Source organism: Streptomyces sp. NPDC030820, from assembly GCF_055572075.1.
In genome coordinates this window covers 287,431-343,286 of sequence record NZ_JBVIEB010000006.1, presented here as the reverse complement: position 1 = coordinate 343,286, position 55,856 = coordinate 287,431, and the positions used below count along the sequence as shown (strand labels likewise).

Sequence of the window (55,856 nt, the reverse complement as noted above, 5' to 3'; positions counted from 1 at the left end):
GGCACACGGCATGTACCGGTTTCCGTACGCGGGCTGAGGTCACGCGGGACCTCGGGACGGCGCCGCCGGCCCGGACCTCCGGGGCGGCGGCGCCGTCATGGGTTCGCGGGCGTCACGCCTGCAGCAACTGCTCCCAGTCCACGGTGCGGGCCCACTGCTCGAAGGTGTGCCAGGACACCTCCGGATACGCGGCATGCAGCGCCGTCCGGTCGACGAAGTGGGTGTTCTCCTCGAAGCGCTGGAACATGCTGGCGACCTCGTCGCCGGCCCACTGCCGCACCTGCTCGATCGGCATCTGGTGGTAGGGGATCTCCTTGCCGAGCACAGCGCTGAGCGCGGCCGCGGCCTCCGTCCCGGTGACACTGTCGGAGGCGAGATCGATCCGCCGGCCGGCCAGCTCGTCGGGGTTCTCGATGGCGTGCACGGCCAGGCCCGCGATGTCCAGCACCGTCACCTGGTCCAGCTTCTTGCCGGGCGACAGCGGCATGGCGAGCCGGCCGCCGGCCAGTCCGTTGAACCTGACGTTGAGCATGTTCTCCATGAAGTAGACGGGGCCGAGGACGGTCGCGCGCAGCCCGTCCTTCTCCCGCAGATAGGCCTCGATCTGCTGCTTGCTGCCGGCATGGGCGACCTGGCTGTTGACGATGCGATCGGCTCCGCGCAGCGAGGAGTACACCAGGTGTACGCCCGCCTGCGCGGCGGTGTCGACCAACAGCCGCCCCTGGGCGACCTCCTGCTCCTTGCCTCCGGGGCCGAACGGCAGCGAGAGACCGAACACCGCGTCCACGCCGGTGACGGCCTTGGACAGTGCCTCGGCGTCCGCAGGGCTGCCGGCGACCGGGCGGGCGCCCAGGTCGGCCAGCGCGCGGGCCGCGGGGGAACCGGTGTCGCGGGTCAGGGCGAGAACGTCATGGCCTCGCCGCAGCAGCAGTTCGGTGACCGCCCTGCCCTGCTTGCCCGTGGCGCCGATGACGAGAACCGTGGTCATGCGTACTCCTTGTCCAACGTGGTCAAGAGTGCTTCTCGTGTGCGGTGGAGGCCGCACGCTGTGCCCGCTCGGTGACGAAGAGCAGGACCGTGGGGACGATCGCCATGACAGCGGCGATGATGACCCAGCCGAAGGTGTCCCCGAAGGCCTGGGCCCGGCCGGACGGTCGTGCCTGACCGGCGAGTTGGTGGGAGAGGACGATGGTGAGGACGGCGGTGCCGATCGAACCACCCACCCGCTGCAGGACGTTGAGCTGAGGTGTCGCGTCCTTGATCTTCTGCGGTGGCAGGGTGCGGTAGGCGGAGGTCATCACCGGGGTGAGGGACAGTCCGATGCCGGCTCCTCGCGTGGCCATGGCGATGGCGAGCAGCGGATAGGAGGTGCCGGCGGTGAGGAAGAGGAAGGGGATCGTGCAGACCGCGGCGATGACACCGCCGAGCAGTGCGGTCGTTCCCCCGCCCAGCTTGTCCGTCAGGGGCGCCGCCAGCCGGTTGGCGGCCAGCGCGCCGACTCCGCTCGGCACCAGCAGCAGCCCGGTGCTGACGACGTCCTCGCCCCGGACGATCTGGAAGTACAGCGGCAGCAGGATCATGCCGCCGAACAGGGCGACACCTAGGCTGAACATGGTCAGGGCCGCGGCGCTGAACAGCCGGTTGGCGTACAGCCTCATGTCCAGCAGCGGATGGGGCACGCGCAGCGAGCGCACGACGAACAGGGCGAGGAACACGACCGCGGCCACGAGCACGGCGATCGAGCGCGCGGTGAGCTCGGCCCGGGTGCCGATGTCGGCCAGGCCGTAGGTCAGTCCGACCAGTCCTCCGGCGGCGAGCACCAGGCCCGGGATGTCGAGCGGCCCGGCCGCTGAGCCGCCGTCACGGGGCAGCAGCCGCCGCGCGAGTACGGCGCCCACCAGGCCCAGGGGGATGTTGATCCAGAAGATGGACTGCCAGCCCGCCCCCTTGACCAGGAGCCCGCCGATGAGCGGGCCGATCATCGGGGCGAGCACGATCGGAATGCCGACCATGCTCATCACGCGCGCCATCTGCGACCGGTCGGCCATGCGGGTCCAGATGATCGTGCCGACCGGCATGATCGCCCCGCCGCCGAGACCCTGCAGGGCCCGGCTCGCCACCAGTTGGCCGATGCTGTCCGACAGCGCGCAGCATGCGGAACCGAGGGTGAACACCAGCAGGGACACGAGGTAGAGCCGCGCGGCACCCAGCCGCTGGGCGGCCCAGGCGGTCACCGGGATGACCGCGGCGAAGGCCAGCAGATACGCGGTGACCGTCCACTGCACGTCGGTGAGCGGTACGGCCAGGTCGGAGGCGACGGTGTCCAGCGCCACGTTGACGACCGTGGAGTCGAGGAACGAGAGCGACGCGCCGATCATGATCACGCCTATGGCGCGTCGTAACGCGGGTGAGAAGGGCACCGGTGCGGTGGCCTGTGCGGTGCCTTGCGTGGGGACAGCGCTCATGCCGACCATTGTTAGACAGCTGTCGAGCGATGTCAAACGTCTGTCTAAGCCGTAATCTTGGCCCATGACGACCGCCGATTCCCGCTCCGCCGCCTCGCCCCGTCGCACGCCACGGCGTGCCCGGACCCCCGAGGACCGGCAAGTCGACGCCGAGCGCACCCGCACGGCCCTGCTCGATGCCGCCCTGGAGGAGTTCGCGGCCCGTGGCTTCACGGGGGCCCGGGTGCGCGACATCGCCGCACGCGCGGGTGTCAGCAAGGACCTCGTCAACTACCACTTCGACAGCAAGGAGGGGCTGTACCTGGCGGTGCAGCGCGCCTGGCTGCAACGCGAGGCGGCCTTCGCCGACCCGTCGCTGCCGCTCGCCGACCTCGCCGCCAGATACCTGGACGACGCGCTCCGCGATCCGCGCCCCATGCGGCTGCTCGCCTGGCGCGGTCTCTCCGAGCCCCAGGACACCGCCGCCGCCCGGCCTCCCGCCGAGCCGGAGGACCTGTCCGGGGTACGCCGCCGTCAGGAGGAGGGCGAGGTGGCGCCCGACCTGGACCCGGCGTCGCTCCGCCTGATGCTGCTCGGCGCGGTGGCGGCTCCCGTGGTGTTCCCCGACATGGCACGCCGGCTGTTCGGCACCGACATCGACGACCCGGACTTCCGCGCCCGCTACGAACGAGGCCTCCGCAACCTGGTCCGCCAACTGGCCCCGGGCGGGGCGGGAGAGGCCGGTGGCGGCGCGGAGGGCGTCGGCGCGGAGGAGGGCACGTCGCGGGACAGCGGGCCGCAGGACGGGGCACAGCAGGATGGCGCACCGCAGGAAGGGACGCCGTAGGAAGGGACGCCGCAGGAAGGGGCGCCGTAGGAAGGTGTCGTAGGAAGGTGTCGTACGAAGGCACTCCGGGGCGCACCGTGGGACTCCGCACCACCGGAAGGCGCACCGTGCGGAGGCGTCCCTCGCGGACAGCGCCGAGCCGGTGAGCGCGCCGCCGCGCGCACTCCTTGCCGCGCACGGTGGGAACACCCGCCGGACGGAGCCTCGGTGGGACCCAGCGCGAGGAACACGGCGCAGGAAGGCCCAACGTTACGGCCAAGCGCCACCCCGGAGAGCGCTCCGCTGGACCACACAGCGCGAACGCCCGCCGTTCAACGCCTCGTTGAAGCACACCCGGAGGAACGCCCGCCGGCCGGCCCGCCACACGGACGACGGCAAGAGGCGGCCGGGCTCCTGACCCGGCCGCACCCGGACCCACCTCCACCGCCCCGCGCCGCCTCCAGCCGCACCCGGAGCCCGCCTCCGCTTCCCCCGATCGGGGCAGATCCGGAGCAGCCTCCGCCTCCCGCCCCGGCCGCACCCGGAGCTACCTCTGTGACCTCTCCCGTGCCCCGCCCCGGATCTCAGCCCCTCTGCCCCATGGCCGCCTCGGCCAAGGCCAGTTCGGCGTAGGCGCGGGCGGCGGGTTCGAACTGCAGGACCGCGTGGGCCGCGCCGGTGTTGGCGTCCCGCCAGAAGCGGGCCAGGGAACCCGTCTCGCTCGCGCCGCTGGTTCCGGCGTTGCGGAACAGCTCGTTGACCGCGGTCACCACGATGTCGGCCGCCAGGGTCTGGTCCCGATGGGCGCGGGCGGCCGCAAGCGGGGTGGTCTCGCCGCGGTCGGCTTCCCTTGCCGCGCGTTCCAGGAGGAGTTGGGCCGCGTCGATCTGCCCGGCCGTGCGGGCCAGCACCGCGTCGGTGGCGGCCTCACTGACGCCGAGCAGCCGGTTCGTGGACGGCGCCGCCCGCTTCTGGGCGACCTTGGCCGTCCACTGGGCCAGCGCTCCCCGGGCGGCGCCCAGCACGGGGGCGGCGAAGGAGAGTCCGCTCACCGCCTTCAGCGGCACCGCGTGGCAGGCGGGCGACGAACCCGGGGCCCGCCCGGAGATCACATCGTGCCGCGCCACGGAGTGCTCGACGGGTACGAAGGTGGGTTCCAGCACCAGCGTGTCGCTGCCGGTGGCCCGCATCCCCGTCATGAACCAGCTCTCCTCGACGGTGTAGGACGCCCGCGGCACCAGCAGGAAACGCACCTCGTTGCCACCACGGGCCAGGGGCACCGGGCAGCACAGCATCGCGTGGTCCGAGAAGTGGACCCCGCTCATGTACGGCCAGCGGCCGCTGAGCAGCCAGCCGCCTGCCACGGGCTCCGCGGTGCCCGCGGGCAGCAGCGCCCCGACGAGGAAGACGTCCGGCCCCTCACCCCAGATGACACGCTGCGCCTCCTCGGGCAGGAATCCCGCCATCCGGCCGATGGTGGCCGCGATGGAGGCGCACCAGGCGGCCGAGGGGTCCCCTTCGGCGACCGCTGCCACATCGCGCACATAGTCGCCGAAGGTTCCCTCGCTGCCGCCCCAGCGGGCGGGCACGAAGTGCCGGGCGAAACCGGCGCCCCGGATCGCCTCGTACGTCTCCGGGGACAGCCGGCGGTCGAGCTCCGCCTTCGCGGCGTGCGCGGCGGCGAGTTCGGCCAGCGCGGCGACGGCGCCGTCGGCCGGCCGTGACGCCTCCTCGTTGGTTCGGCGTTCCATCAGGATTCCCTCCTCGTGACGGCGGCGGGGACGCGCCGTGGGGCCCGCTCCTGTGCGACGACGGTCGTCCGGTCCGCTCGAGACTGCCTCGCCGACCGCTGGAATCCCTCGGTCGGCCGCCGGGCGGGGGCGCTACCACCCGGTTTCGAGCCGGGCTCGAGCCGTGCGGCACAGGCTGCTCGACGCGGGCGGCGTTGCCCTACCGCCGACGGTGGAGAACCCCGTCGGGCACAGGCGAAAGGAACGCACTGCGATGGTCTGCTCGAAAGAACCCCGTCGTGCCGGAGGTGTGCGGTGACCCGGCGCGTCGTGATCACAGGTATCGGTGTACGTGCGCCCGGTGGGACCGGAACGAAGGAGTTCTGGGATCTGCTGACCGCGGGCCGTACGGCCACTCGGCGGATCGACTTCTTCGACCCCGGCCCCTTCCGCTCCCAGGTCGCCGGCCAGGTGGTGTTCGACGCCGAGGCGGAAGGTCTGAGCCCGCGGCAGATCCGCCGGATGGACCGCGCCACCCAGTTCGCCGTCGCGTGTACGCGGGAGGCCGTGGTGGACAGCGGGCTGGAGACGCGGGCGGGCGATCCGCAGCGGGTCGGTGTCGCCCTGGGCAGCGCGGTGGCGTCCGCGACCAGCCTGGAGAACGAGTATCTGGTGATGTCGGACGCCGGCCGGGAGTGGCTGGTGGACCACGCCTATCTCTCGTCCCACATGTTCGACTACCTCAGCCCCGGCGTGATGCCCGCCGAGGTGGCCTGGGAGGTGGGCGCGGAGGGGCCGGTGACGATGGTCTCGGACGGCTGCACCTCGGGTCTGGACGCGGTCGGCTACGCCGTCCAGCTGATCCGTGAGGGCTCCGCCGACGTCATGGTCGCCGGTGCCACGGACACGCCCATCTCACCGATCGTGGTGGCCTGCTTCGATGCCATCAAGGCGACCACCACCCGCAACGACGATCCGGAGCACGCCTCCCGGCCGTTCGACGGCTCCCGCAACGGGTTCGTGCTGGCCGAGGGTGCCGCGATGTTCGTGCTGGAGGAGTACGAGGCGGCCCGGGCCCGCGGCGCCCGGATCTACGCGGAGGTGACCGGGTACGCGACCCGCTGCAACGCGTACCACATGACGGGGCTGAAGAAGGACGGCCGCGAGATGGCCGAGGCCATCCGGACGGCGCTGGACGAGTCCCGCCTGGACCCCACCGCGGTGGACTACATCAACGCGCACGGCTCGGGCACGAAGCAGAACGACCGCCACGAGACCGCGGCGTTCAAGCGGAGCCTCGGCGAGCACGCCTACGACATTCCGGTCAGCTCCATCAAGTCCATGGTGGGCCACTCGCTCGGCGCCATCGGCTCCATCGAGATCGCGGCCTGTGCCCTCGCCATCGAGCACGGTGTCATCCCGCCCACGGCCAATCTGCACCAGCCCGACCCGGAGTGCGACCTGGACTATGTCCCGCTGACGGCACGCGAACAGCGTGTGGACACCGTGCTGACGGTGGGCAGCGGATTCGGCGGGTTCCAGAGCGCCATGGTCCTCCGGCGTCCGGAAGGAGCCCGCGCATGAGCACCGCAGCGGTGGTCACCGGGATCGGGGTGACCGCACCCAACGGCCTCGGTACGCAGGAGTACTGGAAGGCCGCACTCGACGGCCGCAACGGGATCAGCGAGCTCACCCGCTTCGACACGTCGCGCTATCCGGCACGGCTCGCCGGTCAGATCACCGGCTTCCGGCCCGAGGAGCATCTGCCGGGCCGGCTGCTGCCGCAGACCGACATCTCCACGCGCCTCGCCCTCGTGGCCGCCGACTGGGCGCTCGCCGATGCGGGTATCGGGGCCGGGGCCCTGGCCGACTACGACATGGGCGTGGTCATGTCCAACGCCTTGGGCGGCTTCGACTTCACCCATCACGAGTTCCGCAAACTCTGGAGCCAGGGGCCGGAGTTCGTGAGCGTCTACGAGTCGTTCGCATGGTTCTACGCGGTGAACACCGGTCAGATCTCCATCCGGCACGGGATGCGCGGGCCGAGCGCGGCCCTGGTCGGGGAGCAGGCGGGCGGTCTCGACGCGCTCGGTCATGCCCGCCGTACCCTCCGGCGCGGCACACGGCTCGTCGTCACCGGTGGTGTCGACTCCGCCTTCGACCCCTGGGGGTACGTCTCCCAGTTGGCCGGCGGACGGGTGAGCACCGTGTCGGACCCGGACGGCGCGTATCTGCCCTTCGACTCCCGCGCCTGCGGCCATGTTCCGGGAGAGGGCGGTGCCCTGCTCGTGGTGGAGGACGCGGACTCGGCGCGCGAGCGGGGCGCCACGGGCGCCGATGTGTACGGCGAGATCGCCGGGTATGCCGCGACCTTCGACCCACGGCCCGGCTCCGGCCGTCCGCCGGGACTGCGCCGGGCGGCCGAGGCGGCCCTGGCCGACGCCGGCGTCGCGCCGGCCGACGTGGACGTGGTCTTCGCGGACGCGGCGGGCAGCGCCGAGCTGGACCGGGCGGAAGCCGCGGCGATCCGCGAGCTCTTCGGTCCGGGCGGCGTGCCGGTCACCGCGCCCAAGTCGCTGACCGGCCGGCTCCACGCGGGCGGCGGCCCGCTGGATGTGGCGACCGCCCTGCTGTCCATCCGCGACGGTGTGATCCCGCCGACCGGCAACACCTCGGACGTCCCGCAGGAGTACGGACTGGACCTGGTCCTGGAGGAACCACGGGAACGGCCCGTGCGCACCGCACTGGTGCTCGCGCGCGGTCACCGCGGCTTCAACGCGGCCGTGGTCGTCCGCGCCGTTCCCCGGTCCTGAACGGTACGACGGCCCGGCCGCTGCCCCCGGAGCGCATCCCGCACGCCTGACAACCGGTCACCCGAACACCAGGAGACAACCCATGACCACCATGACCCTTGACGACCTGCGGCGCATCCTCGTCGAGTGCGCCGGCGCCGAGGACGGCCTCGGCGCCCCGGAGGGGGACGTGCTCGACGCGTCCTTCGAGGAGCTGGGCTACGACTCGCTGGCCCTGATGGAGACCGCGGCCCGGATCAACCAGGAGTTCGGCGTGAGCATCCCCGACGACGAGATCACCGAGGTGGAGACGCCCCGGGCGCTGCTCACCCTGGTGAACGAGGGAATCACGGCCGCGGCCTGATCCCGCCCCCGCAGACCCACCGGTGCCGCCGTCCCGAGACGGCGGCACCGGTCCACTTCCCGCATGGATCAGCCGAGGAGACCCACCATGGCAGAAGGCAGTCAGCACAGCACCGAGCACACCGTCGTCGTCGCGGCTCCACCGCACGTCCTCTACGAGCTGGTCGCCGATGTGACGTGCTGGCCCGCCGTCTTCGGTCCGAGCGTGCATGTGCACCACCTGGAGCGCGAGGAGCGTGCGGAGCGGTTCCGGATCTGGGCTCTCGTGGGCGGGCAGGTCACCAGCTGGGTGTCGCGCCGTACGTTCGACCCGGAAGGGCTGCGCATCACCTTCCGGCAGGAGCGCAGCCGGCCGCCGATCGCCTCCATGGGCGGCGAGTGGCTGTTCCGCTCGCTGCACGGCGACCGTACCGAGATCGTGCTCCGGCACGACTTCACCGCAGTCGACGACGCGCCGGAGACGGTGCGGTGGATCAACGAGGCTCTGGACCGCAACAGTCCCGAGGAGCTCCACGCGCTCGCTCGCACGGCGGAGTTCGGCCACCCGGTGGGCGACGTCGTCTTCTCCTTCACCGACACCGTGCGGCTCGCCACCGACGTCAAGGCCGCCTACGACTTCGTGTACCGGGCGGACCGCTGGGCCGACCGGCTTCCGCATGTGTCCCGGGTACGGCTCACCGAGGCCGAGCCGGGCGTCCAGGAGCTGGAGATGGACACGGTGACCTCGGACGGCGCCGCGCACACCACCAGCTCGGTGCGCATCTGCGAGAGCGGGCAGTGGATCGCGTACAAGCAACGGCGGACACCGAAGCTGTTGTTGGGGCACAGTGGCCTGTGGACGTTCGCGGAGGGTCCGGACGGCAGCTCGGTCACGGCACGGCACACGGTCGTGCTGAACCCCGCGGCCGTGGAGGAGGTGCTGGGTGCGGGCACCACCCTCGCCGAGGCCCGCGCCCATGTCCGTGACGCCCTCGGCCGCAACAGCCGTGCCACGCTGGCTTCCGCGGCCGGGAACGCCGATGCACCCGCCGGCCGCTGACGGCGCCGGCGCAGAACCGCAGCAGGACCGCAGTGGACCAGGAAGGGAAGCCATCGTCGTGTCGCTGACCGAGGCCGAACTGGCCTATGTGAACAGCCAGTACCTGGGCCGTCTGTCGACGGTCGACAGCAAGGGCGCACCGCAGAACAACCCCGTCTCGTTCCGGTACAACACCGAGCTGGGGACCTTCGACATCGGCGGCCGCAATCTCGCGGAGAGCCGCAAGTTCAAGAACATCCTCGGCAATCCGCAGGTGGCCTTCGTCATCGACGACCTGGTCTCCGCCCGCCCGTGGACGGTACGCGGCATCGAGATCCGCGGCCGGGCCGAGGCCATCTCCGGGCACACGCCTGCCCAGGCGCACTTCAGCCAGGAGCTCATCAGGGTGTACCCGCGCCGCATCCTGAGCTGGGGCATCGATCCGGACCACCCGGGCATGCAGAAGCGCAACGTGCCCGAGGGGCCGTCCGCCTGACGCCGTCCGGTGAACCGGCATACGGCGAAGGGTGCCGACCACATCGTGCGGTCGGCACCCTTCGCCGTATGCGTGCGCTACTCCCCCACGCCCGAGCGCTCCAGCGCCTCGGCCGCCTGCCGCAGCAGGCGCAGCCGGCCGGCCGGCGAGGTGGCCGCGGCCGACACCATGATGCCGAGGGTGGTCACTCCGGCTTCCTGATAGGCCACCATTCGCTCGGCCAGCCGTGCCACGGGGCCGAGCAGCGCCGTGCGGTCGATGAACTCCAGCGGCACGGCGGCGCCCGCGCCGGCCCGGTCTGCGGCGGACAGACGCTCACGCAGGTGCGTGATCTCCCGCTCGAAGCCCATCTGCCGGGCCATCGCGCAGTAGAAGTTCCGGTCGGGATCGCCGATGCCGAGCATGTAGACATAGTGGGAGCGCAGGGCGTCCGCGGCGGTGGCCACGTCGTCGGCCACGGCCGTCGGCAGACTCGGCAGCACGTCGAAGCCCGCCATGTCCGCGCCGGCCCGCTCACGCCCGGCGCGGATCTCGGTGACCGACTTGGCCACCGCCTCCGGGGAGGTGAACACGCCGATCCAGCCGTCCGCGATCTCGCCGGCCAGCCGCAGGTTCTTCGGCCCGACCGCGGCCAGGTAGACGGGGATGCGCGGGCGGGGCGACTCGGTGAGAATGTGGAGCGGTGCCCCGCCGCCCGGCCCGGAGGCGGGGAGCCGGAAGTGGCGGCCCTGGTACTCCACCGGGCCTCCGGCCATCGCCCTGCGGACTATCTCCACGTACTCCCGGGTGCGGGCGAGGGGCTGGTCGAACCGGGCTCCGTACCAGCCGTCGGAGACATCGGGGTTGGACACCCCGAGGCCGAGCCGGAACCGCCCGCCGCTGAGCGCGTCCAGCGTGGCCGCGGTCAGCGCGGCCAGGCCCGGCGGCCGGGCGGGGATCTGCATGACACCGGAGGCCAGCCCGATCCGCTCGGTCTGCCCCGCGATCAGTCCCAGCACGCTGGCGGCGTCCGAGCGGTAGCCCTCGGGCGCCAGTACCACGTCGTACCCGAGGCGTTCCGCGGCGCGGGCCAGCTCGCCCGCGCCCTGGTACACCAGATTCGCTCCCAGCTTCATGACAGTGTCTCCTTGGACCTGGGGAGGGCAAGAACCCTGTGCAAGAGGACGAACCGGCCGCGGGACGTGTCCCGCGGCCGGTGGCACGGCCGGCAGGCCGTCAGATGAGGTGGGCTCCGCCGTCCACCAGCTGCACCGTTCCGGTGGTGTAGGTGGCACCGGCCATGGCCAGCACCGCCTCGGCGACGTCCTCGGGGAGTCCCACGCGGCGCAGTGGGGTGGTCTCCCGCACGTGCTGGGCGATGTCGGTGAAGTCCCTGGTCCAGGGCGTCTCGATGAGCCCGGGAGCCACCGCGTTCACCCGGATGCGGGGGCCGAGCACGCCGGCCAACAGGCGCGTCAGATGCTCGATCGCCGCCTTGCTCACGGCGTAGGGGATGGAACTTCCGGCGGGCCTGCTGCCCGCGATCGAGGAGATGTTGACCACGGTGCCCGCCGACTCCGTCAGGTGGGGTACGGCGGCCACCGTGGTCTGCCAGGTGCCGATCAGATTGACGTCGAGGATCTCCCGCCAGATCTCCGGGGTGGCGGCGGCCAGGTCGGCGTGCGGGATACGGCGGGTGGTGCCCGCGTTGTTGACCAGGACGTCCAGTCGGCCGAAGTGCTCGACCGCCGTGGCGACCAGCCGCCGGGCGTCGGACTCCGCGGAGATGTCGGCCTGTACGTACAGCGCGTCGGGCAGGGATTCCGCGAGCTTCCGCCCGGCCTCGGCCGACCGGGCGGAGTTGACGACCACGCGCATCCCGGCGGTGGACAGCCTGCGGACGACGGCCTCCCCGATGCCGGAGGAGGACCCGGTCACGAGGGCGACGGGCTTGTCGGTCATGTGCACCTCCTTGTGGGGGCAGGCGCCTGCCTTGTCGGCGGGGCGTGCCCGGTCCACGGTGTGGTCAGGCGTCCTGCGTCTTGGCCAGGGCCTCGGCGAACATCGTCATGCGGTCCACATAGCCGTCGGGGGCGCCGAACCAGACGACCAGGTCGTCGGTGCCGGCGGCCTTCCATGCCTCGATCTCCTCGACGGCCCGCTCGAAGGAGGCTTCGGCGGCGGTGAACTGGATCCGGGCGCCCGCCAGGACCTTGCGGTCCGTGAGGTCGCGCATCCGGGCGAGGTTGGCGGCGAAGACGTCCGGCTCGGTCATCGCGCACAGCCAGGCGTCGCCGGTGCGCGCGGCGCGCTTCCAGGCGGCCTCGGTGCGGCCGCCGATCCAGATGGGCACCTCCGGCTGCACCGGCTTGGGGGCGAAGACGGCTTCCTCGCCCAGCGGGTAGTGCGTCCCGTCGAAGGGGCCCCGGCCCTCCTTGAACAGGTGGCGTATCAGCCGGATGATCTCGTCGGTGCGCGCACCGCGGGTGTGGAAGTCGGCGCCCATGTTCTGGAACTCCTTGAGCACGATGCCGACGCCGATGCCCAGGTCCAGCCGTCCGTGGGAGAGCCGGTCGATGGTCGCGGCCTGCTTGGCCACCGCGAAGGGATTGCGCATCGCCGCGACCAGGACGCCGCTGCCGAGCCGTACGGTGGTGGTGCGGGCGGCGATGTTCGCGAGCATGACCAGCGGTTCCCAGACACCGCCGTAGAAGTCCCGGTACTCGTAGTAGGGCAGGGGATGGTCCGGGAGCCAGACGCCGTGGTAGCCCAGGCGTTCGGCGTGCACCGCGACGTCCGCCGCCTCGACGGCGTCCTGTCCCGGGGTCTCGCTGGGGATGTAGGTGTGCAACCGCATGATCGTCGATCTCTCCTGTCAGTCGCTTGTGCGCGGGCCGGGCACCGACGCGATGGTCAGCCGGCGTGCGGCGAGTCGGACTCCCTGGCCCCAGACCTTGCCGGTGAAGGTGGAGAGGCCGAAGTTGAGCTGGCGAGGGGTGGCGGTGCGCTCCTCGCCCTCGCTCTGCCAGATCAGCCGGGAGGCGTCGAGCACCTTGTGACCGATCTTGTCGACGGTGAGCACCTCCTCGCCGTCGAGGATCCAGCGCACCACTCCCGCGTCGGCGTCCAGCTCCACCGAGCAGGTGTGGAACCGGTCCGGCTCGCGGGTGCCGACGGGGACGGCGTACGAGAACGTGGCGTGCTCGGCGTCGGGCCTCGGCAGGCGTTCGTAGAGGGCGAGCACGGCGGTGTTGGTGAGCACGAAGTCGAAGACCATGCCGGTGGCGCGGTCTATGCAGATCAGGGCGCCGGCGCCGAGCCGCATGTCGGCGTCGTGGTCGGTGACCGTGTCGCCGAGGGGATGGGCGGCGGTGCCGTAGGTGCGGACCGCGAACTCCGTGGTGACGGTGAGGACTTCGCCGGGGCGGGTGGCGAATCCGAATCCGCCGTCCTCCGTGGTGCGGTCGACGAACGCGGCCCAGCGCAGGAACTCGGTGGTCGCCTCGGGGTCCTCGGGCCGGGCGAAGGCGGGCTCCCCGGTGGTCTCGTTGCGCCCGGTGGGGAGGACCACCAACCCCTCGTCGGAGCTGCTGATCAGTCCGTCTCCTTGGGGCATGTCCTCCACCGCACGCAGCTGCCAGCGCGCCTCGGGGCCGTCGTGCAGCAGGCCCTCGCGGAAGTCGTCGTGGAACAGCAGCCCGGGTGGGGCGGACGGCGTCGCCTCGTGCTGCATGGTCATGGTGCCTCCAGAACTGAGCGTCGGATCAAGGGAGTCGGAGCCGGCCGACCAGGCCGGTGACGTGGCCTGGCGCGGTCGCGACCGCTCGGCGGTGTCAGTAGTTGCCCAGACCGCCGCACACGTTCAGGGCCTGTGCGGTGACGGCCGCGGCGTCGTCGCTGACCAGGTACTCGACCATGGCCGCGACCTCGCGGGTCTCCACGTACCGGCCCAGCGGCACCCGTGTGGTGATGCGGTCGTGCGCCTCCTGCTCGGTGACTCCCCAGATCCCCGCGTAGTGCTCGCGCACCCGTTCGGCCATGGGGGTCTCGACGAAGCCCGGGCAGACCGCGTTGACCGTGATCCCCGTCCGGGCGAGCTCCAGACCGAGCGCCTTGGTGAAACCGACCACTCCGTGTTTGGACGCCGAGTAGGGCGCGGCGTGCACCACGCCCTGCTTGCCTCCGGTGGAGGCGATGTTGATGATCCGCCCCCGGTCCTTGGCCAGCATTCCGCCGGCGTTGAGGACTTCCTTCGTCATCAGGAACACGCTGTTCAGATTGGTGTTGATCACGTCGAACCAGAGGTCGTCGGCGATCTGAGCGGTCGCCCCGCCGCCGCTCCGGCCGGCGTTGTTGACCAGGATGTCCACCGGCCCGAAGCGGTCCACGGCGGCCCGCACACAGGCGCGGATCTGCTCCGGTTCCGACACGTCGCAGACGCTGCCGTCGACGTCCAGCCCCTCGTCCTGCAGGGACTTCACGGTGGCCGCCAGCTCCTCGCCGCGGCGGGCGCACAGATAGACCCGGGCACCGAGCCCGGCCAGCCGCCTGGCCACCTCGAGACCGATCCCGCTCGTGGCACCGGTGACCAGCGACACCGGCTTGACTGCCTCCGTCATGCTTCCTCCCTCACCGAACCTGGCCTGTCGCGCGACGGCAGCGCCGAGACTTCCGGCTCTCTCTAGAGGCTCGGTGGAACGACGCTGGACAGCCCCCGCGGCCGGACGATCCGCAGGTCGAGTCTTTCTCGAGCGGGCTCGGCCACTGTCCCGTGCGACGGGGCACCACCGGGCCCCGTCCGTCCATCGCCCGTGCCGGAGGAAGCCATGACCACGACCGTGACCGCCCGCACCCTGACCGACCTGTACGCGCAGGTGCAGCACTTCTACGCCCACCAGATGCAGGCGCTGGACGGCCTGCGTTTCGAGGACTACGCGGCGACCTTCACCGAGGACGGCACCTTCCAGCACTCCCCCGGCGCGGAACCCGCGAGGACCCGGCCGGGGATCGTCCGCGAGCTGGTGGAGTTCCACAAGCGCTTCGAGAACGATCCGGTACGGCGCCGGCACTGGTTCAACCACATCGCGCTGGAACCGCAGTCCGACGGGTCCATACGCTCCACCGTCTACGCGCTGGTCGTCACCGTCCGCCCCGGCGGCAAGCCGGAGATCGCGCCGAGCTGCGTCGTGCACGACGTGCTGGAGGTCGCCGGTGACCAGGTGCTCACCCGGTCCCGGCTGGTGACGCACGACCAGATGTTCTGATGCGAGCGGACGTTCTGGTACGGCCGGCGGCTCCGGCGCCGGCCACCCGGGTACGGGCGCTGACGGCAGCCCTCGGCAGGCTGGAGACCGCGCTGCGCTGTGCGGTGGCGACCGCAGCGGAAGGGGGGACCGGCGTCCGGCCGCTCGGCAGCCGCTCCGCACGCCGGACGCTGGGCGGCGTCTTCCTCGACGTACTGTGCTGTCACTGCCTGCTCAGCGCCCCACAGCCCGCAGCGGCCGCCTGCCTGGTGCCTCGCCTGCTGCGGCAGAGCGCGGAGGAACTGGGCCTCTACTTCGGACCTCATGTACCCACCGTCCCCGGCGGGCACACGACTGTCGGCCGAGAGCAACTGAGCGCAATGGAACATGAGTTGGCGCCAACCTCGAGGGAAGACGGGCCCGACCGCCTCGACGGGGACCACCTCGCTGCCGCACTCCGCGGGCTGCGCTCGGTCACGGGCGGTGAACCGGGCACGGACTGGCTGCGGTCGGCAGCCGGGGTGTTCCTGGACGAACTCGCCTCGATCGACGGCGAGGGGTTCGAGCGGTCCCGTCCAGCAGTGGCTGTCCGGCGCACACCGCAGAAGGCTCTTGCCGAACGCCGTGCGCTGCTCACGGCGGCGGCGGTGTGCGCGGAGGTGTGGCTGGCGGCCCGTGCGGAGGAGCCCTCGGCGTTCCTCGCCGACCCGGCCTGGCTGACCGGGGTCCTGGTGCGGACCTCGGCACGGCTCGGTGCCGCCCCGGTACGGGTGACGGCTCCGGATGTCGCCGAGTGCGCGACGGCGGAGGTCCTCGTGCGGTGCGTCCAGGGCCGCGGATTCGACCCGCTCGGAACACCGCTGTGACCGGGTCCCCGCCGGTCGTGGCCGCGGCCTCCGGCAGCGGCTGGGGAGACCTCCGGGAGTCCCTGGAGACCACCGGCTGGGCCGTGGCCTCGGCGCACCTGGCCGACTGGCATCCCGACCCGGCCGCCGGCCCGGTGGCGGAGCGGATGCCCGGGAGCGTACCGAGCGGCCGTCATGGGCTGTTGGGGCGGGCAGCACGCCGTTCCTCTGCGGCAAGGACACTGCTCAGGCACGCGGTCGCGGTGGCAACGGGGACGGATGAGGACGTGCTGGAGGTGGCCCGGACGCCGAGCGGCCGTCCGTATCTGCGGGGTGCCGAGCGGATGTCCGTCAGCCTCAGTCACACCGGCGATCTGCTCGTCGTCGGCATCAGCCGAGTGGGGCCGATCGGAGTGGACGCGGAACTCTACACCCGCACCGTCCATGCCGACGCGCTGGGCCGGGAGTTCTGCACCGCGCACGAACGCACCGCCCTGGCACGGCTGCCGGACGAGGAGCGCCGTGCCGCGCTGATCCGGCTGTGGACGCTCAAGGAGGCGTACAGCAAGGCCATGGGCCTCGGACTGCGGCTGCCGTTCCGTGACGTCGGGTTCGCGCCGGTGACGGCGCGGGACGGCGTGCCGCCGACGCTGCGGCACGCCGACGGCACGCCGGCCGCCGCCGACGGCTGGTGGTTCGGCACATATGCGCTGCCGCAGCACGCCGTCCTCGCCGTGGCCGTCTGCCGCGCGGCCGAGGAGCGCACCGGCTGATCGGCCGCGCTTCAGGCTATCTGCGACCGAGCCGTAGGAGCGCCTCGTTCACCGGGAGGAAGCCAGGACGAAGCTCTCCACGAGGGGTGCCGGTTCGGGGGTCAGCGCGGGATCGCCCGTCAGCATCGCCTGGTGCAGCCGCTGCAGCTGCCGGGACGGTTCGATGCCCAGTTCCTCGGCGAGCGTCCGGCGCAGGTGCTGGTAGGCCCCCAGGGCCCGCCAGGCGCTGCCCGACCGGTACAGGGCGAGCATGAACTGCCCGCACAGGGTCTCGTGCAGCGGATGCTGAGCGACGAGCACCCGCAGCTCGCGCAGGAGCACGGCATGGCGGCCGAGCCTGAGGTCCGCCTCTATGCGCTGGCTCAGCACCTGCATGCGCGCCTCCTCCAGACCCTGCACCTCCAGGCCGAGGACATGCCCGGCCTGGACGTCGACCAGCGCCGGACCTCGCCACAGCCCGAGGGCCCTGGCCAGCAGCGTGGAGGCCTGCCGGGCGTCGCCGCTCTCCAGTGCGTGCGTACCGCGGGCCGCGAGCTGTTCGAACTCGACGACGTCGGAGCCGGCGCCGTCGGGTGCCAGCAGGTAACCGCCGTAGGTGGTGGCGAGTATGTCCTTGCTGGAGCGGTCACCACCGGTGCTCTCCTGTGCGGCGGACAGCTTGCGCCGCAACTGCAGGATGTACGTCTGCAGTGTGGTGACGGCGCTCTGCGGAATGCGCTCGCCCCAGATCTCCTCCATGAGCGTGGGCACCGGCACCACACGGCTGGCGCGCAGAGCGAGCAGTGCGAGCACCTGGCGCGGCTTGCATGCACTGGGCGCCACCGATACGCCGTTCTCCAGGACCTCCAGCGGACCGAGAACCTTGATCTCCACCCTGAATCCCCCTGCCTGGTGTGCCCCTGCACGAGGCTCGCCCAGGGGCCCGAATTCACCGAGCAATAGACTTTCACTCGCAGGGCGATCGGGCCCAGTGCATGCGTCATCAGAACCGACGTGAAGAATCCACGTGATGCACATCACCCACGGGTTACAGAATCCAGCCCGATTCCCGTGCTATGCGAATGGCGTCCACGCGATTGCGCGCACTCATCTTGGTTACCGCCGACGTCAGATAATTGCGGACCGTGCCGGCCGAGAGATGCAGCCGGGAAGCGATTTCTGTCACGTCCGCGCCCTCCGCGGCGACGCTCAGCACTTCACGTTCGCGTTCGGTGAGCGGCCGCCCCTTGGCGTCCCAGGCCGACAGTGCCAGTTGCGGGTCGATCACGCGCTGGCCGTCCGCGATGCGCCGGATCGCCTCGGCGAGTTCCTCGGGCGGTGCCTCCTTGAGGAGGTAACCAGGCACCTGCAGCGCCAGCGCCCTGCGCAGGAGGCCTGCGTGACCGATGCCGGTGAGGATCAGCGGCCGGCAACTCGGCAGCCGCCTGCGCAGATCCTCGACCGCGGACAACCCGTCCTGACCCGGCAGGTTGACGTCGATGACCGCCACGTCCACGCGATGTTCCACCGCCGCGGGCACGATCTGGTCGCCCCGCTCGACCGTGACGACCACATCGAGGTCGCTCTCGAGACCGAGTAACGCCTCAAGCGCGTCGCGGAGCATGCGCATATCCTCGGCGAGCAAAATCCTGATCAATGTTCCCCCCGTTGCACTGCGCCTCAAGTCACCACAGGATCAAGCCAGTTGACCGACTTGGGTACAGTTAAACGTTAACAAACCAGCGCCCGGCCAGACGCGTGTTCCCGGTACCGGACAAGGCGTCAGATCGCGTCGTCACACGGGTTCCGGTCCCCCTCCACCCGACCTCGATCGGCGGTCTGCACGGTGAATCCAGCGCCGCGGCCGGTCCGCGGCCGGACGACAGCGTCGGGAGGCCTGGTGAGCAGCACGAACACCGCGCACGGACCCATCGCACCACCCCGGACCGAGGAGGTCGCCGACGGGGTCTTCGCCCATGTCCAGCCGGACGGCGGCTGGTGTCTGAACAACGCCGGGATCATCGTCGCGGACGGCAGCACCGCGCTGGTGGACACGGCTGCCACCCAGGCCCGCGCGCAGCTGCTGAGGGATGCCGTGACGGCCCTGACGCCGCATGCCCCGCGCGTCGTGGTCAACACCCATTTCCACGGCGATCACGCCTTCGGGAACTGCGTCTTCACCCCGGAGGCGGTCGTCGTGGGGCATGAGCTGTGCCGGACCGAGATGGCGGCGGCCGGGCTGCACCTGACCACGCTGTGGCCGGACGTCCACTGGGGCGAGTTGACCCTCGAACCGCCCTCCGTCACCTACCGGGAGGCGCTCACGGTGCACATCGGTGACATCGAGGCGCGGTTGGTGCATGTGGGCCCCGCCCACACCACGAACGACACCGTGGTCTGGCTGCCTCGGCAGCGGGTGCTCTTCACCGGGGACCTCGTGATGTCCGGTGTCACCCCGTTCTTCCCGATGGGCTCGTTGTCCGGCTCGCTCGCCGCGATCGCCCGGCTGCGGGAGTTCGGCGTTCGCGGGTCCTGGTGACCGGGCACGGCCCGGTGGCCGGGCCGGAGGAGCTCGACATCGCCGAGGGCTATCTGCTCTGGGTGCGGCGGCTGGCACGGGAGGGAATCGCAGCCGGACTCACACCGCTGGAGGTGGCCAGGGAGACCGATCTGGGCGAGTACGCCGCACTGCTCGACTCCGAGCGGCTGGTGCCCAACCTGCATCGCGCGTACGCGGAGGAGCGCGGTCTGCCCCCCGGGGCCCCGATGGACATCGGGGCGCTCTTCGCGGAAATGATCGAGCACCACGGCGGACTGCCGATCTGCCGGGCCTGAGGGGACGGCCGGCGAGGCTCGCCCGCGGCGCGGCGACCCCCGGGGACGGCCGGCCCGTCGGCCGTCCCCGAGCGCCGCTCAGCGGACGGCGGCGGTGAGCCGCCCGGCCGGTGACCAGACGCTGTAGTGCCGCTGGTGATACAGCAGAGGCCGACGCGGGAAGGCCTCCGCGCCGTCCACCCGTGCGATGTAGATCCAGTGGTCACCCGCCTCGACCCGCTGCACCACGGCGCACTCGGCGTACGCCAGCGCGATGTCCGCCAGCACCGGGGCGCCCTGTGCCGCGGACGACGGCTTCCAGCTGCGTCCGGCGAACTTGCGCTCGGACTTGCCCGCGAACACCTCCGAGGCTTCCTGCGCGCCTTCGGCGAGCACATGCACCACAAACGCTCCTGAATGGGCCAGTGCCGGCAGCGTCTGAGAGCGCTTGTCCACACAGACCGACAGCAGCGGCGGTTCCGCCGACACCGCTGTCAGCGCGTTGCAGGTGAAACCGCGCGGCTCATTTCTCTCGTCCAAAGCCGTGACGATCGCAACCGAAGTCGGAAACGATCCGAAGAATTCCCGGAAACTGTTCGGGTCTACCGCCATTCCCTCTCACCGCCACTGTCGGTCGGGCCCTCAGCTGAATCACCGAAATGTGCTTCGCGGAGCGCGCGAAACGGATCAGTCTTCGTTCGGCTTCAGAGTCGTCCGGTGGGCTGGAGGTCCGGTGGAACCGGGGTTGAGGGTTTTCGCGGGCACGCCGGTGGCCGGAATGCCGCACTACGGTGGCCGGGGCCCGGTGCGCGGGCTCCCGTCCCTGCCGGTGCGTGCCGGCCGGCCGTGGCGGCGCGTCGCCCGTGGCACGACCACCCGCAGGCAGAACCAGGAACCGTTGTGGACACCGGCGGTGAGCGTGCCGCCCACCGCGCTGACCCGCTGGACCAGGCTGCCCAGCCCGCCCCGGCCGTCGTGGCCGGTCCCGTGCCTGCCGGGCTCCACACCGTCGTTCGCCACGCACATCTCGACCGCCCCGTCGCGCTCGGCTCCATGGATGACGCACTGGCGGGCGTCGCTGTGCCGGAGCATGTTGGCCACGCCCTCGCGCAGGACCGTGGCCAGGGTCGTGTCCACCACGTCCGGCAGCTCACCCAGCTCGATGTCGACGGTGACCTTCACATCGGCCGCGGCGAGCAGGGATGCCACCGAGTCGGCCTCGTGCCGCAGCCGCATCTCCGGGTATCCCCGCGCCACCGCCCGCACGTCGGCGATCGACTGCCGCGAGATCGTGACGATCGAGGAGACCTCCTCCGACGCGCGCTCGGGGTCCCCCTGCATGATCCGGCGGATCAGTTCTCCCTTCACGGTGATGGCGCACAGGCTGTACCCGAGCAGATCGTGCAGATCATGGGCGAAGCGCATGCGTTCGTTCGCCACCTCGAACGTCGCCAGCTGCTCGCGTGCGGCGTGGATCCTGGCGACCAGCTGGGCGAGCGACGACAGTCCGTACACCACCAGTCCGGTGAGCATGGTCGAACCGCCCAGGTACACGGCGGAGTCCAGCCCCAGACCGGCCGTCAGCGGCCAGACCAGCATGCTCGCCCCGATCACGGCGAAGAGGGCCCACGAGAGCGCCGGGGGCAGGAGCAGCAGCACGGAGCCGCTGAGAAAGCCGGCCATGGCACCCCACTCGGCGTGCCAGGCGAGGAGCGGCGTATAGGTCAGGACCGCCTGTGCACCCAGCGACAGGCCCCTGCGCCAGGCGGGAGCCCGGTGCGTTCCCGGAGTGCTGTGGACCAGTTGCACGAGGAACACCGCGAACAGGTCGAGGAACCCGCAGAGTTCGACCGGTGCACCGCGCAGGTCACGGAGCATGTTCAGGGTGGTGATCAGCAGATGCGCGAACAGGGTCAGCCGCAGCACGGTGCGCGCCGTCCGCGGGGTGGGAAGGGCGCCCGGCGTGTCGCTCCCCTTGAACTCTGCCGCTCCCGTGTCCCCTTGGCCTCTCCCGGGCCCGGGATGTTGCTCCAGCCACAGCCGTTGCGCGTCCATGGAGTCGGACGGGTTCTGTGGGATGTCGACACGACGTGGTGGGCTGGCAGTGGAGCGGCCGTCCATACGGAATACGCCTTCCCCGTTGCTCGGCAGTCTTCCTGTGCGTTGCCTGTGCAGACGGCGGCAACCCTAGACAAGAAGGGTTACGGCCATGCGTTGGACGTGTATCGCCATTCCAACGTTGTCCTCGCCTGCCGGTCACATGGCCCCGCCGAGCAGAGCCGTACGCGTTTCCCGTACCGCTGCCGAACCCCCCGTGACCAGCGCGAAGACACGGTCGGCCCAGGCATCCGGTGCTCGGCCGGAGTGCGGCCGAAAACCCGAGGCGGCGACCGCAACCATGCCCTGGGTGAGACTTGTCACTCCCGCACCCGAGCCGACAGTGCCCCGCCGTGCTCTACTCCTGTGTCGCCTCCCGGTCCTCCTCCTCGACGGGCAGGCCCACCGGGCGGCGGCTGGGCGGCTGTTGCGGTTCGGGGCGCACGGGTGCGGGCGGCATCCTGCAGTCCACCGGGGTGTCGGGGTTCAGGGTGATCGGCTCTCCGTGATGGAGCACGACCAGCGGTTCGCCGTCCTCGAGGCGGTACCGCACATGGGACGGCCCGATGTCCACCTTCAGCCTGCATCCGCGTACGAGCAGCGTGAACGCCACCCTGGACAGCTCCTCCGGCAGGCGCGGTGCGAACGCCAGCCGGTCCTGGCTGCCGTCGTCGCCGGCGTACCGGCGCAGGCCTCCGAACCCGCTGACCAGCGCGATCCATGTCCCGGCGAGGGAGGCGATGTGGAGCCCGTCGCGGGTGTTGTGTTCCAGGTCGTCCAGGTCCATCAGTGCGGCCTCGCCGAGGTAGGCGTAGGCCAGGCGCAGATGCCCGGTCTCGGCGGCGAGCACCGCCTGGAAGCACGCCGACAGGGAGGAGTCACGGACGGTCAGCGCCTCGTAGTAGGCGAAGTTGCGTGCCTTCTGCTCGTCGGAGAAGACATCCGGGCACTCCATCATCGCCAGCACCACGTCGGCCTGCTTCACCACCTGCTTGCGATACAGGTCGAAGTAGGGGTAGTGCAGCAGGAGCGGGTAGTTCTCGGGCGGGGTCGCCTCGAAGTCCCAGCGCTGGAAACTCGTGAAACCGGCCGACTGCTCGTGCACGCCGAGCGAGTCGTTGTACGGCACCGCCATGCGGGCCGCGGCGTCCCGCCACGCCGCGGTCTCCTCGTCGTCGACACCGAGTTCCGCGGCGCGTTCCGGATGACGCGCCGCGGCATTCGCGGCCGAGACCAGGTTCTGCCGGGCCATCAGGTTGGTGTACAGGTTGTCGCGGGCGATCGCGCTGTACTCGTCGGGCCCCGTGACCCCGTCGATGTGGAAGACGCCTTCCGCGTCGTGGTGTCCGAGCGAGCGCCACAGCCGGGCGGTGTCCACGAGGATCTCGAGCCCTTCTTCGCGTTCGAAGTCCCCGTCCCCGGTCACCATGACGTACCGGTCGGCGGCCATAGCGACGGCGGCGTTGACATGGAAGGCGGCCGTCCCGGCCGGCCAGTAGGCGGAACACTCGGCACCGTCGATCGTGCGCCAGGGGAACGCCGCTCCCGCGAGCCCCAGCTGACGCGCGCGTTCCCGCGCCGCCGGCAGCATCCGGTGCCGCGCCCTGAGCGCCGATGCCACGGCCTCCGGAGCGCTGTAGGTCAGCACGGGCAGCACATAGGACTCGGTGTCCCAGAAACAGTGTCCGTCGTACCCGGTTCCGGTCAGGCCCTTGGCGGGAATCGCGCGGTTCTCACCGCGGGCCGCCGCCTGGAGCACATGGAAGAGGGCGAACCGTACCGCCTGCTGGATGCGCGCGCTGCCCTCGACCTCGACGTCCGCGCCGGCCCAGAAGCGATCCAGGTACGTCCGCTGCGCCGCGGCCAGACCGTCCCAGCCGGTGCTGACCGCGGCCGCCACCGCCGCGTCCACCTGATCGTGCACGGCCGGCAGCGAACGTTCCCCCGACCAGCCGTACGCCACGAACTTGACCAGCCGGAGCGGTTGCCCGGGCTCCAGGTCCGCGGTCACCGTCAGACGGCTGACGTCGGGCTCGCACTGCGCCGTCCAGCGGGTGGTCTCAGGCCCTTCGACGAGATGGTCGGCCGCTGCTCCCACCCGCAGCGCGCTGCGGTCGGTGCAGTGCACCAGCCGCAGCCGGGTGTCCTGCGCGAAGTTCTCCTCGGCCACCAGCGGTGACCCGATCGCCGCGGCCACGCGCGGATCGCCTTCGAAGCGCGGTAGCTGCGCGTTGGCGACGAGCTCGGACTGCACGGCCACCGTGGTCGGCCCGTCGACCGGCTCGACCTCGTACACCACCGCGGCCACCGCTCGCTGGGTGAAGGACACAAGCCGCCGCGAGGAGATCCGCACCGTACGGCCGCCGGGTGAGGTCCACCGTGCGGTGCGGCTGAGGATGCCCGAGCGGAAGTCCAGGACCCGCTCGTGGGCGACCAGCCGGCCGTAGCGCAGATCGTACGGGTGGTCGTCGACCAGCAGCCGGAAGATCTTGCCGTCGGTGACGTTGATCATGGTCTGGCCGGACTCGGGGTATCCGTAGCCCGCTTCGGCGTAGGGCAGCGGATGCCGTTCGTAGACGCCGTTGAGGTACGCGCCGGGCAGTCCGTGCGGCTCGCCCTCCTCGAGATTGCCGCGCCACCCGATGTGCCCGTTGGAGAGGGCGAAGACCGATTCGCTCTGCGCGAGCACGTCAAGATTGAGCTCGGTCTCGCGCAGCGACCACGGCTCGACCGTGAAGCTGGGATGGGTGATCATCGCTCCTCCAGAAGGTCGGCCTGGTCACGGACCACCACATCGGCGCCGTGCGCCCGCAGTTGCCCCGCCTGCCCTCGGGCCGCCTCCAGGTAGGTGTCCGGGGCGGGCTCGCCCCGCAGCCGGCGCTCGTGCGCGGCCACTGAGTCGATCCGCTCGTCGAACAGGTCCTCGATGCCGGCCGCTCTCAGGACGTCCCGGGTGTTCGCGCTCGACGACACCACCGCCGAGCGCAGGCCTGCCGCCCGCGCCGCGTGCACGAACCGGACCGGGCCGTCGTACGGTTCCACCCCCTCCGGCGGGTCCTGGGGCGATCCCTCGGGCAGGTGCACCCCGCGTGCGGCGAGGAACGTGCGCACGCCCGCGGTCTCCTCTCGCGTCGCGCGGTCACGGAGACATCCGTCGAACATCTCCTTCCAGGCGGCCGCGTGCGCCTTCGCGGTCCGGGTGAGCACCCCGTCCGGGTCGAACAGGCAGGCACGGACGTGCGCAGGAAGCCCCAGCATGCCGCCGAGGCTAGAAGCCACGTGCGGACGGGCACGGTACGTCGACCGTCCGGCGCGCCGGAAGGCACCCGCTCGGCCGCGTCCGACACGCGCGCGGCGGTGGCGCGGCTAGCCGGACATGGCCTTCGACCAACCCTGGTCCACCGTCGTCCGCGCCTTTTCCAGTTGCGCGTCCGTGGGGAACTGCGGCGTTCCCTCGACCGTCGGCAAGCGCGCGGCGGCGGCCCTGTCGAGGGTGCCGTCCTGCCTCATGACGTCCATGAGCACCGGGCGGGCGTAGCCGCGCAGCCGGAGGTTCTGGCCCTCTGGGCTGAACAGGTACTCCTGCCACAGGCGGGCAGCCGCCGGGTGCGGGGCGTTTTTGTTGACCGCCAACGCGAAGTACTGGGCGAAGCTGCCGTCGAAGGGGATCGCGACCTGCCAGTTGACGCCCTTGTGGCGGAGCTGGTCGGCGTAGTGGAGGTTGATGTAGTCCCAGTTGATGCTGATGGGGGTCCGGCCGTCCTCGACCGTTGCCGTGGTGGAGTTGAGGGGGTTGAAGTTGCCGATCTTGTTGAGCTGGGCGAAGAAGTCGAGGCCGGGCTGGACGTTGTCGAACGACCCGTTGTTCGCCAGCGCGGCCGCGTAGACGCTGTCGAAGGCGGTGGCCGACCGGGGCGGGTCGCCTTCGAGCGCGACCTTGCCCCTGTACGCGGGTTTCAGCAGATCGGCGAAGGTCTCCGGACAGGTCTTGACCCGGTTGGCGTCGCAGCCGATGGAGATGTAGCCCCCGTAGTTGTTGGACCAGCGGGCCTTGGAGTCCTTCTGGTTGCCGGGGATCGAGTCGTAGGCCGCGACCTTGTACGGCGCGAGCAGATTCTGGCCCGCTGCGTTCCGCGCGAACGTGTCGCCCACGTCGATCACATCGGGGGCTGTCGGCCGCTTCCCGCTCTTCTTCACGGCGTCGATCTCGTCCTCGCTGTGGCCGTGCGGATTCTCGACCGTGACCTTGATCCCGTACTTCTTCTCGAAGCCGTCGATCAGGCCGCCGTAGTTGGCCCAGTCACGCGGCAGAGCGATCGCCCTGAGCGTGCCCTCCCGTTTCGCCGCGGCGATCAGTGCCCGCATGCCGCCCACGTTCTCGGCGGAGGTGGCCTTCGACGGCTTCTCGATTTTGGTGCTCGGTGGGTGCTCGCAGGCGCTCAGGCCCAGCGCCACGACAGAGAAGCAGCCGAGGACGACCGCTGCTCGGGCACGGGGTCTGGTCACGACTGCTCCTGGGGTGGGAAACGCGGTTGTCGCCGAGGGAGCTGGGCTTGTCACAGGGTGTGTCGAACCGCCGGGGAATGCCCGGTGCCGCGTGGCGCCGCCGTGGAGTCGGGAAAGCCGTGGAAGGCCGAGAGCCGAAGTACTCCGGTCCGCCGACACCTCTCTGGCTTCCTCGGGTCTACTGCGTCGACGCAGGGGGCATCGAGGCCAGGGTACCCGGCCGCCCCGACGGCGGAATCCCGTCCGGTAAGCCCGCCATCAGTGTGTATACCCGGCGGGACGTGGCCTGCGCACCCCTTGGGCCGCGGTCGCGCCGTGCCGGCCCGCGGCGTGTCCGGCAGCGGAGGAACGGGTGGGATGTACACGCTCTCCTCGTTCTGCCGTGTCGTCTCACCCCGCCGTGTCGTCTCACAGCTCCGTATCGTCCCACTGGCCGAGCAGGATCTCGCCGAGTTCCTCCCCCTCCGGCGTGGCGCCGCCGTGGAGGGACTGTTCGGCCCAGATGACCTTGCCGGTGGGCGTGTAGCGGGTCCCCCAGCGTTCGGCGAACTGGGCGACGAGGAAGAGGCCGCGGCCGCCTTCGTCGGTGGCTTTCGCCCGGCGCAGCCGCGGTGAGGTGCTGCTGCCGTCGGAGACCTCGAAGATCAGGGTGCCCGCGGCGGGGCGGCTGACCGGCACCGTGCGCAGCAGCCGGACCGAGATGGGCTCGCTGCCGTAGCGGATGGCGTTGGTGATCAGCTCGCTGAGGATGAGTTCGGCGGTGAAGACGACCTGCTCCAGTCCCCACTCCGCCAGCCGGCGGGCGCAGGCGGTGCGCGCCGGGGCCACCGCCGCGGGGTCACGGGGCACGTCCCACTCGGCGACCTGTGCCGGCCCGAGTCGGCATGTGCGGGCCACCAGGAGCGCGATGTCGTCCCTGGGCCGGTCGGACAGCATGGCCTCCATCACCGCCGCGCAGGTGGCCTCCGGTGTGCGCTCGGGCCCTGACAGAGCATCGCGCAGGGCCTCCAGACCGGCGTCCAGGTCGCGGCCGCGGTCCTCGATCAGTCCGTCGGTGAAGAGCACCAGCCGGGACCCCTCCGGCACGGTGAACTCGGCGGTCTCGACCGGCAGGCCTGCGCTGAGCCCCAGGGGTGGGGAGACGGGCGGCTGGGGGAAGTCGACGGTCCCGTCGGGCCGGACCACCGCGGGTCCCGGATGGCCGGCGGTGGCGAGGACCAGCCGCCCGGAGGTGGGGTCGTAGACGGCGTACTGGCAGGTCGCCCCGGTGATCATCTTCTGTCCGTCCTCCGTCGCGGCGATCTCCTCGGCGTCGATCTGGGCCACCAGCTCGTCCAGCCGGCCCAGCAGCTCCTCCACGGGCAGGTCCAGGCTGGAGAAGTTGTGCACGGCGGTACGCAGCCTGCCCATGGTCGCCGCGGCATGCAGACCGTGGCCGACGACGTCGCCCACGACCAGTGCCACCCGGGTGCCGGACAGCGGGATGACATCGAACCAGTCCCCGCCCACCCCGGCCTGGGCCGGCAGGTAGCGGTAGGCCACGTCGAGGGCCGACTGTTCGGGCAGCCCGCGTGGCAGCAGACTGTGCTGCAGGGTGACGGCCATGGTGTGTTCGCGGGTGTAGCGGCGGGCGTTGTCGATGCTCAGCGCCGCCCGGGCGGCCAGCTCCTCGGCGAAGGACATGTCGTCGTTCTCGAACGACGGGGAGCCCTCTGCACGCCAGAAGTCCACCACGCCCAGCACCACGCCGCGGGCCCGCAACGGAACCACGAGCATCGAGTGGATGCCGTGGTCGAGGATCCCCCGGGCACGTTCGGGGTGCTGGGCCAGCCAGCCTTGGGCGACGCTCAGGTCCCCGACCAGCACTGTTCGGCCCTCGGCCAGCGCCGTGGAGACGGGGTGGTCCGGAACGAAACGGATCAGCTCGCCGACGGGGTGGAGGAGATGCCCCTCGTCCAGACCGGCGACCGCGCTGCGGCGCAACTCGGTGGTCCGGGCGGTCGCATCGAAGGACTCCTCGCCGCGCAGGACGGGGTCCAGCAGTTCGACGGTGACGATGTCGGCGAACCGGGGCACCGCCACCTTGGCCAGTTCCTCGGCTGTGCGTCTGACATCGAGCGTGGTGCCGATCTGCAGCCCGGCTTCGTAGAGCAGCTTCAACCGCTCGCGGGCCACCTCCGCGCGGCCGGAGAGAGCCTGCAGCTCGGTGGTGTCCCGGAGCGTCACCACGCTGCCGACCGGTCCGTGCGGTGCGGTGAGCCGCTTGTTGACCGCGAGCAGCCGGTCGCCCGCCCGGTACACCTCGTCGGTCGCGGGGCGGTCGGAGGCCAGCAGCGCGGCGAGGTCCTCCTCCAGCCCCAGATCGGTGATGTGCCGACGCTCCGCGTCCGTCGGCAGGTCCAGCAGCCGCCGTGCCTCGTCGTTGGCCAGCTGCAGCCTGCCGTCACCGCCGACGATCAGCACCCCTTCCCGCACGGCGTGCAGGACCGCGTCGTGGTGCTCGTACATCCGGGTCATCTCCACCGGCCCCAGGCCATGGGTCTGCCGCCGCAACCGACGGCTCACCAGGGCAGACCCGCCGGCGGCGATGGCAAGGGCCGCAGCGGCGCCGCCGACGAGGACCGGCAGCTGCCGGTTCACCCTGTGCTGCACCTTCTCGACCGTGACGGGCACGGAGACGATGGCGATGACCGAGCCGTCGGGCCCCTTGACGGGGACCGCCGAGACCACGGAGAGCCCCAGGGACCCCTGGAAGGTGCTGGTGAACGGCTTGCCGTTCGCCGCCTGCGCGTAAGGCCCGATGACGCGTTTCCCGATGCGGTGCGGGTCGCTGTGGGTGAGGGTGACGCCGTTGAGCCCGTACACGATGACGGCGTCGACGCCCGCGGCCTTGCGGGCCGCCTCGGCATACGGCTGCAGCTCCGCGGACGGGTGGGCGCTGTGCAGCGCCGCCACGATCCCCGGGGAGTTGGCGAATGTCTGCGCGGTGGCGAGCGTCCGGGTCCGGGCGTCCGCCATGTTGTCGCGCTGAGCCTGCACCACGAGGGCCAGCAAGGTGGCGGCGACGAGGAGCACCACGACCGCCAGCTGCAGCAGGAAGACCTGGCCGGCGAGGCTGCGCACGCTCAGCAGCGACCGCCACGCCTCTCCCCGCCGACGGGGCCGATCCGGCACATGAGTGCGCCCGGACGCATCAGGCGCACCACGCCCGGATCGACCCGAAAATTCGCCCATGTCACCTTTCTATCGTTCCTGGGCGCACAACAACGAGGCAACTTCACGGCATGACCGTCAGGCGCAGGCGAGCGGCGGCGCCGTCGTGCCCCTCACTTCGAGGACCGGGGCGGCGAGGTCCACCTCGCTCGGGCGGTCCGGCTCGCCGATCCGGTCGAGCAGCCGCTGGGCGGCGCGTCGGCCCACCTCATGGCTGGCGTTGTCCACGGTGGTCAGCCACAGATGGCGCAGCCGGGAGAGGTATGTGTTGTCGTAGCCGACCAGGGAGAGGTCCCGTGGCACCTGGAGACCGGTCTCCTCGGCGGCGGAGAGCGCGCCGACGCAGGTCATGTCGTTGACCGCGAAGACGGCGGTCGGGCGCCGCGGGCGGCTCAGGAGCCGGACCGTCGCCCGGTAGCCGCCCTCCTCGGTGAGGTCGCCCTGTTCCACGACCGCCGTGTCGGCCAGGCCGTGCTCGCGCATGGTGGCCTCGAAGCTGCGCCGGCGCAGGTCGCCGACCGCGCCCTGACCGGCGATGTGGGCGATGTGCCGGTGGCCGAGGCCGATGAGGTGCTCGGTGGCCAGGCGGGCTCCGTGCTCGTCGTCGTTGGCGACGATGTCCACGCCGGGCAGCACCGGTTCCCGGGTGCCGGCGACGACCGTGGGGACCAGGCCGGCGGCGGCGCGCAGGGCCTGTGGGTCCTGGAGGGTGCCTACGGCGATCAGGCCGTCGACGCGGAGTTCGGTGAAGGTCCGGGTGAGGTCCTCGCCGAGGCGCCGGTTGAGGTGGCCGTCGGCGAGCAGCATGTGCAGGCCGTTGTCGTACAGCCGTGCGTTCAGGCCGTCGAGCAGCTCCACGAACCAGGGGTTGCGCATGTCGTTGAGCAGCACCCCGACCGTGCGGGTGCGCCGCTCGCTCAGGCTGCGCGCGGCCGCGTTGGGCCGGTAACCGAGCGCTTCGACCGCCGCGAGGACGGCCTCGCGCTTCTCCGGCCGGACTCCCTCCGCGCCGCGCAGCACGAGCGACACCAGGGACTTGGACACGCCGGCCCGTTCGGCGACGTCACGGATGGTCGGAGTGCTCATGGCTGGACCGTTCCACAATCCAACGGCTCCCGTAAAGACCCTTGACACCAGGCAGAAGCGGGATCCATGGTGAGCGGCCAGGTTTGGAACGGTCCAAAGAAGGGCGCTCATGGTGAATACGCTCGGCGTCGCCGTCGTGGGATTCGGCTGGATGGGTCGGGTGCACACCCAGGCCTATGCCCGCCTGCCGCACCACTTCCCCCAGCTGTCCCTGCGGCCGGAGCTGCTCGCCGTCGCGGACGAGGTGCCGGGCCGGGCGGAGGAGGCGGCCGCGCGGTACGGCTTCGCCGCCGGGACCCGCGACTGGCGGGAGGTGGCCGCCGATCCGCGTATCCAGGCCGTCAGCATCACCGCCCCGAACTTCCTGCACCGCGAGATCGGCGTCGCGATGGCCGAGGCCGGCAAGCACATCTGGATCGAGAAGCCGGTCGGGCTCACCGCCGACGACGCCCGGGCGGTCGCCGACGCGGCCGCCGAGGCCGGCGTGCAGGGCACCGTCGGCTTCAACTACCGCAACGCGCCCGCCGTCGAGGCCGCCCGCGATCTGATCGCCTCCGGCGAGATCGGCACGGTCACCCACGCCCGGATCCGCCTCTTCAGCGACTACGCCGCCCACCCGGACGGCGCCCTGACCTGGCGCTACGAGCGGGCACGCGGCGGCAGCGGGGTGCTCGGCGACCTCGCCTCGCACGGCGTCGACCTGGCCCGGTACCTGCTCGGCGACATCGCCTCGCTCACCGCCGACACCGCGATCTTCCTCCCCGAACGCGCCCGGCCGACCGGCGCAACCGCGGGGCACACCCTCGCCACCGGCGGCACACTCGGGCCGGTCGAGAACGAGGACTACGTCAACTGCCTGCTGCGCTTCGCCTCCGGCGCCCGCGGCGTCCTGGAGGCCTGCCGCGTCTCGGTCGGCGAGCAGAACAACTACGGCTTCGAGGTGCACGGCACCCAGGGCGCCGTCTTCTGGGACTTCCGCCGCATGGGCGAACTCGCCGTCAGCCGCGGCACGACCTATCAGGACCAGCCGGTCAGCACGGTGTACGTCGGCCCGGGCGCCGGCGAGTTCGCCGCGTTCCAGCCGGGCGCGGCCAATGCGATGGGCTATGACGACCTGAAGGTCATCGAGGCCTACCGCTTCCTCCGCTCCATCGCCGAGGGAACCGCGGTCGGGACCACGCTCGGCGATGCCGTGGCCGGCGCGGTGGCACTGGACGCCATGGAGCGCTCGGCCCGGCAGGGGACGTGGGTGAGCCTGGCGTGAGCACCGTGGCGAAGGCGTCGGCGGCGTCGCCGTTCGCGAACCGCGTGGCGGCGAGCATGAACACCGTGCGACATGGCGGTGTCGCTGCGCTTCGGAGCGCGACTTCGGCCGAGGAAGCCACGCCGGTCGGACTGGCGCGGGAGCGGATCGGCCGTCCGACAGATGACGGGGGCGGCTCCACCCGATCGGGCGGTAAGCGAGGCGGCGGAGGCGTCGGACTCGCCGTCTAGGATCCGACCGTGGCAGAGGTCCCCGATGAGTTGATCAGGCTGGAACGCACCGCCGAGGAGGAGCGCGCGAAACTCGCGGGCCTCACCGGTGACGAGTACGACGCTCAGCTGCGCCGTTGGCGCGAGGCGTCCGACGCCGTACACGCGGCCATCACCGCGCACGCCGCAGCCACCGGGTCCAGCCCGCACGAGGTCGAGCAGGCCGTGCAGAAGGCCGTGCAACGCAGCCAGGAGGACCCGGCCGTCGAGTAGCGAGGGCGGGGCCCACCGCCGGCGGGCACGTCGAGCAGACAACGCGGGCTCGTTCAGCGATGCTGGACAAGGGTGGCACCCCTCCATGCGACAAGGGAGCACGGCATGCTCACAGATCCGGTCGTACGATTCCTGGCGGCCCTGGACCCCGAGCACAGGGACGCAGTCGGCGCCAAACCGCGCCAGGAACAGGAACAGCTCGCAGCGGCCTGGGAACGGGAACTGGAGTCCGATGACGAGCTCGACACCCTCGACGAGCTGTCCCCGCCCGCCGCAGAGGCCGAGGCCGCCCGCCGCGTCATGGACCGCGTCACCGGCTGACAGCGGCACCGGCTGGATACCGGACGCTCACCCGAACTGCACGATCAACAACACGCTTCAGGGCGTAGGGCCATCAGTGGGATCGGCTGCTCTGGCCGCCCGCTCGATCATCGCGTACTTGGTCTCCCAGTAGTCCCTGTCCTGCCCGTGCAAGGCCTTGCTCCCCGGGTCCGTCCCGACCGCGCCGTCCAGCTGTTCCCGCAGGATGTCGGCGTGTCCGGCGTGCCGGGTGGTCTCGCTGAGCGAATGGACCATGACATTGAAAAGCTTCACGTGGGGACGCGGCCACCAGGGCACGAAACCGGGCGCGTCGATGGCCAGGGCCTTGATCGTCGCGTCCGTGTGCTCACCCACGCGCCGGTAGAGACCGACGATCTGTTCGCGTGTCTCGTGCTCGGTAGCCCAGTGTTCGTCCTTCCACGCGGCCTCGTCGTTCCAACGGGGGACCGTGTCGGGGAAAGGCCGGTCGAAGACCTCGCCGAAGTACCGCGCGTCGGAGAACGCCAGATGCTTGACCAGCCCGAGGAGGTTGGTCCCAGTAGCGGTCAGGGGGCGGCGTATGTCGTACTCGGAGAGCCCGTCGAGCTTCCAGACCAGCGCCTCACGTACCTGCCGCAGATCGTTGTGAAGGTATTCTTTCGCGAACTCATCGATCATGGATCGTCAGTGTGCCACGGGGTACCGCGGACGCCGGTCGGGAATGGGTGGCCTGCCTTTCCGCGCTCGGACAGCCCCCGCTTGGTACGACGGGCTGACTGCGATCCTGCGCACCCATGCCTGGATGTGCGAGCTCAGGCGCCGGAAGGGCAGCGGCTGATCACGGAGGTGAAACTGGCGGCCGTCAGCGCCGGTTGGGCTTTTGCGCCGGATCCGCCGGACTGGTCGAAGCCGATTCCCGAGGGTGTGGCGTCCTCGTCGGCCCCGGACGTCGCCGGTCACGCGTGCCGCGATCAGCTGCTCCTCGCCACGCAGGCCGGTACCCATACGGTGGTCCGGGCAGCGCGTGTGCGGCGTTACGGGCGTCGCGCGCGGGCCGTGCGCCAGGTGAACACGGTGCAGACGAGGGCGGTCGTGACCAGGCTGCCGATCATGACGAGTCCCACGCCGATGATGAACAGTCCGCTGGAGTCGTCCGACCAGTCGTAGAAGGCGGCAAGGGTGAGCCCGAGCGGGGGGCCCAGGACCGTGCCGGCGAGATGGCGCCGGGATGCCGCCCAACACACAGGTACAAGCAGGGTGAGTACCAGCCCGATCACCTGCCATGCCTCGTACGGGCCGGTCGTCGAGCCGTCGGAGTGCACGTCCCGGTGCTGGTCCCAGCCCAGCCATGCGGCCCACGCCGCGAGTGACACCCCCGCAAGCACAAGGATCGGCAACAGGTGGGCAACGGCTCTCGTCAGTCCTTGGCGCATGGATCGAGCGTGACAGCCCACGCCTCTTGCCGAGCAGAGCTCATGTACTCAGCTCCGGCTGAGTACATGAGTACGGCGCGGGCGGTGGACCGGGCCCGGCCGATGTGTGGCGACGGCCTCTGTGGGAGCATGCGCCAGTGCGCGAGCTAACTGCACGCCGTGGTGAACACACATGAACACCCCGATCACTGCGCGGATCTGAGCGCGAACTCGGTCAGCGGCGCATCAGCGCGAAGACACCCCAGCCCAGGTACTCACGCTCATAGAGTGCGTAGCGAACGGGATCTGTACTGAGTTCCTCCCGGAACGCGGGGGCGAGTTCGTCCTCGGGGTTGCTGTCGAGCCAGCGGCGGATGTTGAGCCACTGGGCGGCGCGGTAGCGGTCCCAGCTGTCCTGGTCCGCGAGCACCATCTCGACCACGTCGTAGCCGAGCGCGCCGAACTGCTCGATCAGTCCGGCCAGCGGGAGGAAGTCCCCGCGACTGCCGGCGTGGCAGGCTTCGACGGCCTCCTGGGTCGGGGGCTCGCGCCGCCAGAACGGCTCGCCGATCAGGATCGTCCCGCCCGGGCGAAGGCTGCTCTGCAGCAGCCGGACCGTGCCGGGGACGCCGCCGCCGATCCAGGTGGCGCCGATGCAGGCCGCGATGTCGACCGGGTCCTCGGCGACGTGATCTGAGGCATCGCCGTGGATGAAGGTGATCCGGTCGGCGACACCCAGTTCCAGGGCCCGGGCGCGAGCGCTGGCGGTGAACACCGTGCTGATGTCCACCCCGGTCCCGGTGATCCCGTGGTCGCGGGCCCAGGTGCACAGCATCTCGCCCGAACCGCAGGCCAGGTCCAGCACGCTCGCCCCGGGCGCCGGCCCGAGCGCCCGGCCGAGGACGGCCAGCTTCTCGCTGGTGAAGGGGTTGTGGATGCGGTGGCTGCTCTCGCGAATGGTGAAACTACGTGGAAGATCCACTTCGGGGTTTCCTTCGATCGGAAGAGGTCGGGGTCTGTGCTCGCGGCTGCCGGACGTCCGCCGCATCCACCCGGACCCTCATCCCACGCGCCCCACTCACTCGCACGATCGCCGACGCGGTCAAGCTATGCGGCGGTGCACGCCCTGTCCATCGTGTTTCCGGGTCTGACTTGGGTCAGGCGTAGAACCGGGACACACTCTGGAGCACCGCGGCAGGCTTGGCGCCGGCCTCCACCTCGATCGTGCCGTCGACGGTGATCTGCACGCCGCCGGGCACGTCCTCGACCGAGGTGAGCCGGGCGGCGAGCCGGATACGGGATCCGACCTTCACCGGCGCGGGGAAACGCACCTTGTTCAGGCCGTAGTTGACCTTGGTGGTCACTCCCTGCACGTCCAGCAGTTCGGTGAAGAGCGGGATGAACAGGGACAAGGTGAGGTAGCCGTGCGCGATCGGCGCGCCGAAGGGACCCTGGGCCGCCCGCTCCGGGTCGGTGTGGATCCACTGGTGGTCGCCGGTGGCGTCGGCGAAGGTGTCGATGCGTTCCTGCGTGACCTCGATCCACTCGCTGGTGCCGAGGTCGCTGCCGGCGAGCTTCTTCAGTTCGTCCAGGCCGTTGACGGTGATGCTCATAAGCTGCCTTCCGTTTCAGGGTGTTGGGGTGCCGTAGCGGTGGCGCACCCGGGACTTGAGGAGTTTTCCCGAGGCGGTGCGCGGCAGTTCGTCCGCGACCACCACCGACTTGGGGATCTTGTACTTGGCGAGCCGCCCGGACAGTGCGGCCAGTACCTCGTCCGGGTCGAGTTCGGCTCCCGGGACGGGGACGACGACCGCGCGGGGCACCTCGCCCCACTTGTCGTCCGGCACACCGATCACCGCGCACTCGGCGATGCCGGGGTGGGCGAGGAGGAGGTCCTCGATCTCGGCTGGGTAGATGTTCTCGCCGCCGGAGATGATCATGTCCTTGATCCGGTCGACGATGTGCACGTAACCGTCTTCGTCGACCCGGGCCGCGTCCCCGCTGCGGAACCAGCCGTCCGCGAAGGCGGCTTCCGTCTCCTCGGGCAGTCCCCAGTAGCCGGGCATGACATGCGGTCCGCGCACCACGACCTCGCCGGTCTCGCCGACGTCGACGGGGCTGAGGTCCGGCCGTACGACCCGTACGTCGCTGAAGAAGTGCGGTACGCCCGCCGAGCCCGCCTTGGCGACCGCGTGCTCCGCGTCCAGGAAGAGCGTGCCGGGCGCGGCCTCGGTCATGCCGTAGCCCTGCAGGAAGGTGAGCCCGCGCTCCTGATAGGCGGTGATGAGCGGGGTGGGCACCGGCGATCCGCCGCAGGTGAGGATGCGCAGGGAGGACAGGTCTGCCGATGGCCAGCGGGGATGCCGGGCGATCCGTTCGAACATCGTCGGCACGCCGAACATGAAGGTGATCCGGTGCCGTTCGATCAGGTCGAGGGTGGTACCCGGGTCGAAGGCCTCGACCAGGACACAGGTGCCGCCCTTGAGCAGCACCGGCAGGGTCAGCATGTTCAGGCCTGCGGTGTGGAACAGCGGGGCGGAGACCAGGGCGCGTTCGTCGGCGATCAGGTCGTGGTCGATCAGGACGTTGACGGCGTTCCAGGTGAGGTTGCCGTGGGTGAGCATCGCGCCCTTGGGGCGGCCGGTCGTCCCCGAGGTGTACATGATGATGCAGGTGTCGTCGGGAGAGACCGGTTCGTCGATCGGCTCGTCCGACGCGGCTGCCAGGGCCTGTTCGTATGGGGCACCGACCTCGATGCAGGTCCGTACGTCCGTCTCGCCGGGCAGTCCCGCGACGAGCCCGGCCTGTGCGGGGCCGTGGACGAGGGCCTTGGCTCCGGAGTCGGCGAGCTGGTAGGCGATCTCGGGGCCGGTGAGACGGGTGTTGAGGGGGACGAAGACGGTGCCGAGGGTGCCGGTGGCGAACAGGGTCTCCAGGTAGGCGGGGTGGTTGGGGCCGAGGTGGGCGACGCGGTCGCCGCGCCGGACTCCGCGGGCACGCAGGGCGTGGGCGAGGCGGGTGACTCGCGTGTACAGGGTGCGGTAGTCGGTCGACTGTTCGCCGTGGATCAGGGCCGTGCGGTGCGGGGTCTTGCGGGCCCGGCGTGCGGGCCACGACCCCAGTCCCTCGTTGCGCATCTGGCACCCCTTACGGTTTCGTCAGCCCGAGCAGACGGGCCGCGTTCTCCTTGAGGATCTTCGGCCTGACCTCGTCCTTGACGGACAGCTTGGCGAAGTCGGCCAGCCACCGGTCCGGGGTGAGCACCGGGAAGTCGGAGCCGAACAGGACCTTGTCCTTCAGCAGCGTGTTGGCGTAGTGCACCAGCTGCGGCGGGAAGTACTTCGGCGACCATCCCGAGAGGTCGATGTGCACTCCGGGCTTGTGGGTCGCCACTGCCAGGGCCTCGTCCTGCCAGGGGAACGACGGATGGGCGAGGATGATCTTCAGATGGGGGAAGTCGGCTGCCACGTCGTCCACGTGGAGCGGGTTGGAGTACTTCAGGCGGATGCCGCCCCCGCCGGGGACGCCGGCGCCGATGCCGGTCTGGCCGGTGTGGAAGAGCGCGATGGTGCCGGTCTCCTCGATCACCTCGTACAGGCCGTACGCCACGGAGCGGTCGTTGGGGAAGAAGCCCTGGATGCTGGGGTGGAACTTGAAGCCCTTCACCCCGTATTCCTCGACGAGCCGTCGGGCCTGCCGCACGCCCGCCTTCCCGCGGAAGGGGTCGATGGAGGCGAACGGGATCAGCACGTCGGGGTGTGCGGCCGCGGCCTCGGCGACCTCCTCGTTGGGGACGGGCTCGGTGCCGGTCGCGGACTCGGCGTCCACCGTGAAGACGACGGCGGCCATCCGCCGCTCGCGGTAGTAGGCGGCGGTCTCCTCCAGGGTGGGTTTCCGTTTGCCTTCGACCTTGAAGTAGGCGGAGGAGGCGTCGTGCAGGTCGTCGTCCAGGGAGGAGTGGCCCTTGGAGGAGACCTCCGCGTGGGTGTGGACGTCGATCGCCACCAGTTCTTCCAGCCTCGGTGCGGGTGCCATCACGCCTCCGGGATCCTCGGTGCGGGGATACCGACGGTCTGCGGCTCGGCGCCGACCGAGGTGGGCCAGGCGTCGGCCAGGGCCTCGGGGGTCCAGCCGCCGTCGGCGTAGGCGGTCCTGACCTCCTGTGGATGCGACCACAGTGCCACCTTGTCACCGCCGATGCCGATGCACTGGCCGGTGATGCCGCGGGCGGCCTCGGAGGCCAGGAAGGGGACGAGGGCCGCGCAGTCCTCGGGGGTGCCGAAGCCCTCACCCTTGCGCAGGAACGCCGGCAGCGGTTCGCCGTTCCTCATGACCTCGATGTACGGGGCGAAGGCGGGGATGGTCTCGGTCATCGCGGTCGCGGCGACCGGCACGATCGCGTTGACGGTGATGTCGGCGCGGGCCAGTTCCATCGACCAGGTGCGGGCCATCGCGGCGATCCCGGCCTTGGCGGCGGCGTAGTTGGTCTGGCCGAAGTTGCCGCGCTGCCCGGCCGGGGAGCCGACGAGGACGAGCGTGCCGCCCTCGCCCTGCTCGCGCATGCGGACGGCGGCGGCGCGGGCGCAGGTGAAGGTCCCCCTGAGGTGGGTGGTGAGCACCGCGTCGAAGTCGTCGTCGGTCATCTTCCACAGCACCTTGTCGCGCAGGATGCCCGCGTTGGTGACCAGGATGTCGAGCCGGCCGAACTCCTCGACGGCACGGTTCACCAGCCGGTCGGCGGCCTCGGCCGTGCCGACCGGGACCACTTCGGCGACGGCGGTGCCGCCGGCCTCGGTGATGGACTTGACGGCCTGCTCGGCCACGGCTTCGTCGATGTCGTTGACGACCACGGACGCCCCGTGGGCGGCGAGGGCGTGCGCATAGGCGAGGCCGAGGCCCCGGCCGCTTCCGGTGACGACGGCGGCCTTGCCGGTCAGATCGATGGTGGGCACGAGCGGTCCCTTCGCATGGGGTGTGGTCGTGGGGAGATCGAAGCTAAGAGCAATAATTGTTGTCGTCAATAGTTGTTGCCGACCTTGCGGGTGCGTCATGCTGGACTCCGCACGCGAGAAACCACCCCCAGGGGGAGCCAGACCGGCTCCCCTTGGGACCGAGACCAAGGAGCCCGCCATACCCCGCCAGCACTCAGACCAGCCGACCCCCATCGACGCCGACGAGCCGTGGATGCGGGGACTGCACGCGGACACGGGTTACCTGCTGTACCGCCTGGGCCTGCGCTCCGGTCAGTTGTTCAACACGTTCCTGCAGGAGTCGGGGCTGCGGCTGCGGCACTACGCCGTGCTGCGCTTCCTCGCCACCTGCGAGGGCGCGCTCCAGCGCGAGCTCAGCGCACGGCTCGGCTACGACCCGAGCGCGATCGTCGGCCTGGTCGACGACCTGGAGAAGCTGGGCTTCGCCGAGCGCCGCCCCGCCCCGGAGGACCGCCGCAGTCGCATCGTCGTCCTCACCGAGGGCGGTCGGGCATTCCTCCGCGACACGGACCAGGCGGGCCAACGCGTGACGGACGAACTGCTCACCCCGCTCGACCCCGCCGAACGGGAGACGCTGCACACCCTTCTGCTGCGTGTCGCCGGCAACGGGCTCACCTGACGCTTCGGTCGCCGTGTGCAGACAGGCGGACGCGGCCTCGTAATCTATCCGCGTGACCGGTCCTGTCCCCCGCCCCCAGTCCCTCCTGCTCAGCTTCCTCGGTGACGAGGTGCTGGGCCGCGGGGTGTGCGTGTACACGGGGAGCGTCATCGAGGTGTTCCGGCGCGCCGGCGTCGGGGAGCAGGCCACCCGGTCCACGCTCACCCGCATGGTCGGCCGTGGTCTGCTGAGCCGCCGCCGCGAGGGCCGGCGGACCTATGTCGGTCTCACCGACCGCTCGGAGGCGATCCTGCGCGACGGCGAGCGGCGCATCTGGAAGACGGGCGCGGTCAACCGGGACTGGGACGGCACCTGGACCCTGCTCGGCTTCTCGCTCCCGGAGTCATGGCAGCGCCAACGGCACGACCTGCGTTCCCAGTTGACCTGGGCGGGCTTCGGTGCGCTGTTCAGCGGGCTGTGGATCGCGCCCGGTGAGGTCGATGTCTCCGGGATCGTCGCCGAGTTGGGCCTGGAAGCGCAGGTGAAGGTCTTCCGGGCGCATGCGGACGCCGGCATGGACATCGCCGAGATGATCGACGACACCTGGGACCTGGCCGAACTGGCCGATCTTTACCGGGACTTCGAGGCGTCCTGGCGGCCGTACGCGTCGGGTGGCGCGGACCTGGCCGCCGAGGACGCCCTCGCGCTGCGCCTCCGGCTGACCGCCGAGTGGCTCCAAGTCATCCGCGGCGACCCCCGGTTGCCCGTACGGCACCTGCCGGCGGACTGGCCGGCGGCCGCGGCGGAGGCCACGTTCCGCGCGGTCCACTCCCTGCTGGAAGCGCCCGCCAGGGACGCGGCGCGCCGGCTGATCGAGACCATTCCGGCGGCATAGCGCCGTACACACGTGCCTACACCCCCGCACACTCTTCGCCGCAGCAATGTTGTGCATCTTCTTGACCGCCGTAAGAAGTAAGCCCTACATTCCTCCACACCTTCGTTCAGTGCACTGAGCATCTGCGATCTCCCAGGGTCTCCGCTCCGCAGCCGCCCACAAGGAGCCACCTCCATGCCTGCCAGCACCCGCCCCCGAACTCCTCGCACCCGTCTGCGCATCGCCCTGGCCGCCCTGGCCACGCTGGCGTCCGCGGCCCTCACCACCAGCCCCGCGCCGGCCGCCCAGGCGGACACGCCGACCACCGGCCACCTCACCGGCACCCTCTCCGACGGCGCGACCTGGATCGCGGACGTCCCCGCCCACTGGAACGGCACCCTGCTGCTGTTCAGCCACGGTTTCGGCCCCACCGTCGCCAAGGACGCGCCCTCCGACGCCGTACGCACCGAGTTGCTCGCAGAGGGCTATGCGACGGCCGGGTCGTCGTACGACCCCCATGGCTCGATGTGGGCCCTGAACAGCGCCGAACGCGACCAGTTCGCCACGCTCGACGCCGTCACCGCGAAGATCGGCACCCCGCGGCGCACCCTCGCCGTCGGCCAGTCCATGGGCGGGCTCGTCAACGCGCAGATCGCCCGCGACGGCGCCGGCCGCGTCGACGGCGCGCTCGGCCTGTGCGGCCTGGTCGCGGGCGGTACCGACCTGGACAACTACCAGCTCGACGCCGAGTACACCCTCGCCCGGCTGCTCCTGCCCGGGCAGGACGTCGACCTCGTCCGCTTCGGCTCCGCCGACGCAGCGGCCGCCACCGCCAAGAAGCTCACCGACGCCGTCACCGCCGCACAGACCAGCCCACAGGGCCGCGCCCGGATCGCACTGGCCGCGGCCTTCCTCAACCTGCCCGCCTGGGCGCCCGGACAGGACCGGCCGGCCCCGACGGACTGGGCGGGCCAGGAGGAGCAGCAGTACGCGTGGTTCGCGCAGGGCATCCTGTCGTTCGTCGAGGGCGGCCGGTACGCCGTCGAGCAGTCGGCCGACGGCAACAACTCCTGGAACGCCGGCGTGGACTACGCCCGCCTGCTCGCCGGATCCGTCCACGCGCCGCAGGTCCGCGCCCTGTACCGGTCGGCCGGACTCGACCTTCGTGCCGACCTGTCGTCCCTGACCCGGGGCGCCGCGATCACCGCCGACCCCGCCGCGGTCCGTACCGCGCAGCGCACCTCCTCCGCCGGTCAGGGCCTCGGCGTACCGCTGCTGGACGTGCACACGATCGCCGACAACCTGGTCCCGGTCGAACAGGAACGGCAGTTCGGCGACCGGGTGCGTACGGCCGGGGACGGAGCGCTGCTGCGGCAGGCCTACGTCGAGCGGCAGGGCCACTGCACGTTCACCACCGCCGAGACCCTGGCTGCGCTGCACGCGCTCGAACACCGCGTCTCGTCCGGCCACTGGGACGACGCCGCGACGCCGGCCGCGCTCCAGCGGTCCGCCACCGCGCTCGGTCTGGACGGGGCGGCGTACGTCCCCTACCGACCGGCGCGCCTGACGGTCGGCCGGGACCGCCCGGCGCATCCCACCCACCACTGAGATCGGGACCCGCCCATGTCCGACGCATCCGCCACTCCGCGCACATCCCTGCCCCTCGGCACGCTCGTCGCCGGCTGTCTCGCCGTCTGTCTCGCGCAGATCGGCCTCGCGATACCGGCCACCCTCAACGGTCTGTTCCAGGAACACCTCCACCCCGTCGGCTCCCAACTCACCTGGATCTCCGACGCGTTCCTGCTCCCCGTCGCCGTGCTCGAACTCTCCTTCGGCGTGCTCGGCGACCTCTTCGGCCGCAAGCAGCTCCTCGTCGGCGGCGCCGCCGTGCTGTGCGCGGGCGAGGTCGTCGCCGCGAGCGCCGCCGGCATCCATCAGCTGTGGGTGGGGCAGGCACTGGCCGGGCTCGGCGCCGCAGCGCTCTTCCCCACCTCACTCGCCATGATCGCGGCCGGCACGCACACCGGCCCGCAGCGTGCCCGCGCCATCGCCGTATGGGCCTCCAGCCTGTCCGCGGGCGGCTTCCTCGCCCCGCTGCTCGGCGGTGTCACCGGCACCTACGGCTCCTGGCGCTCGGCGTTCGTGGTGGTCGCCGTACTGGCGGCGACGAGCGCCCTGGTGAGTCTGTGGCTCGCCACCAACTCCCGGGCTCCCGAAGGCCGTTCACTCGACGTCGGCGGCCAGATCACCATCGGTGTCGGTCTGTTCGCGCTGCTGTACGCCGTCATCCAGGGGCCGACGGACGGCTGGGGATCGGCTCCGGTGGTCGTGGCGTTCGTGATCGCCGCGGTGTTCGTGGGCCTGTTCGTGGCCGCCGAGAGCCGGGCCCGCTCCCCGCTGCTGCGCCTGGACCTGTTCCGCAACCGTTCCTTCGCGATCGCGTCGATCGTCGCGGTCGTCGGCATGTTCAGCTTCCTGGGCACGGCGTATGCGGCGAGCATCCGGCTCGGCCCCATCCAGCATCAGAGCCCGATGCGCACCGCCTTCGCGTTCCTCCTGCTCAACGGCATCGCCCCGGTCCTCACCCCGCTGACCTCCCGGCTGCTGCACCGGCTGCCCGCGCGGGCACTGCTCACCGGCGGGCTGGCGCTGATCGCCGCGGGCGACTTCCTGGCCGCCGGGCTCGACGTCGGCGACCGGAACCTGGCCTCGCTGATCCTGCCTCTCGGGCTGGTCGGCATCGGCTTCGCCTTCACGGTGTCGTCCATAACGGCGACCGCCGTGAACACGGTGCCGCTGCCGCTGGCCGGCATGGCGAGCGCGGCGACCAACCTGCTGCGCGACTTCGGCTTCACCCTCGGGCCCGCGGTCATCGGCGCGGTCGCGCTGAGCCAGGCGGCCTCCCGGGTGACCTCCGCGCTGGCCGGCTCGCCGCCCCTGACCCCCGAGTCGACGGCCGCGGCACACGAGGTGCTGCAGGAGGGCGGCCCCCTCGCCCTGAACTCCGTCCCCGCCACCTCCCCGCCGGGCGCGGCCCGCGCGTACGCCCTGGACGCCCTCGGCCACGGCTACGCGCTCGGATTCGTGGTGTGCGGCTCGGCCGCGCTGTTCTCGGCGCTCCTGGTGGTGACGGCACTGCGCGGGCGTACAGGGGAGCAGAGCGCGTCGCCGGCGGAGAAGGGTGCGGAGCGGACCGCCCTGGCCGCGGGATGACACCCGCTCGGCGCGCCCCGGGGCCACTCGGCGCCCCGGGGCGCGGCTCGCCTGTCGGTCCGTCAGCCACGGCGAGATGGTCGACCCATACCGGCGTCCAGCGGCCGAGGGGCGACGGGGCCTGCCGGCACGGCCAATGACGGTACGTCAGCATGGGGGTGGCGTGGCGTGTCCGAGAAGCCGAGCACACCCCCGCCGGACCGCCGACGACCACGTCGCGCAGGCCGCAGGCCGGTCGCCGGGTCGGCTCGGGGAACCGGGTCAGAAGCGGGGTGCCGGCGCTGTGTGCTGCGGCGCCCGGGCGATCCGCGGGTTCACGCCGGGACTGTGGCGGCCGGACGGCTTGCACGTGACGTCGTGTGCCGGAAGCCTCCCGCTGCTCAGGTAGGCGTTGACGGCGCGGTTGGCGCAGGCGCGTGGGTCTTCGGAGTAGACGCCGTGGCCCTCGCCGCCCTTGACGTACACCATGCGTGAGCCCCTCAGGGCGTGGTGCATGCCGAGTCCGCTGACCAGGGGCGTCTGGGAGTCCCACTGGTTCTGGACGGTGAGCACGCCGACGTTGTTGTCCACCGTGGTGACGGGCTCGGCCGGCTTGCCCCAGAAGGCGCAGGGCGTGATGTTGGAGCCGAAGTCGCCGTAGAGGGGGTACTCGGCCTTGTCCCGGATCGCGTCACGCCGGTACTGCTCGGGGTCGCGTGGCCAGGCCGAGGTGTCGCCGCAGACCACGGTCCAGAAGACGACGGAGCCGTTGTCGTCCGGCGGCTGTGCCCCCGGAGGCCCGGGTCGGCGTGGTCCCTGCCGGCCGTCCGGTACGAGGGAACGGCCGGAGGGCGCATGGCCGTCGGCAGCCTTCTTGAGGTTGACGACCGCCTCGGCCGCCACCTTGGGACGGAAGAACTCGGGTCGCAGGGCGGCACGGATGTCGTCCCCGGTGAGCTTCTCGGTACCGTCGTCGACGGGAGTGCGGTCGGCTCGGGCGACCAGGTCCCAGAACGTCTTCTTCACCTTGGCCGGGGTGGTGCCGAGTCGGTAGGTGCGGTCGTGCTTCGCTGTCCACCTCGTCCAGCGGGTGAAGGCGGGCTCGGAGCCCTCCGCCCAGACCTGGATCATGCCGCGCCATACCCGCGCGGGGTCGACCGCGCTGTCCAGCACGATGCGATCGGTGCGCTGGGGGAACATCTGCGCGAAGACGGCCCCGAGGTAGGTGCCGTAGGAGTAGCCCAGGTAGGAGATCTTCCGTTCGCCCAGAACGGCCCGGATGACGTCCATGTCGCGGGCGGTGTTGCGGGTGGTGAAGTAGGCGAGCCTGTCGCCGTTCGTGGCACGGCACTTGTCGGCGACGGTCCGGGCCCACTTCACGTCACGGCTGAACGTCTCCGGCTTGTAGGGGTGTTCAAAGGCCTGCTCCGTGGCCGTGAGACCGCAGCTGAGCGGGCTGCTCCGGCCCACGCCGCGTGGGTCGAACCCGATGAGGTCGTACTGCTCGCGTACCTCCTTGGGCATCGTGTCCTTCATCATGACCGGCATGTCCAGGCCCTCGCCGCCCGGTCCGCCGGGGTTGAAGAGGATCGCGCCGTGCCGCTTGCCGGGGACACCGGTCCTGATGCGGGAGACGGCCAGCTTGATCGTCTTGGCGTCGGGCCGGCTGTAGTCGAGCGGGACGTCGATCGTCGCGCACTGGAACGCGGCGGGCTGCGACGCGTCGCATCTGTGCCACGCGGGTTTCTGGTCCGCGAATCTCTTCAGCGGTTCCGCCGCGGATGCCTGCGCCGGGGTGAGGGCGGGGACCAGCGTTGCCGTGACCCCCACGGCGAGCAAGGGCGCCATGCGTCCTATCCGCACGATGGCCGTTCCTTTCGGTCAACTTCCAGGACGGAACGACCATTTCGTGGCGGCGCAGGTGCGCGAATCCCCCTACAGGCCGGTCTTGTTACGACTCCCGACGGACGCAGAAAGAGACCTACGGAGGAGAACCCGAAGCGGCTGACGACCGTCCGCGCCGGGCGCGGGCACGGCTACCGCCACGGCGCACATGCTCTATGCGGACGTCCGGCGTGCGCGCACCCAGCAGAGCAGCACCACCGAGCACAGCGCGGCGCAAGCGCACCAGGTCGAGACGAACTCCAGCCGCCAGAGCGCCCAGCACACCGTCGCGCCCGCGGCGACCAGAACGCCCAGCATGAGCAGCCGCCGGTCACCGGACAGCAGCAGCGAGCCCACCGTGGCCAGCAAGTAGCCCATGACGAGCAGAGGTGCGGGCGAAATGTGCAGGACGTACCCGACGGTGCGGCCGCGGATCTCGGCCGTCACCGGTTCGGTGGCAAGGCTGTGGGCGAGCGACGCGGCGGTCACCGCTCCTGCGGTGAGCGGGAGGACCAGCCGGAGCCTCGCGTGAGGCGGGGCCGCACACATCACTCCCGCCGGGACCCACACCGACAGCAGCGGTAGCGCTATCACGGCCCATGCGACGGTCGCGGGTCCGCCGCCCCCGCCCGAGTGCCACACCAGCGACTCGACGATCTGGTGGGCCCCCAGCAGCAACGGCACTGCGGCGAGCGGGAGTTCCCGGCCGTCGCGCACGAGCGCCACGCAAGCCACCCCCACCGCCGCGACAGTGGTGCCTGCCACGAGATCCGCCGTCGCACTCCAGCACATCACGCCACCAAGGGGTCGCCGCCGAGCGGTCACCACAGGCCTCCGCTGCTGCCGCCGACCACGCTACGTCCTTCTGCTGCGGGGCCCGATGATGATTAGCTTGCCCCGGCCTTCGCGCCACCATCCGCCCCGGCAGTCAGGAGGACTCCGCACCATGAGCAGTGGCTACGCGTACGAGTACAAGGTCGTCACCTTCCGGGAGTCGCTGATCGGCGACGCGCTGGACAGCGACAAGCTGGAGAAGGTCCTGAACAAGCACGCCGAGGACGGCTGGGGCCTGAAGGCCATCACCTCCGCCGACGTCAAGGGCCGCATAGGGCCCGGAGCCGTGGAAGGCCTGCTGCTCACCTTCGAGCGCCCGCGACAGTAACGCGCGCGGAGCCGCTCGGGCACGGTCCGCGGCGGGCCGCCGGCCCGCCGCGGACCGTGCCCAGGCGGACCACCGGCGCCCTTGCGGAGGCCTGCTGTCAGGTACGGCGGCGTGATCCTCCGCGGCCCGCGCGCATGCCTGGGCTGTCGGCTCGAAGACACCCCCTGGTCCATGTGAGACTGTGGTGTCAGCACCCCCCTCTGCGGATGCGGCCGACACGATGGATCTCAGGGATCTGGCCGACAAGCACGGGGGCGATCCGTTCGGCATCACGTCCGCCGCCGTCGCCCTCGTGGACGCGCACGGTCTGATCCGCTACTGGAGCCGCAGGGCGGAAGACCTCCTCGGGTATCCGGCGCCCAGCGTGCTGGGGCAGCCCGCGACCTCCCTCCTCACCAGCGACCGCTCACCGGCGTCGCTGCTCGCCGCGGCGCAGCAGACCGGGGAGGGCTGGGAAGGGCTGATCACCGCGCGTCACCGGGCGGGCCACCCGGTCGAGCTGGCCCTGCGAGTGTGTCCGCTGCACGCGGAGCAGGGCTCCGGCTGGCTCGCCGTGGCCTGTGCGGTGTCCGACTCCCGCCGATGGGAACTCGATCAGGCCGTGGTGCGCGGCCTTCTGGAGGAGTCGCCGATCGGCATCGCCGTCCTCGACAGTGAGCTGCGCTGCCAGTGGGTGAACCAGGCGCTGGCCGCCATGGAGGGCCTGCCGGCCGACACCGCGGCCCCGCGCACGGCTGCGCCCTCCGGTCCGGAACAGGTGCCCTCGGCCGTGGACTGGCAGGCGCGCCAGGCGCTGATATCCGGCCGGGTCACTCCGGCCGTGGAGCATGTGGCGCCCCGGCACGGCATGTCCCGCCGGAACTCGCAGGGCCGGCTCAGGCTCCGCTCGTCGTTCCCGCTGAAGGACGTCGACGGCAAGACGCTCGGGGTGTGTCACACCGCCGTCGACTTCACCGCCGAGGACCGGGCACGCGTGCGGCTCGCCCTGGTCAACGAGGCTGCCCAGCGCATAGGCACCACCCTGGACCTCGACCGCACGGTGCAGGAACTGGCCGAGGTCCTGGTGCCGCAGCTCGCCGACTTCGTGGCGATCGACCTCTTCCAGGGAGTCCTCGCGGCCAGGGACCTCAACCCGGGGCCGATCACCGGCGGCACGCTCCAGCGGGCGGCGCACGTGTCGATCCACGAGGAGGTGCCGGAGGCGATCGTTCCCATCGGGGAGCCCACCGGGTACCCGCCGAAGTCCCCGCAACGCCGTTGTCTGACCACGAGCCGGCCGATCCTCGATCCGGTGCTGGAGCCGACGACATGGTGGCTGGCCGACGACCCACAGCGCCTGGCCAAGATCGTCAGTCTCGGTGTGCACACCCACCTGGTGGTGCCGCTCCGGGCGCGGGGCGCGACCATGGGAGTGGTCACGCTGCTGCGCTGGGAGAACCCCAGCCCGTTCGACGAGGACGACCTGCTGCTCGTGGAGGAGCTGGTGGCGCGCGCCGCGGTGTGCGTGGACAACGCCCGGCGATTCGTCCGCGAGCACAACGCGGCCCTCGCCCTCCAGACCAGTCTGCTGCCCCCTGACCTGCCCGATCACTGCGCCGTCGAGGTCGCCTACCGCTATCTGCCGGCCGACGCCGAGGCCGGCGTCGGCGGCGACTGGTTCGACGTCATCCCGCTCTCCGGCGCCCGCATCGCCCTGGTCGTGGGGGACGTGGTGGGCCACGGCATCCACGCCGCGGCCAGCATGGGCCGGCTGCGCGCGGCGGTACAGACACTGGCCGACATGGATCTGCCCCCCGAGGAGCTTCTCGCCCATGTCGACGATCTCGTCCTGCGCCTGGCCGATGAGGCGGAAGCGGCCGAGCACGGGCCGATGGTGATCGGCGCGACCTGCGTCTACGCGGTCTACGACCCGATCTCGCGGAAACTCAACGTGGCGCGCGCCGGACACCCCACCCCTGCCATCGCCCACCTCAGCGAGCCGGTCGAACTGCCCGACATCCCGGCCGGCCCCCCGCTGGGACTGGGCGGTCTACCCTTCGAGTCGGCCGAGATCGAGCTGGCGGAGGGCAGCGTCGTCGCCCTGTACACCGACGGGCTGATCGAGGCCTCCGACCGCGATGTCGACGTCGGCTTCGAGCGGCTCTGCTTCGCCCTGGCCCATCCCGACCGGCCGCTGGAGGAGATCTGCGACACGATGGTCCGCATTCTTCTGCCCGAGCGTCCGCACGACGACGTCGCCTTCCTCATCGCCCGCACCCGCGCCCTCCCCTCCGACCGGGTGGCCTCCTGGGAGGTGCCCGCCGATCCCCGGGCGGTGCACGAGACGCGCGACAACACCGCCCGCTGTCTGGCCGCGTGGGGTCTGGAGGATCTCGCCTTCACCACCGAGCTGATCGTGAGCGAGCTGATCACCAACGCCATCACGCATGCCTACGGACCGATCAACCTGCGTCTGATCCACGAACGGACCCTCATCTGCGAGGTGTCGGACGCCAGCAACACCTCCCCCCATATGCGCCGCGCCCGCACCACCGACGAGGGAGGGCGAGGTCTGTTCCTCGTCGCGCAGGTCGCCCAGCGCTGGGGCACGCGGTACACCCCCACGGGCAAGACCATCTGGGCGGAGCAGCAGCTGCCGCAGGACGTGCCGCACTGAGAGTGGGTCGGATCGGTGCCCGGCGCTACCGCGTCCGCTTCGCCTGCACGTAGGACAGCCACGGCCGCAGGTCGCCGCGCCCGATCAGCTCGAAGCCGACGTCCGTGACGAAGGTGTCCAGCAGATCGACCCGATGGTGCGCCATGGCCTGGTCGGTCCCGCCGTGCACCAGGTGCCGGCCGATCCGGCTCTTCGGCGGACGGAACTCAGCGACCAGCAGCCGCCCGCCGGGCCGCAGCACGCGGTACATCTCGCGCAGGGCCGTGGGCCGCAGCTCCTCCGGCAGATGGTGCAGCATCAAGCTGGTGACGACCGTGTCGAAGGAGGCGTCCGGAAAGTCGAGGGCCTCGGCGACGCCCTCACGGTAGTCACAGGGTGCACTGCCCGGGCGCCGGTTCCTGCCGCGGGCGTAGTCGAGGACCGGCGGCGAGGGATCCACGCCGGTCACCTCGCCGTCCGGACCGACGCGTGCGGCCATGTGCCGCGTCAGGTAGCCGGTGCCGCATCCCACATCGAGGACGCGGTCACCGGGTGCGGCGCCGCTCAGCTCCGCGAGGCGGGTGAAGACGCGGCCGCGGCGGCCGGCGAAGAAGAGGGCGCCGAAGGCTTCGTACGCCCGTGGGGTCGCGATGGTCACGCCGGGCGTGTCCGGGTGCGGCTTGCCCTGCATGAGGTGTCCGAGAGGCATGATCCTCCTCCATAACTTAGCCATGACTAAGTACGATTCCAACTTAGTCCTGACTAAGACGAACGGCAAGAGCGGCATACGATGATCGGTGTGACCGAGCCCCGATCCCGCACGCGTACCCGTCTGAAGGCCGCGGAGCGCCGCGCCTCGATCCTCGCCGCGGCCACGGAGGTGTTCTCCGAGACGGGCTACCAGCGCGGCAGGGTCTCCGACATCGCCCGGCGGGTCGGCGTCACCGAGCCCGTCGTCTTCCAGAACTTCGGCTCCAAGTCCGCGCTGTACCGGGCGGTCCTCGACCACGCCACCGGCGCGGTCTCCGCGCTCCTGCACCAGGCGGCCGACGCGGGCCGGCCGGTCCCCGAGGTGCTCGCGGCGTTCCTGGACCCCGCCCACATGGACCGCTTCCACCGGCCCGGCTCCCACGGCTTCCTCTTCGCCGACGCCACTGCCCTGGCCCACGACCCGGACCTCGGCGAGGCCCTCGGCCAGGTCCACCAGCACCTCGCCGACACGCTCGCCGACCTGCTGCGCCGCGGGCAGGCCGCCGGCGACGTCCGCGCCGACATCGAGCCGCACACGGCCGCCTGGTGGCTCGTCTCGCTCCTGGCCGGCCGCTCCTTCCGTGCGGCCGTCGTCCCGGACCGCGACACCGTCGAGGCGGAACTGACCCGGCTGGCCCTGCAATCACTGCTGCCGCAGCCGCCGGACATCCCGGCGGACCGCTGACGACCTGGCCGAGACCCGCCGACAGAGTCCACTCATGGAGTGGTCCCCACACGCGTGTTCAGACGGCGCTGTTCCGCTTTCTCGTGTGTTCGCCTACGTCAGGGGGCCGCATCGGTACCGGTTGCCACGGGTGCGGTGAGGTCGCTCTCCTCGGGGAGTTCCTCGGTGTCGACGCCGCGTACCTGGGCCAGTTCGTGTTTGAGGGCGGCGAGTTCGGCGCCGCCGGCCATGTGGTTGGTCAGCTCCTCCAGGCCGACCTCGGCGCGGGAGGCGGACAGCTCCAGGGTGCCCAGGCGCAGCACGCTGAAGTGGTCGCCGACCATGTAGGCGTGGTGGGGGTTGTGGGTGATGAAGATGACGCCGAGGCCGCGGTCGCGGGCGGCGGCGATGTACTTCAGCACCACGCCGGACTGCTTGACGCCCAGGGCGGCGGTGGGCTCGTCCAGGATCAGGACGCGGGCGCCGAAGTAGACGGCGCGGGCGATGGCCACGCACTGGCGCTGGCCGCCGGAGAGGGTGCCGATGGGCTGTTCCAGGTCGTCCAGGACGATGCCCATGTGGCGCAGTTCCTCGTCCGCGGCCTTCTTCATCCGCGCGATGTCCAGCCGCCGGAGCGGCCACGGCCCCTTGGTCATCTCCGAGCCGAGGAAGAAGTTGCGCCACACCGGCATCAGCGGCACCGTGGCCAGGTCCTGGTAGACCGCCGCGATGCCCTTGTCCAGGGCCTCACGCGGGGTGGAGAACCGCACCGGGTGCCCGTCGACGAGGAACTCGCCCTCGGTGTGCTGGTGCAGCCCGGAGACGATCTTGATGAGGGTGGACTTGCCGGCGCCGTTGTCGCCGAGAACGCATGTCACCTTGCCGGGGTGCACCTGCAGGCTCACGCCGTGCAGGGCGCGGATGCCTCGGGGACGGAGTCGGCGGTGATCTCGCCGTGGGTGCCCGTTCCGTTGGTGGATGTCATCGGTTACCTCCGGGTCGCCGTGCGCTGGACCCACAGATTGATCAGGACGGCGCCGAGCAGCATCACGCCCAGGACCGACGGCGCGCCGGACCGCCGCAGCCACTGACAGACGTCGGCCACCCAAGGCTTTCAACATGCGCCAACTCGCGCCTGTTTCCTAAGTTTTCAAGGCCTGTTGCCGCCAACTCATGCCTATATAAAGGACTCTGCTTTTTTCATTGACAGAGAAAAAGAACCTCTCTAAGTTTCCGGCCATGCGCTCGGCCCCCTCCCACCAGGCGGCCCCGGACATGACGCCGGCCGCTTCCCTCGTCTTCACCACGCTGCTCTCCCACGGTCCGCTCACTCGGGCCGAGGTGGGGCGGCGGACCCAGCTCTCTCCGGCCGCCGTGACCAAGGCGGTACGTCCGCTGATGGAACTCGGCTATCTGGTCGAGGGCGTGGACGAAGAGGCGCGGCCCGCGGTGGGGCGTCCGGCCAACCTGGTGTGGGTGGACGGCGGGAGGGCGCTCTTCATCGGGATCAAGGTGACAGGCGACGAGATCATCGCCGTACTGACCGACCTGTGCTGCCGTATCCGGCTGTCCCGGCACGTACGGCTCACGGGCCGCGCGCCGGAGGCGGTGCTCCCCGTCATCACCGCGCTGGTACAGGAGTTGCTCACCGAGGCCGACGGATTCGGCGTGCAGGTGCGGGGCGTGGGCATCGCGATCTCCGGGGACGTGGACCGCGCGGACGGTGTGGTCCGCTACTCGCCCTTCCTGGAGTGGCGGGACGTACCGCTCGCCGAGATCGCCCGGACCGCGACCGGGCTGCCGGTCACGGTCGACAACGACGTGCGGGCGCTCACGGTCGCCGAGCACTGGTTCGGGGCCGGAGTCGGTCTCGCGGACTTCGCCCTGGTGACCGTGGGCGCCGGCATCGGATGCGGCCTGGTGGTCCATGGGCAGGTGGTGTCGGGCGTGCACGGCGTGGCCGGCGAGATAGGGCATCTGTCACTCGATCCGCTCGGCCCACTCTGCCACTGCGGCAACCGGGGGTGTGTGGAGGCGATCGCGGCCGATCCGGCCATACTCCGCGCAGTGCGCGCGGCCACGGGCGAGCAGGTGACCGATGCGGCCGAGGCGCTGGAGCTGGCCCACGGCGGAGACCCCGCTGTCAGAGCGGTCTATGCGCAAGCCGGTGAAGCCATCGGCAAGGCCATCGGCTTCTTGGTGAACATCCTCGGTCCCGAACGGGTGGTCATCTCCGGAGAGGGCCTGGCCGCCTACGACCTGGTCGCCGAGGGCATCCGGGACGCGTTCGCCGCGTCCGCCTTCGGCACCGCTGCACAGTGCGACCTGGTGACACGGCCCCTGCCCTTCGAGGAGTGGGCGCGGGGGGCCGCGGCCACCGCCATTCAGTCCTTCATGGGATCGGGCATGTGAGAAGGAGTAGCGATGACGCTGCAGAGCCGAAGCCGCCCGCACCATCCGACCTCATCGCAGCAGGGGTTTTCATGACCGCGATCCCCGCCCTCCTGATGTGCCGCACGGTGCAGCGCCGGTTGATCAGCGGGCTCCCCATCGGCTCGGGCCTGGGCTGAGCCGCCGGCCCGACACCTCGGCGGCCGCCACCCCGGTCCGGCCACCCGACCTCTTCGCTGCGGCGTCGGGCGTGCTACCACGCCCCTCCCCGCCCGGAGCAATGCCCGTCCCCCACCGGGTGCCACCGCACGTTCCCCTTCACCTCACTTCAGGAGGCGACCCATGCGGTCATCCCCGTACAGAGTCCTGCGCGGAGCCCTCCCCGGCTTCCCGCGCCGCACCGTCCGAGCAACGCTGGTCCTGGCCGTCACGGCCGGACTCGCCACCGTGGTCCCGGCCGCCACCACCAACGCCATCGCCTCCGACTCCACGAGCACGGCCGTCACCTCGGCCGCGACCGCGGACGACGCCGCCTCCGGCCTTGCGGCCAAGCCGTACATGGGCTGGTCCAGCTGGAGCATGCAGTCCTCCCAGTACCCGGGCCTGAACCCGGACGGCAACTACAGCTACCTCACCGAGGCGAACGTTCTGAAGCAGACGGACGCCCTCGCCGCCACCCTGAAGAAGTACGGCTACGACCATGTCAACATCGACGCCGGCTGGTGGATGGACAAGAACTGGACGTCCGAGTTCGACCAGTACGGCCGTCAGACACCCGACCCGGTCCGCTTCCCCGACGGCATGAAGTCGGTAGCCGACCACATCCACGCCAAGGGCCTCAAGGCCGGCATCTACCTGCCCGTGGGCCTGGAGAAGGGGGCGTACGGCGACGGCAAGGCGCCGATCCGGAACGCGCCCGGCTGCACCACGGCGGACATCGTCTACCCGGATCTGCGCACCACGAACGGCTGGGACAGCGCCTACAAGCTGGACTTCGACAACCCGTGCGCACAGAAGTACATCGACTCGCAGGCACAGATGCTCGCGGACTGGGGCTACGACTTCCTCAAACTGGACGGGGTGGGCCCCGGCTCGTTCAAGTCCGGTGACAACTACAACAACGTCCCGGACGTGGCCGCCTGGCACCAGGCCATCGCCGCCGCCGGGCGCCCGATCCATCTGGAGCTGTCCTGGTCGCTCGACATCGGCCATGCCGCCGACTGGAAGAGGTACTCCAACGGCTGGCGCATCGACACCGATGTGGAGTGCTACTGCAACACCCTGGTCACCTGGGAGAACTCGGTCAACGACCGGTGGAACGACGCTCCCGCGTGGAGCGACAGGGCAGGCCCGGGCGGCTGGAACGACCTCGACGCGATCGACGTCGGCAACGGCGCGATGGACGGTCTCAGCGACGCCGAGCGACAGAGCTACATGACGCTCTGGGCCATCAACAAGTCGCCGCTGTTCACCGGTGACGACCTCACCAAGCTGGACGGTTACGGCCTCTCCCTGCTGACCAACCAGGAGGTCATCGGCGTCGACCAGAACGACTCGCCCGTCGCGCGCCCCGTCACGCCGTTGGGCGACCAGCAGGTCTGGGGCACCAGGAACGCCGACGGCACATACACCGTGGCCCTGTTCAACCTCGGCAGCTCTTCGGCCTCCGTCACCGCCGACTGGGCGTCCTTCGGCTTCACCGGCGCGGCCTCCGTGCGCGATCTGTGGAACCACCAGAACCTCGGCACCTACCGGAACAAGATCACCGAGGCGCTGCCCGCACACGGCTCACGGCTGTTCACCGTCAAGCCCGCCGGCACCCCGCTGGCCACCATCCGCTACGAGGCCGAGTCCGCGGACAACACCCTCACCGGCAACGCCTCCGTCGCGACATGCGACTCCTGTTCCGGCGGCAAGAAGATCGGCAACCTCTATCTCGACAGCAAGCTGCAGTTCAACGACATCACGGTGAAGAAGGACGGCATCTACACCGTCAACATCGCCTATGTCAGCGGCGACCCCCGCTCGGTCACCGTCTACTCCAACAGCGGCCACGGCACCAGCCTGAGGTTCCCCTCCACGGGCGACTGGAGCACGGTCGACACCGTCAGCGTCCAGTTGGCGCTGAAGGCGGGCTCCAACACCATCACGTTCGACAGCGGCTGGGACTACTCCCCTGACATCGACAGGATCGACGTCCCCAAGTCCGCCTGACCCTTCGCGCGGGGCCCGGGGTGGCACACCCCCCGGCCCCGCCCCGCCGCCATCCGGTTCCGCAGCGACCGGGCACACCCACGCCCGACCGCCCGTAGCCGTCCCCCGCCTGCGCCATTCCCCCGACATGGAGTGCACCACGTGGACACCGAACACACCGAGCACACCGAATCGCGCGACAACCACCCGAGCCGCAGAGGCCTTCTCGCTCTCGCCGCCACCGCCGGCGCGGCCGCCGCCCTCGGCGGTCTGCCCGCCTTCACCGCCTCGGCGGCCCCCGCCCGACCCACCTCCTCGCCCCTGCTGTCCACGGCCGCCGCCGCGCGGAACCAGCTGTGGTGGCAGGCTCCCGGATCCGCCAACTCGATGATCCAGCAGGGCCTGCCGGTGGGAAACGGGCGCCTCGGAGCGCTCGTCAGCAACGACCCTGCCGCCGAACTGCTGACGATCAGCGACGCCACCCTGTGGACCGGCGGCCTCAACGACACCCTGCAGAGCGACGGCCAGTTCCCCTACGGCCGGGACGACTTCGGCTCCCTGACCCTGCTGGCCGAGCTCACCGTCGACATCCCCGGGCACGACCCGGGCGCCGTGGACAACTACCGCCGCTCCCTAGACTTGGCCCAGGGACTCGTCAGCTCCTCCTACGACCTGGCCGGCGTCACCTACCAGCGGCAGATCTTCGCCAGCCGCCCCGACGACGTGATCGTCCTCTACTTCTCCCAGCAGGGCGGCGGCACCTACACCGGCGCCGTGACCCTCGCCGGCACCCACGGCGAGACGACCACCGCCCACAGCGCCGGACGCTGCGCCTCGTTCGGTGCCTCCTTCACCAACGG

At 71.0% G+C, this 55,856-nt stretch carries 53 protein-coding genes and 1 pseudogene (2 of these 54 only partly in view); 25 read left to right on the top strand and 29 right to left on the bottom strand.

The features are described 5' to 3' along the window. Nucleotides 1-37: the 3' end of a hypothetical protein gene (locus ACZ418_RS19190; protein ID WP_468363986.1), read on the top strand. 191 nt of this gene lie to the left of the window's left edge; only the last 37 of its 228 coding nucleotides appear in the window; its start codon lies off the left edge, out of view; its stop codon occupies nucleotides 35-37. 75 nt (nucleotides 38-112) lie between these two features. Here the strand turns inward: ACZ418_RS19190 and ACZ418_RS19185 are convergent, their stop codons facing one another. Together ACZ418_RS19185 and ACZ418_RS19180 are read right to left on the bottom strand one after the other, a co-directional pair. Beyond that, nucleotides 113-988, bottom strand: a complete 876-nt coding sequence (locus ACZ418_RS19185) for an NmrA/HSCARG family protein (RefSeq protein ID WP_468363984.1) — start codon at nucleotides 986-988, stop codon at nucleotides 113-115. 22 nt (nucleotides 989-1,010) lie between these two features. Continuing rightward, on the bottom strand, nucleotides 1,011-2,465 hold the full coding sequence (locus ACZ418_RS19180; protein ID WP_468363981.1) for an MDR family MFS transporter: 1,455 nt from the start codon (nucleotides 2,463-2,465) through the stop codon (nucleotides 1,011-1,013). Between the two features lie 64 nt (nucleotides 2,466-2,529). Between ACZ418_RS19180 and ACZ418_RS19175 the strand changes: the two genes are divergently transcribed. Then, nucleotides 2,530-3,291, top strand: coding sequence for a TetR/AcrR family transcriptional regulator (locus tag ACZ418_RS19175; protein WP_468363978.1), 762 nt, complete (start codon nucleotides 2,530-2,532; stop codon nucleotides 3,289-3,291). A gap of 563 nt (nucleotides 3,292-3,854) precedes the next feature. Here the strand turns inward: ACZ418_RS19175 and ACZ418_RS19170 are convergent. Then, nucleotides 3,855-5,021, bottom strand: a complete 1,167-nt coding sequence (locus ACZ418_RS19170; protein ID WP_468363976.1) for an acyl-CoA dehydrogenase family protein — start codon at nucleotides 5,019-5,021, stop codon at nucleotides 3,855-3,857. 294 nt (nucleotides 5,022-5,315) lie between these two features. Between ACZ418_RS19170 and ACZ418_RS19165 the strand changes: the two genes are divergently transcribed. The 5 genes from ACZ418_RS19165 (at nucleotide 5,316) to ACZ418_RS19145 (ending at nucleotide 9,669) form a co-directional block, all read left to right on the top strand. Beyond that, complete coding sequence (locus ACZ418_RS19165) at nucleotides 5,316-6,584, top strand: beta-ketoacyl-[acyl-carrier-protein] synthase family protein (RefSeq protein ID WP_468363974.1); 1,269 nt, start codon at nucleotides 5,316-5,318, stop codon at nucleotides 6,582-6,584. Next, on the top strand, nucleotides 6,581-7,813 hold the full coding sequence (locus ACZ418_RS19160; RefSeq protein ID WP_468363971.1) for a ketosynthase chain-length factor: 1,233 nt from the start codon (nucleotides 6,581-6,583) through the stop codon (nucleotides 7,811-7,813). The genes ACZ418_RS19165 and ACZ418_RS19160 overlap by 4 nt, the downstream gene beginning before the upstream one ends. An 82-nt stretch (nucleotides 7,814-7,895) precedes the next feature. Beyond that, on the top strand, nucleotides 7,896-8,156 hold the full coding sequence (locus tag ACZ418_RS19155; RefSeq protein ID WP_468363969.1) for an acyl carrier protein: 261 nt from the start codon (nucleotides 7,896-7,898) through the stop codon (nucleotides 8,154-8,156). Between the two features lie 87 nt (nucleotides 8,157-8,243). Next, nucleotides 8,244-9,194 carry an aromatase/cyclase gene (locus ACZ418_RS19150; protein WP_468363966.1) on the top strand — a complete coding sequence of 317 codons (951 nt, stop codon included), beginning with the start codon at nucleotides 8,244-8,246 and terminating at the stop codon, nucleotides 9,192-9,194. Nucleotides 9,195-9,252: 58 nt separating this feature from the next. Then, nucleotides 9,253-9,669, top strand: a complete 417-nt coding sequence (locus tag ACZ418_RS19145) for a PPOX class F420-dependent oxidoreductase (protein WP_468363964.1) — start codon at nucleotides 9,253-9,255, stop codon at nucleotides 9,667-9,669. A gap of 77 nt (nucleotides 9,670-9,746) precedes the next feature. Here ACZ418_RS19145 and ACZ418_RS19140 read toward each other — a convergent pair whose 3' ends face one another. From ACZ418_RS19140 to ACZ418_RS19120, 5 genes are all read right to left on the bottom strand, one after another. After that, nucleotides 9,747-10,784, bottom strand: coding sequence for an LLM class flavin-dependent oxidoreductase (locus ACZ418_RS19140; protein WP_468363961.1), 1,038 nt, complete (start codon nucleotides 10,782-10,784; stop codon nucleotides 9,747-9,749). A 100-nt stretch (nucleotides 10,785-10,884) separates the two neighbouring features. Continuing rightward, the gene (locus tag ACZ418_RS19135; protein ID WP_468363959.1) at nucleotides 10,885-11,610 is read right to left on the bottom strand and encodes an SDR family NAD(P)-dependent oxidoreductase; all 726 of its coding nucleotides are present in this window, start codon (nucleotides 11,608-11,610) and stop codon (nucleotides 10,885-10,887) included. A gap of 64 nt (nucleotides 11,611-11,674) precedes the next feature. Beyond that, nucleotides 11,675-12,505, bottom strand: coding sequence for a TIGR03619 family F420-dependent LLM class oxidoreductase (locus ACZ418_RS19130; RefSeq protein ID WP_468363956.1), 831 nt, complete (start codon nucleotides 12,503-12,505; stop codon nucleotides 11,675-11,677). An 18-nt stretch (nucleotides 12,506-12,523) separates the two neighbouring features. Continuing rightward, on the bottom strand, nucleotides 12,524-13,387 hold the full coding sequence (locus ACZ418_RS19125) for a DUF6081 family protein (protein ID WP_468363954.1): 864 nt from the start codon (nucleotides 13,385-13,387) through the stop codon (nucleotides 12,524-12,526). A 94-nt stretch (nucleotides 13,388-13,481) separates the two neighbouring features. Then, a complete protein-coding gene (locus ACZ418_RS19120; RefSeq protein ID WP_468363952.1) occupies nucleotides 13,482-14,267 on the bottom strand; it encodes a 3-oxoacyl-ACP reductase in 786 nt (261 codons plus the stop codon). Between the two features lie 207 nt (nucleotides 14,268-14,474). Between ACZ418_RS19120 and ACZ418_RS19115 the strand changes: the two genes are divergently transcribed. The 3 genes from ACZ418_RS19115 to ACZ418_RS19105 are packed head-to-tail and all read left to right on the top strand — an operon-like array spanning nucleotide 14,475 to nucleotide 16,509. Beyond that, nucleotides 14,475-14,912, top strand: a complete 438-nt coding sequence (locus ACZ418_RS19115; protein WP_388630082.1) for a nuclear transport factor 2 family protein — start codon at nucleotides 14,475-14,477, stop codon at nucleotides 14,910-14,912. Then, complete coding sequence (locus tag ACZ418_RS19110) at nucleotides 14,912-15,757, top strand: hypothetical protein (protein ID WP_468363948.1); 846 nt, start codon at nucleotides 14,912-14,914, stop codon at nucleotides 15,755-15,757. The genes ACZ418_RS19115 and ACZ418_RS19110 overlap by 1 nt, the downstream gene beginning before the upstream one ends. Continuing rightward, nucleotides 15,754-16,509, top strand: a complete 756-nt coding sequence (locus ACZ418_RS19105) for a 4'-phosphopantetheinyl transferase family protein (RefSeq protein WP_468363945.1) — start codon at nucleotides 15,754-15,756, stop codon at nucleotides 16,507-16,509. Before ACZ418_RS19110 ends, ACZ418_RS19105 begins: the two co-directional genes overlap by 4 nt. 48 nt (nucleotides 16,510-16,557) lie before the next feature. Here ACZ418_RS19105 and ACZ418_RS19100 read toward each other — a convergent pair whose 3' ends face one another. Both ACZ418_RS19100 and ACZ418_RS19095 read right to left on the bottom strand, forming a co-directional pair. Beyond that, nucleotides 16,558-17,382, bottom strand: coding sequence for an AfsR/SARP family transcriptional regulator (locus ACZ418_RS19100; protein WP_468363942.1), 825 nt, complete (start codon nucleotides 17,380-17,382; stop codon nucleotides 16,558-16,560). Nucleotides 17,383-17,536: 154 nt separating this feature from the next. Beyond that, nucleotides 17,537-18,145, bottom strand: a complete 609-nt coding sequence (locus ACZ418_RS19095) for a response regulator transcription factor (RefSeq protein WP_468363939.1) — start codon at nucleotides 18,143-18,145, stop codon at nucleotides 17,537-17,539. Nucleotides 18,146-18,388: 243 nt separating this feature from the next. On the opposite strand from ACZ418_RS19095, the gene ACZ418_RS19090 reads away from it, so the two are divergent. Then, complete coding sequence (locus ACZ418_RS19090) at nucleotides 18,389-19,027, top strand: MBL fold metallo-hydrolase (protein WP_468363937.1); 639 nt, start codon at nucleotides 18,389-18,391, stop codon at nucleotides 19,025-19,027. Continuing rightward, the gene (locus ACZ418_RS19085) at nucleotides 19,024-19,323 is read left to right on the top strand and encodes a hypothetical protein (protein WP_468363934.1); all 300 of its coding nucleotides are present in this window, start codon (nucleotides 19,024-19,026) and stop codon (nucleotides 19,321-19,323) included. Before ACZ418_RS19090 ends, ACZ418_RS19085 begins: the two co-directional genes overlap by 4 nt. A gap of 78 nt (nucleotides 19,324-19,401) precedes the next feature. Here ACZ418_RS19085 and ACZ418_RS19080 read toward each other — a convergent pair whose 3' ends face one another. The 7 genes from ACZ418_RS19080 to ACZ418_RS19050 form a co-directional block, all read right to left on the bottom strand. Next, on the bottom strand, nucleotides 19,402-19,914 hold the full coding sequence (locus ACZ418_RS19080; protein WP_468363931.1) for a flavin reductase family protein: 513 nt from the start codon (nucleotides 19,912-19,914) through the stop codon (nucleotides 19,402-19,404). 174 nt (nucleotides 19,915-20,088) lie between these two features. Next, the gene (locus ACZ418_RS19075) at nucleotides 20,089-21,357 is read right to left on the bottom strand and encodes a sensor histidine kinase (RefSeq protein WP_468363928.1); all 1,269 of its coding nucleotides are present in this window, start codon (nucleotides 21,355-21,357) and stop codon (nucleotides 20,089-20,091) included. A gap of 400 nt (nucleotides 21,358-21,757) precedes the next feature. Then, complete coding sequence (locus tag ACZ418_RS19070) at nucleotides 21,758-24,154, bottom strand: glycoside hydrolase family 65 protein (protein ID WP_468363925.1); 2,397 nt, start codon at nucleotides 24,152-24,154, stop codon at nucleotides 21,758-21,760. After that, a complete protein-coding gene (locus ACZ418_RS19065) occupies nucleotides 24,151-24,657 on the bottom strand; it encodes a hypothetical protein (RefSeq protein WP_468363923.1) in 507 nt (168 codons plus the stop codon). Before ACZ418_RS19065 ends, ACZ418_RS19070 begins: the two co-directional genes overlap by 4 nt. A 108-nt stretch (nucleotides 24,658-24,765) precedes the next feature. Beyond that, nucleotides 24,766-25,905, bottom strand: a complete 1,140-nt coding sequence (locus tag ACZ418_RS19060) for an ABC transporter substrate-binding protein (protein WP_468363921.1) — start codon at nucleotides 25,903-25,905, stop codon at nucleotides 24,766-24,768. A 408-nt stretch (nucleotides 25,906-26,313) separates the two neighbouring features. After that, nucleotides 26,314-29,139, bottom strand: coding sequence for a SpoIIE family protein phosphatase (locus ACZ418_RS19055; protein ID WP_468363918.1), 2,826 nt, complete (start codon nucleotides 29,137-29,139; stop codon nucleotides 26,314-26,316). 57 nt (nucleotides 29,140-29,196) lie between these two features. Beyond that, nucleotides 29,197-30,204, bottom strand: a complete 1,008-nt coding sequence (locus ACZ418_RS19050; RefSeq protein ID WP_468363915.1) for a LacI family DNA-binding transcriptional regulator — start codon at nucleotides 30,202-30,204, stop codon at nucleotides 29,197-29,199. Nucleotides 30,205-30,313: 109 nt separating this feature from the next. Here ACZ418_RS19050 and ACZ418_RS19045 point away from each other — a divergent pair, with 109 nt between their 5' ends. From ACZ418_RS19045 to ACZ418_RS19035, 3 genes are all read left to right on the top strand, one after another. Beyond that, on the top strand, nucleotides 30,314-31,468 hold the full coding sequence (locus tag ACZ418_RS19045) for a Gfo/Idh/MocA family protein (protein ID WP_468363912.1): 1,155 nt from the start codon (nucleotides 30,314-30,316) through the stop codon (nucleotides 31,466-31,468). Between the two features lie 239 nt (nucleotides 31,469-31,707). Beyond that, the gene (locus ACZ418_RS19040) at nucleotides 31,708-31,950 is read left to right on the top strand and encodes a hypothetical protein (RefSeq protein ID WP_468363909.1); all 243 of its coding nucleotides are present in this window, start codon (nucleotides 31,708-31,710) and stop codon (nucleotides 31,948-31,950) included. A gap of 105 nt (nucleotides 31,951-32,055) precedes the next feature. Beyond that, nucleotides 32,056-32,271 (top strand): hypothetical protein, encoded by a 216-nt coding sequence (locus tag ACZ418_RS19035; RefSeq protein WP_450985792.1) that lies wholly within the window; start codon nucleotides 32,056-32,058, stop codon nucleotides 32,269-32,271. A 57-nt stretch (nucleotides 32,272-32,328) separates the two neighbouring features. On the opposite strand, the gene ACZ418_RS19030 is transcribed toward ACZ418_RS19035, so the two are convergent. The 7 genes from ACZ418_RS19030 to ACZ418_RS19000 all read right to left on the bottom strand — a co-directional run bounded on the left by ACZ418_RS19030 (nucleotide 32,329) and on the right by ACZ418_RS19000 (nucleotide 38,614). Continuing rightward, complete coding sequence (locus tag ACZ418_RS19030) at nucleotides 32,329-32,928, bottom strand: DinB family protein (protein ID WP_468363907.1); 600 nt, start codon at nucleotides 32,926-32,928, stop codon at nucleotides 32,329-32,331. Between the two features lie 356 nt (nucleotides 32,929-33,284). After that, entirely contained in the window at nucleotides 33,285-33,683 is a 399-nt protein-coding gene (locus ACZ418_RS19025; protein ID WP_468363904.1) for a hypothetical protein, read from the bottom strand. A gap of 214 nt (nucleotides 33,684-33,897) precedes the next feature. Beyond that, on the bottom strand, nucleotides 33,898-34,644 hold the full coding sequence (locus ACZ418_RS19020; protein WP_468363901.1) for an SAM-dependent methyltransferase: 747 nt from the start codon (nucleotides 34,642-34,644) through the stop codon (nucleotides 33,898-33,900). A 175-nt stretch (nucleotides 34,645-34,819) separates the two neighbouring features. Further along, nucleotides 34,820-35,275 (bottom strand): MaoC family dehydratase, encoded by a 456-nt coding sequence (locus ACZ418_RS19015; RefSeq protein WP_468363899.1) that lies wholly within the window; start codon nucleotides 35,273-35,275, stop codon nucleotides 34,820-34,822. A gap of 15 nt (nucleotides 35,276-35,290) precedes the next feature. After that, nucleotides 35,291-36,799 (bottom strand): acyl-CoA synthetase, encoded by a 1,509-nt coding sequence (locus ACZ418_RS19010; RefSeq protein ID WP_468363896.1) that lies wholly within the window; start codon nucleotides 36,797-36,799, stop codon nucleotides 35,291-35,293. A gap of 10 nt (nucleotides 36,800-36,809) precedes the next feature. After that, nucleotides 36,810-37,697 carry an amidohydrolase family protein gene (locus ACZ418_RS19005; protein WP_468363893.1) on the bottom strand — a complete coding sequence of 296 codons (888 nt, stop codon included), beginning with the start codon at nucleotides 37,695-37,697 and terminating at the stop codon, nucleotides 36,810-36,812. After that, a complete protein-coding gene (locus ACZ418_RS19000) occupies nucleotides 37,697-38,614 on the bottom strand; it encodes an SDR family NAD(P)-dependent oxidoreductase (protein ID WP_468363891.1) in 918 nt (305 codons plus the stop codon). Before ACZ418_RS19000 ends, ACZ418_RS19005 begins: the two co-directional genes overlap by 1 nt. Before the next feature lie 232 nt (nucleotides 38,615-38,846). Between ACZ418_RS19000 and ACZ418_RS18995 the strand changes: the two genes are divergently transcribed. The 4 genes from ACZ418_RS18995 to ACZ418_RS18980 all read left to right on the top strand — a co-directional run bounded on the left by ACZ418_RS18995 (nucleotide 38,847) and on the right by ACZ418_RS18980 (nucleotide 43,338). Beyond that, nucleotides 38,847-39,272: a MarR family winged helix-turn-helix transcriptional regulator gene (locus ACZ418_RS18995; RefSeq protein WP_468363889.1), complete on the top strand. Its 426-nt coding sequence runs from the start codon at nucleotides 38,847-38,849 to the stop codon at nucleotides 39,270-39,272. Between the two features lie 46 nt (nucleotides 39,273-39,318). After that, a complete protein-coding gene (locus ACZ418_RS18990) occupies nucleotides 39,319-40,146 on the top strand; it encodes a PaaX family transcriptional regulator (protein WP_468364400.1) in 828 nt (275 codons plus the stop codon). 174 nt (nucleotides 40,147-40,320) lie between these two features. Next, nucleotides 40,321-41,733, top strand: a complete 1,413-nt coding sequence (locus ACZ418_RS18985) for an alpha/beta hydrolase (RefSeq protein WP_468363886.1) — start codon at nucleotides 40,321-40,323, stop codon at nucleotides 41,731-41,733. A 15-nt stretch (nucleotides 41,734-41,748) separates the two neighbouring features. Then, nucleotides 41,749-43,338 (top strand): MFS transporter, encoded by a 1,590-nt coding sequence (locus tag ACZ418_RS18980; protein ID WP_468363884.1) that lies wholly within the window; start codon nucleotides 41,749-41,751, stop codon nucleotides 43,336-43,338. Between the two features lie 261 nt (nucleotides 43,339-43,599). Here the strand turns inward: ACZ418_RS18980 and ACZ418_RS18975 are convergent, their stop codons facing one another. Beyond that, the gene (locus tag ACZ418_RS18975) at nucleotides 43,600-45,180 is read right to left on the bottom strand and encodes an alpha/beta hydrolase (RefSeq protein ID WP_468363881.1); all 1,581 of its coding nucleotides are present in this window, start codon (nucleotides 45,178-45,180) and stop codon (nucleotides 43,600-43,602) included. A gap of 195 nt (nucleotides 45,181-45,375) precedes the next feature. Beyond that, nucleotides 45,376-45,993: a DUF6629 family protein gene (locus ACZ418_RS18970; protein ID WP_468363878.1), complete on the bottom strand. Its 618-nt coding sequence runs from the start codon at nucleotides 45,991-45,993 to the stop codon at nucleotides 45,376-45,378. A gap of 154 nt (nucleotides 45,994-46,147) precedes the next feature. Here ACZ418_RS18970 and ACZ418_RS18965 point away from each other — a divergent pair, with 154 nt between their 5' ends. Beyond that, a complete protein-coding gene (locus ACZ418_RS18965) occupies nucleotides 46,148-46,363 on the top strand; it encodes a DUF4177 domain-containing protein (RefSeq protein ID WP_055703870.1) in 216 nt (71 codons plus the stop codon). Nucleotides 46,364-46,583: 220 nt separating this feature from the next. Continuing rightward, nucleotides 46,584-49,019 carry a SpoIIE family protein phosphatase gene (locus ACZ418_RS18960; RefSeq protein ID WP_468363875.1) on the top strand — a complete coding sequence of 812 codons (2,436 nt, stop codon included), beginning with the start codon at nucleotides 46,584-46,586 and terminating at the stop codon, nucleotides 49,017-49,019. Nucleotides 49,020-49,044: 25 nt separating this feature from the next. Here ACZ418_RS18960 and ACZ418_RS18955 read toward each other — a convergent pair whose 3' ends face one another. Next, a complete protein-coding gene (locus ACZ418_RS18955; protein WP_468363873.1) occupies nucleotides 49,045-49,707 on the bottom strand; it encodes a class I SAM-dependent methyltransferase in 663 nt (220 codons plus the stop codon). A 90-nt stretch (nucleotides 49,708-49,797) separates the two neighbouring features. Between ACZ418_RS18955 and ACZ418_RS18950 the strand changes: the two genes are divergently transcribed. Next, nucleotides 49,798-50,433, top strand: coding sequence for a TetR/AcrR family transcriptional regulator (locus ACZ418_RS18950; RefSeq protein ID WP_468363870.1), 636 nt, complete (start codon nucleotides 49,798-49,800; stop codon nucleotides 50,431-50,433). 98 nt (nucleotides 50,434-50,531) lie between these two features. On the opposite strand, the gene ACZ418_RS18945 is transcribed toward ACZ418_RS18950, so the two are convergent. Continuing rightward, complete coding sequence (locus ACZ418_RS18945; RefSeq protein WP_468364397.1) at nucleotides 50,532-51,392, bottom strand: ATP-binding cassette domain-containing protein; 861 nt, start codon at nucleotides 51,390-51,392, stop codon at nucleotides 50,532-50,534. Between the two features lie 8 nt (nucleotides 51,393-51,400). Continuing rightward, nucleotides 51,401-51,469: pseudogene (locus tag ACZ418_RS18940) on the bottom strand (sugar ABC transporter permease); the annotation flags it as partial. Between the two features lie 182 nt (nucleotides 51,470-51,651). On the opposite strand from ACZ418_RS18940, the gene ACZ418_RS18935 reads away from it, so the two are divergent. From ACZ418_RS18935 to ACZ418_RS18925, 3 genes are all read left to right on the top strand, one after another. Continuing rightward, nucleotides 51,652-52,824 (top strand): ROK family protein, encoded by a 1,173-nt coding sequence (locus ACZ418_RS18935; protein WP_468363868.1) that lies wholly within the window; start codon nucleotides 51,652-51,654, stop codon nucleotides 52,822-52,824. A gap of 321 nt (nucleotides 52,825-53,145) precedes the next feature. Beyond that, nucleotides 53,146-55,017 carry an alpha-galactosidase D gene (locus ACZ418_RS18930; RefSeq protein WP_468363865.1) on the top strand — a complete coding sequence of 624 codons (1,872 nt, stop codon included), beginning with the start codon at nucleotides 53,146-53,148 and terminating at the stop codon, nucleotides 55,015-55,017. A gap of 141 nt (nucleotides 55,018-55,158) precedes the next feature. Beyond that, on the top strand, nucleotides 55,159-55,856 hold the beginning of the coding sequence (locus tag ACZ418_RS18925) for a glycosyl hydrolase family 95 catalytic domain-containing protein (protein WP_468363862.1). 1,729 nt of this gene lie beyond the right edge of the window; only the first 698 of its 2,427 coding nucleotides appear in the window; the start codon lies at nucleotides 55,159-55,161; its stop codon lies beyond the right edge, outside the window.

Excerpts from the sequence above, each read along its gene's own strand:
- ACZ418_RS18985 (WP_468363886.1), top strand. The coding sequence starts at position 40,321 with ATGCCTGCCAGCACCCGCCCCCGAACTCCTCGCACCCGTCTGCGCATC.
- ACZ418_RS19150 (WP_468363966.1), top strand. The coding sequence starts at position 8,244 with ATGGCAGAAGGCAGTCAGCACAGCACCGAGCACACCGTCGTCGTCGCG.
- ACZ418_RS19065 (WP_468363923.1), bottom strand. The coding sequence starts at position 24,657 with ATGCTGGGGCTTCCTGCGCACGTCCGTGCCTGCCTGTTCGACCCGGAC.
- ACZ418_RS19025 (WP_468363904.1), bottom strand. The coding sequence starts at position 33,683 with ATGCGCCAAGGACTGACGAGAGCCGTTGCCCACCTGTTGCCGATCCTT.
- ACZ418_RS19180 (WP_468363981.1), bottom strand. The coding sequence starts at position 2,465 with ATGAGCGCTGTCCCCACGCAAGGCACCGCACAGGCCACCGCACCGGTG.
- ACZ418_RS18965 (WP_055703870.1), top strand. The coding sequence starts at position 46,148 with ATGAGCAGTGGCTACGCGTACGAGTACAAGGTCGTCACCTTCCGGGAG.
- ACZ418_RS19015 (WP_468363899.1), bottom strand. The coding sequence starts at position 35,275 with ATGAGCATCACCGTCAACGGCCTGGACGAACTGAAGAAGCTCGCCGGC.
- ACZ418_RS19160 (WP_468363971.1), top strand. The coding sequence starts at position 6,581 with ATGAGCACCGCAGCGGTGGTCACCGGGATCGGGGTGACCGCACCCAAC.
- ACZ418_RS19005 (WP_468363893.1), bottom strand. The coding sequence starts at position 37,697 with ATGGCACCCGCACCGAGGCTGGAAGAACTGGTGGCGATCGACGTCCAC.
- ACZ418_RS19175 (WP_468363978.1), top strand. The coding sequence starts at position 2,530 with ATGACGACCGCCGATTCCCGCTCCGCCGCCTCGCCCCGTCGCACGCCA.
- ACZ418_RS19110 (WP_468363948.1), top strand. The coding sequence starts at position 14,912 with ATGCGAGCGGACGTTCTGGTACGGCCGGCGGCTCCGGCGCCGGCCACC.
- ACZ418_RS19170 (WP_468363976.1), bottom strand. The coding sequence starts at position 5,021 with ATGGAACGCCGAACCAACGAGGAGGCGTCACGGCCGGCCGACGGCGCC.
- ACZ418_RS19135 (WP_468363959.1), bottom strand. The coding sequence starts at position 11,610 with ATGACCGACAAGCCCGTCGCCCTCGTGACCGGGTCCTCCTCCGGCATC.
- ACZ418_RS18960 (WP_468363875.1), top strand. The coding sequence starts at position 46,584 with ATGGATCTCAGGGATCTGGCCGACAAGCACGGGGGCGATCCGTTCGGC.
- ACZ418_RS19035 (WP_450985792.1), top strand. The coding sequence starts at position 32,056 with ATGCTCACAGATCCGGTCGTACGATTCCTGGCGGCCCTGGACCCCGAG.
- ACZ418_RS19080 (WP_468363931.1), bottom strand. The coding sequence starts at position 19,914 with ATGGCGGTAGACCCGAACAGTTTCCGGGAATTCTTCGGATCGTTTCCG.
- ACZ418_RS18930 (WP_468363865.1), top strand. The coding sequence starts at position 53,146 with ATGCGGTCATCCCCGTACAGAGTCCTGCGCGGAGCCCTCCCCGGCTTC.
- ACZ418_RS19185 (WP_468363984.1), bottom strand. The coding sequence starts at position 988 with ATGACCACGGTTCTCGTCATCGGCGCCACGGGCAAGCAGGGCAGGGCG.
- ACZ418_RS19120 (WP_468363952.1), bottom strand. The coding sequence starts at position 14,267 with ATGACGGAGGCAGTCAAGCCGGTGTCGCTGGTCACCGGTGCCACGAGC.
- ACZ418_RS19130 (WP_468363956.1), bottom strand. The coding sequence starts at position 12,505 with ATGCGGTTGCACACCTACATCCCCAGCGAGACCCCGGGACAGGACGCC.
- ACZ418_RS19070 (WP_468363925.1), bottom strand. The coding sequence starts at position 24,154 with ATGATCACCCATCCCAGCTTCACGGTCGAGCCGTGGTCGCTGCGCGAG.
- ACZ418_RS19030 (WP_468363907.1), bottom strand. The coding sequence starts at position 32,928 with ATGATCGATGAGTTCGCGAAAGAATACCTTCACAACGATCTGCGGCAG.
- ACZ418_RS19115 (WP_388630082.1), top strand. The coding sequence starts at position 14,475 with ATGACCACGACCGTGACCGCCCGCACCCTGACCGACCTGTACGCGCAG.
- ACZ418_RS19140 (WP_468363961.1), bottom strand. The coding sequence starts at position 10,784 with ATGAAGCTGGGAGCGAATCTGGTGTACCAGGGCGCGGGCGAGCTGGCC.
- ACZ418_RS18955 (WP_468363873.1), bottom strand. The coding sequence starts at position 49,707 with ATGCCTCTCGGACACCTCATGCAGGGCAAGCCGCACCCGGACACGCCC.
- ACZ418_RS19010 (WP_468363896.1), bottom strand. The coding sequence starts at position 36,799 with ATGCGCAACGAGGGACTGGGGTCGTGGCCCGCACGCCGGGCCCGCAAG.
- ACZ418_RS18980 (WP_468363884.1), top strand. The coding sequence starts at position 41,749 with ATGTCCGACGCATCCGCCACTCCGCGCACATCCCTGCCCCTCGGCACG.
- ACZ418_RS18995 (WP_468363889.1), top strand. The coding sequence starts at position 38,847 with ATGCGGGGACTGCACGCGGACACGGGTTACCTGCTGTACCGCCTGGGC.
- ACZ418_RS18970 (WP_468363878.1), bottom strand. The coding sequence starts at position 45,993 with ATGTGCTGGAGTGCGACGGCGGATCTCGTGGCAGGCACCACTGTCGCG.
- ACZ418_RS19155 (WP_468363969.1), top strand. The coding sequence starts at position 7,896 with ATGACCACCATGACCCTTGACGACCTGCGGCGCATCCTCGTCGAGTGC.
- ACZ418_RS19050 (WP_468363915.1), bottom strand. The coding sequence starts at position 30,204 with ATGAGCACTCCGACCATCCGTGACGTCGCCGAACGGGCCGGCGTGTCC.
- ACZ418_RS19045 (WP_468363912.1), top strand. The coding sequence starts at position 30,314 with ATGGTGAATACGCTCGGCGTCGCCGTCGTGGGATTCGGCTGGATGGGT.
- ACZ418_RS19075 (WP_468363928.1), bottom strand. The coding sequence starts at position 21,357 with ATGGACGCGCAACGGCTGTGGCTGGAGCAACATCCCGGGCCCGGGAGA.
- ACZ418_RS18935 (WP_468363868.1), top strand. The coding sequence starts at position 51,652 with ATGCGCTCGGCCCCCTCCCACCAGGCGGCCCCGGACATGACGCCGGCC.
- ACZ418_RS19055 (WP_468363918.1), bottom strand. The coding sequence starts at position 29,139 with ATGGGCGAATTTTCGGGTCGATCCGGGCGTGGTGCGCCTGATGCGTCC.
- ACZ418_RS19125 (WP_468363954.1), bottom strand. The coding sequence starts at position 13,387 with ATGACCATGCAGCACGAGGCGACGCCGTCCGCCCCACCCGGGCTGCTG.